The 57,141-nt window shown below is 65.1% G+C and carries 50 protein-coding genes (2 of these 50 running past the window's edge); 17 read left to right on the plus strand and 33 right to left on the minus strand.

Annotation, left to right across the window (positions count from 1 at the left end; genetic code table 11):
• The 6 genes from LDO54_RS29755 to LDO54_RS29780 all read right to left on the minus strand — a co-directional run.
• Nucleotides 1–670, minus strand: the 5' portion of a protein-coding gene (locus LDO54_RS29755) for an SDR family oxidoreductase (RefSeq protein ID WP_224014761.1). 59 nt of this gene lie to the left of the window's left edge; the window shows 670 of its 729 coding nt (coding positions 1–670); it begins with the start codon at nt 668–670; the stop codon falls past the left edge of the window.
• A 20-nt stretch (nt 671–690) separates the two neighbouring features.
• Nucleotides 691–1,965, minus strand: coding sequence for a sugar ABC transporter permease (locus tag LDO54_RS29760; RefSeq protein WP_224014763.1), 1,275 nt, complete (start codon nt 1,963–1,965; stop codon nt 691–693).
• A gap of 11 nt (nt 1,966–1,976) precedes the next feature.
• Entirely contained in the window at nt 1,977–2,813 is an 837-nt protein-coding gene (locus LDO54_RS29765; protein WP_224014765.1) for an ATP-binding cassette domain-containing protein, read from the minus strand.
• A 92-nt stretch (nt 2,814–2,905) separates the two neighbouring features.
• Complete coding sequence (locus tag LDO54_RS29770) at nt 2,906–3,964, minus strand: ABC transporter substrate-binding protein (RefSeq protein ID WP_224014767.1); 1,059 nt, start codon at nt 3,962–3,964, stop codon at nt 2,906–2,908.
• Nucleotides 3,965–4,080: 116 nt separating this feature from the next.
• Entirely contained in the window at nt 4,081–4,998 is a 918-nt protein-coding gene (locus LDO54_RS29775; protein WP_224015206.1) for an AraC family transcriptional regulator, read from the minus strand.
• 481 nt (nt 4,999–5,479) lie between these two features.
• Nucleotides 5,480–5,668, minus strand: coding sequence for a hypothetical protein (locus LDO54_RS29780; protein WP_224014769.1), 189 nt, complete (start codon nt 5,666–5,668; stop codon nt 5,480–5,482).
• Nucleotides 5,669–6,096: 428 nt separating this feature from the next.
• Between LDO54_RS29780 and LDO54_RS29785 the strand changes: the two genes are divergently transcribed.
• Nucleotides 6,097–7,998: a trypsin-like peptidase domain-containing protein gene (locus tag LDO54_RS29785; protein WP_224014771.1), complete on the plus strand. Its 1,902-nt coding sequence runs from the start codon at nt 6,097–6,099 to the stop codon at nt 7,996–7,998.
• Between the two features lie 50 nt (nt 7,999–8,048).
• Here the strand turns inward: LDO54_RS29785 and LDO54_RS29790 are convergent, their stop codons facing one another.
• Together LDO54_RS29790 and LDO54_RS29795 are read right to left on the minus strand one after the other, a co-directional pair.
• The gene (locus tag LDO54_RS29790) at nt 8,049–8,576 is read right to left on the minus strand and encodes a hypothetical protein (RefSeq protein WP_224014773.1); all 528 of its coding nucleotides are present in this window, start codon (nt 8,574–8,576) and stop codon (nt 8,049–8,051) included.
• 195 nt (nt 8,577–8,771) lie between these two features.
• A complete protein-coding gene (locus tag LDO54_RS29795; RefSeq protein WP_224014775.1) occupies nt 8,772–8,960 on the minus strand; it encodes a hypothetical protein in 189 nt (62 codons plus the stop codon).
• A gap of 82 nt (nt 8,961–9,042) precedes the next feature.
• Between LDO54_RS29795 and LDO54_RS29800 the strand changes: the two genes are divergently transcribed.
• A complete protein-coding gene (locus tag LDO54_RS29800; RefSeq protein ID WP_224014777.1) occupies nt 9,043–10,494 on the plus strand; it encodes an MFS transporter in 1,452 nt (483 codons plus the stop codon).
• A 102-nt stretch (nt 10,495–10,596) separates the two neighbouring features.
• Here the strand turns inward: LDO54_RS29800 and LDO54_RS29805 are convergent, their stop codons facing one another.
• From LDO54_RS29805 to LDO54_RS29820, 4 genes are all read right to left on the minus strand, one after another.
• Complete coding sequence (locus LDO54_RS29805; protein ID WP_224014779.1) at nt 10,597–11,505, minus strand: LysR substrate-binding domain-containing protein; 909 nt, start codon at nt 11,503–11,505, stop codon at nt 10,597–10,599.
• 361 nt (nt 11,506–11,866) lie between these two features.
• Nucleotides 11,867–12,250 carry a VOC family protein gene (locus LDO54_RS29810; protein ID WP_224014781.1) on the minus strand — a complete coding sequence of 128 codons (384 nt, stop codon included), beginning with the start codon at nt 12,248–12,250 and terminating at the stop codon, nt 11,867–11,869.
• 31 nt (nt 12,251–12,281) lie between these two features.
• Nucleotides 12,282–13,211, minus strand: coding sequence for a hydroxymethylglutaryl-CoA lyase (locus LDO54_RS29815; RefSeq protein WP_224014783.1), 930 nt, complete (start codon nt 13,209–13,211; stop codon nt 12,282–12,284).
• Nucleotides 13,212–13,226: 15 nt separating this feature from the next.
• Nucleotides 13,227–14,417 carry a CaiB/BaiF CoA transferase family protein gene (locus tag LDO54_RS29820; RefSeq protein ID WP_224014785.1) on the minus strand — a complete coding sequence of 397 codons (1,191 nt, stop codon included), beginning with the start codon at nt 14,415–14,417 and terminating at the stop codon, nt 13,227–13,229.
• A 313-nt stretch (nt 14,418–14,730) separates the two neighbouring features.
• On the opposite strand from LDO54_RS29820, the gene LDO54_RS29825 reads away from it, so the two are divergent.
• Nucleotides 14,731–15,711, plus strand: a complete 981-nt coding sequence (locus tag LDO54_RS29825) for a D-2-hydroxyacid dehydrogenase (protein ID WP_224014787.1) — start codon at nt 14,731–14,733, stop codon at nt 15,709–15,711.
• A gap of 102 nt (nt 15,712–15,813) precedes the next feature.
• On the opposite strand, the gene LDO54_RS29830 is transcribed toward LDO54_RS29825, so the two are convergent.
• Nucleotides 15,814–16,059, minus strand: a complete 246-nt coding sequence (locus LDO54_RS29830; protein ID WP_224014789.1) for a hypothetical protein — start codon at nt 16,057–16,059, stop codon at nt 15,814–15,816.
• A gap of 123 nt (nt 16,060–16,182) precedes the next feature.
• Entirely contained in the window at nt 16,183–17,820 is a 1,638-nt protein-coding gene (locus tag LDO54_RS29835) for a gamma-glutamyltransferase family protein (RefSeq protein WP_224014791.1), read from the minus strand.
• 131 nt (nt 17,821–17,951) lie between these two features.
• On the opposite strand from LDO54_RS29835, the gene LDO54_RS29840 reads away from it, so the two are divergent.
• From LDO54_RS29840 to LDO54_RS29850, 3 genes are all read left to right on the plus strand, one after another.
• Complete coding sequence (locus LDO54_RS29840) at nt 17,952–18,812, plus strand: LysR family transcriptional regulator (RefSeq protein WP_224014793.1); 861 nt, start codon at nt 17,952–17,954, stop codon at nt 18,810–18,812.
• 257 nt (nt 18,813–19,069) lie between these two features.
• Nucleotides 19,070–19,414, plus strand: a complete 345-nt coding sequence (locus LDO54_RS29845; RefSeq protein WP_224014795.1) for a hypothetical protein — start codon at nt 19,070–19,072, stop codon at nt 19,412–19,414.
• Between the two features lie 170 nt (nt 19,415–19,584).
• Nucleotides 19,585–21,186: a phospholipase D family protein gene (locus LDO54_RS29850; RefSeq protein ID WP_224014797.1), complete on the plus strand. Its 1,602-nt coding sequence runs from the start codon at nt 19,585–19,587 to the stop codon at nt 21,184–21,186.
• Nucleotides 21,187–21,198: 12 nt separating this feature from the next.
• Here LDO54_RS29850 and hutG read toward each other — a convergent pair whose 3' ends face one another.
• The 6 genes from hutG to hutC all read right to left on the minus strand — a co-directional run bounded on the left by hutG (nt 21,199) and on the right by hutC (nt 28,002).
• A complete protein-coding gene (gene hutG, locus LDO54_RS29855) occupies nt 21,199–22,002 on the minus strand; it encodes an N-formylglutamate deformylase (protein ID WP_224014798.1) in 804 nt (267 codons plus the stop codon).
• 27 nt (nt 22,003–22,029) lie between these two features.
• Nucleotides 22,030–23,445, minus strand: coding sequence for a formimidoylglutamate deiminase (locus LDO54_RS29860; RefSeq protein WP_224014800.1), 1,416 nt, complete (start codon nt 23,443–23,445; stop codon nt 22,030–22,032).
• On the minus strand, nt 23,442–24,665 hold the full coding sequence (gene hutI, locus LDO54_RS29865; RefSeq protein ID WP_224014802.1) for an imidazolonepropionase: 1,224 nt from the start codon (nt 24,663–24,665) through the stop codon (nt 23,442–23,444). Before hutI ends, LDO54_RS29860 begins: the two co-directional genes overlap by 4 nt.
• On the minus strand, nt 24,662–25,321 hold the full coding sequence (locus LDO54_RS29870; protein ID WP_224014804.1) for a HutD/Ves family protein: 660 nt from the start codon (nt 25,319–25,321) through the stop codon (nt 24,662–24,664). The genes hutI and LDO54_RS29870 overlap by 4 nt, the downstream gene beginning before the upstream one ends.
• Complete coding sequence (gene hutU, locus LDO54_RS29875; protein ID WP_224014806.1) at nt 25,318–27,006, minus strand: urocanate hydratase; 1,689 nt, start codon at nt 27,004–27,006, stop codon at nt 25,318–25,320. The genes LDO54_RS29870 and hutU overlap by 4 nt, the downstream gene beginning before the upstream one ends.
• 282 nt (nt 27,007–27,288) lie before the next feature.
• Nucleotides 27,289–28,002 carry a histidine utilization repressor gene (hutC, locus tag LDO54_RS29880; RefSeq protein WP_224014808.1) on the minus strand — a complete coding sequence of 238 codons (714 nt, stop codon included), beginning with the start codon at nt 28,000–28,002 and terminating at the stop codon, nt 27,289–27,291.
• 212 nt (nt 28,003–28,214) lie between these two features.
• Here hutC and LDO54_RS29885 point away from each other — a divergent pair, with 212 nt between their 5' ends.
• The 5 genes from LDO54_RS29885 (at nt 28,215) to LDO54_RS29905 (ending at nt 32,552) form a co-directional block, all read left to right on the plus strand.
• Nucleotides 28,215–28,826 carry an alpha/beta fold hydrolase gene (locus LDO54_RS29885; protein ID WP_224014810.1) on the plus strand — a complete coding sequence of 204 codons (612 nt, stop codon included), beginning with the start codon at nt 28,215–28,217 and terminating at the stop codon, nt 28,824–28,826.
• A gap of 423 nt (nt 28,827–29,249) precedes the next feature.
• On the plus strand, nt 29,250–30,653 hold the full coding sequence (locus LDO54_RS29890) for a TIGR00366 family protein (protein ID WP_224014812.1): 1,404 nt from the start codon (nt 29,250–29,252) through the stop codon (nt 30,651–30,653).
• 273 nt (nt 30,654–30,926) lie between these two features.
• A complete protein-coding gene (locus tag LDO54_RS29895; protein ID WP_224014814.1) occupies nt 30,927–31,460 on the plus strand; it encodes an ankyrin repeat domain-containing protein in 534 nt (177 codons plus the stop codon).
• Between the two features lie 363 nt (nt 31,461–31,823).
• Entirely contained in the window at nt 31,824–32,189 is a 366-nt protein-coding gene (locus LDO54_RS29900; protein WP_224014816.1) for a hypothetical protein, read from the plus strand.
• A gap of 132 nt (nt 32,190–32,321) precedes the next feature.
• Entirely contained in the window at nt 32,322–32,552 is a 231-nt protein-coding gene (locus tag LDO54_RS29905) for a hypothetical protein (RefSeq protein WP_224014818.1), read from the plus strand.
• A gap of 68 nt (nt 32,553–32,620) precedes the next feature.
• Here LDO54_RS29905 and LDO54_RS29910 read toward each other — a convergent pair whose 3' ends face one another.
• The 6 genes from LDO54_RS29910 to LDO54_RS29940 all read right to left on the minus strand — a co-directional run bounded on the left by LDO54_RS29910 (nt 32,621) and on the right by LDO54_RS29940 (nt 42,188).
• On the minus strand, nt 32,621–34,087 hold the full coding sequence (locus LDO54_RS29910) for an efflux transporter outer membrane subunit (protein WP_224014820.1): 1,467 nt from the start codon (nt 34,085–34,087) through the stop codon (nt 32,621–32,623).
• Nucleotides 34,088–34,091: 4 nt separating this feature from the next.
• Nucleotides 34,092–37,253 carry an efflux RND transporter permease subunit gene (locus tag LDO54_RS29915; protein ID WP_224014822.1) on the minus strand — a complete coding sequence of 1,054 codons (3,162 nt, stop codon included), beginning with the start codon at nt 37,251–37,253 and terminating at the stop codon, nt 34,092–34,094.
• A gap of 3 nt (nt 37,254–37,256) precedes the next feature.
• Nucleotides 37,257–38,885, minus strand: a complete 1,629-nt coding sequence (locus LDO54_RS29925; RefSeq protein WP_356792003.1) for an efflux RND transporter periplasmic adaptor subunit — start codon at nt 38,883–38,885, stop codon at nt 37,257–37,259.
• A 260-nt stretch (nt 38,886–39,145) separates the two neighbouring features.
• Nucleotides 39,146–39,538, minus strand: a complete 393-nt coding sequence (locus LDO54_RS29930; protein WP_224014824.1) for a hypothetical protein — start codon at nt 39,536–39,538, stop codon at nt 39,146–39,148.
• Between the two features lie 68 nt (nt 39,539–39,606).
• Entirely contained in the window at nt 39,607–40,932 is a 1,326-nt protein-coding gene (locus LDO54_RS29935; RefSeq protein ID WP_224014826.1) for an MFS transporter, read from the minus strand.
• An 80-nt stretch (nt 40,933–41,012) separates the two neighbouring features.
• Nucleotides 41,013–42,188, minus strand: coding sequence for a M20 aminoacylase family protein (locus LDO54_RS29940; RefSeq protein ID WP_224014827.1), 1,176 nt, complete (start codon nt 42,186–42,188; stop codon nt 41,013–41,015).
• A 136-nt stretch (nt 42,189–42,324) separates the two neighbouring features.
• On the opposite strand from LDO54_RS29940, the gene LDO54_RS29945 reads away from it, so the two are divergent.
• On the plus strand, nt 42,325–43,275 hold the full coding sequence (locus tag LDO54_RS29945; RefSeq protein WP_224014829.1) for a LysR substrate-binding domain-containing protein: 951 nt from the start codon (nt 42,325–42,327) through the stop codon (nt 43,273–43,275).
• A gap of 7 nt (nt 43,276–43,282) precedes the next feature.
• Here LDO54_RS29945 and bamA read toward each other — a convergent pair whose 3' ends face one another.
• Together bamA and LDO54_RS29955 are read right to left on the minus strand one after the other, a co-directional pair.
• Nucleotides 43,283–45,529, minus strand: a complete 2,247-nt coding sequence (bamA, locus tag LDO54_RS29950) for an outer membrane protein assembly factor BamA (protein WP_224015210.1) — start codon at nt 45,527–45,529, stop codon at nt 43,283–43,285.
• A 180-nt stretch (nt 45,530–45,709) separates the two neighbouring features.
• Nucleotides 45,710–46,108, minus strand: coding sequence for a hypothetical protein (locus LDO54_RS29955; protein ID WP_065065970.1), 399 nt, complete (start codon nt 46,106–46,108; stop codon nt 45,710–45,712).
• A gap of 520 nt (nt 46,109–46,628) precedes the next feature.
• Here LDO54_RS29955 and LDO54_RS29960 point away from each other — a divergent pair.
• The gene (locus tag LDO54_RS29960; RefSeq protein ID WP_224014831.1) at nt 46,629–47,705 is read left to right on the plus strand and encodes a phytoene/squalene synthase family protein; all 1,077 of its coding nucleotides are present in this window, start codon (nt 46,629–46,631) and stop codon (nt 47,703–47,705) included.
• Nucleotides 47,706–47,791: 86 nt separating this feature from the next.
• On the opposite strand, the gene mmsB is transcribed toward LDO54_RS29960, so the two are convergent.
• The 3 genes from mmsB to LDO54_RS29975 all read right to left on the minus strand — a co-directional run bounded on the left by mmsB (nt 47,792) and on the right by LDO54_RS29975 (nt 51,662).
• Nucleotides 47,792–48,691, minus strand: coding sequence for a 3-hydroxyisobutyrate dehydrogenase (gene mmsB, locus LDO54_RS29965; RefSeq protein ID WP_224014833.1), 900 nt, complete (start codon nt 48,689–48,691; stop codon nt 47,792–47,794).
• A gap of 40 nt (nt 48,692–48,731) precedes the next feature.
• Nucleotides 48,732–50,258 carry a CoA-acylating methylmalonate-semialdehyde dehydrogenase gene (locus LDO54_RS29970; RefSeq protein ID WP_224014835.1) on the minus strand — a complete coding sequence of 509 codons (1,527 nt, stop codon included), beginning with the start codon at nt 50,256–50,258 and terminating at the stop codon, nt 48,732–48,734.
• 81 nt (nt 50,259–50,339) lie between these two features.
• The gene (locus LDO54_RS29975) at nt 50,340–51,662 is read right to left on the minus strand and encodes an MFS transporter (protein ID WP_224014837.1); all 1,323 of its coding nucleotides are present in this window, start codon (nt 51,660–51,662) and stop codon (nt 50,340–50,342) included.
• A gap of 104 nt (nt 51,663–51,766) precedes the next feature.
• Between LDO54_RS29975 and LDO54_RS29980 the strand changes: the two genes are divergently transcribed.
• The gene (locus LDO54_RS29980; RefSeq protein WP_224014838.1) at nt 51,767–52,720 is read left to right on the plus strand and encodes a LysR family transcriptional regulator; all 954 of its coding nucleotides are present in this window, start codon (nt 51,767–51,769) and stop codon (nt 52,718–52,720) included.
• A 125-nt stretch (nt 52,721–52,845) separates the two neighbouring features.
• Here the strand turns inward: LDO54_RS29980 and LDO54_RS29985 are convergent, their stop codons facing one another.
• Nucleotides 52,846–53,229 (minus strand): BON domain-containing protein, encoded by a 384-nt coding sequence (locus LDO54_RS29985; RefSeq protein ID WP_224014840.1) that lies wholly within the window; start codon nt 53,227–53,229, stop codon nt 52,846–52,848.
• Nucleotides 53,230–53,600: 371 nt separating this feature from the next.
• Between LDO54_RS29985 and LDO54_RS29990 the strand changes: the two genes are divergently transcribed.
• Complete coding sequence (locus LDO54_RS29990; RefSeq protein WP_224014842.1) at nt 53,601–53,828, plus strand: hypothetical protein; 228 nt, start codon at nt 53,601–53,603, stop codon at nt 53,826–53,828.
• 11 nt (nt 53,829–53,839) lie between these two features.
• Here LDO54_RS29990 and LDO54_RS29995 read toward each other — a convergent pair whose 3' ends face one another.
• Complete coding sequence (locus LDO54_RS29995) at nt 53,840–54,721, minus strand: LysR substrate-binding domain-containing protein (protein WP_224014844.1); 882 nt, start codon at nt 54,719–54,721, stop codon at nt 53,840–53,842.
• Between the two features lie 122 nt (nt 54,722–54,843).
• On the opposite strand from LDO54_RS29995, the gene LDO54_RS30000 reads away from it, so the two are divergent.
• Both LDO54_RS30000 and LDO54_RS30005 read left to right on the plus strand, forming a co-directional pair.
• Nucleotides 54,844–56,088: an MFS transporter gene (locus LDO54_RS30000; protein ID WP_224014846.1), complete on the plus strand. Its 1,245-nt coding sequence runs from the start codon at nt 54,844–54,846 to the stop codon at nt 56,086–56,088.
• A 656-nt stretch (nt 56,089–56,744) separates the two neighbouring features.
• Nucleotides 56,745–57,141, plus strand: partial view of a carbonic anhydrase gene (locus LDO54_RS30005; RefSeq protein WP_224014848.1) — the 5' portion only. Its footprint extends 302 nt past the window's final position; the window shows 397 of its 699 coding nt (coding positions 1–397); it begins with the start codon at nt 56,745–56,747; its stop codon lies off the right edge, out of view.

Genomic DNA, 57,141 nt, shown 5'->3' on the forward strand with positions numbered 1-57,141 from the left:
GCGTGAGCATGAACACCACCGCTTCCGCGACTTCGACCGGCTGCATCAGGCTGCCCGCCGCGAGCGCCTCTTCCATCTTCGCTTTCGGCCAGTCGTCGAGCAAGGCGGTCACGACCGGCCCAGGCAGCACCGCGCCCACGCGCACGCCGTGCTTCGCGACCTGGCGGCGCGTGGTGTGCACGAAGGCCTGCACGGCGAACTTCGAGGCCGTGTAGATCGGCTCCCACACCACCGGCACCACGCCCGCCACCGAACTCGTGAACAGAATATCGCCCGACTTCTGCGCGACCAGATGCGGCAGCACCGCATGCACCGAGCGGAACGCCGCGTTGACGTTGAGATTGAGCATGCGGTCCCATTCGTCGGGATTGCCGCTCGTCACTTCGCCGCCCACATAGGTGCCCGCGTTCGCGTGAAAAATGTCGAGGCCGCCCGCGAGTTGCAGAATCTTCGGCAGCATCGCCGAGACTTCCGCTGGTTGCAGCAGATCCACCTGCAAGGGCAAGGCGTTCGGACCGAGTTCAGCGCAGCACGCCGCGAGCCGATCCTGCGCGCGGTCGATCAGCACGACCTTCGCGCCCTGCGCGATCAGCGCGCGCGCACATTCGAAGCCGATACCCGAAGCCGCGCCCGTGATGGCGGCCACCTTCCCTTTGATCGATTCAGACATGGAGTCTCCGGTGTGTTGATTTACGCGCGGCCGTGCGAGACACGCGAACGGCGCGCGAGCGAGTCGACGATCACCGCGATCGCCAACACGGCGCCGGTAATCATGAAGCGCAGCGACGACGAGAGATTCAGCAATGTGAGGCCGCTCGCAATCGACTGGATCACGATGATGCCGAGCACCGCCGACCACGCGCTGCCGCGTCCGCCGAACAGGCTCGTGCCGCCGATCACGGCCGCCGCGATGGCGTTGAGGTTGACGTCGCCGGTCCCGGCCTGCTGACTCGCCGAAGCGAGCCGCGCCGCCGTGAGCACGCCGCCGAGCGCGGCGAAGCTCGCGCACAGCACGAAGGCGCTCGTGTAGATGGCGCTGACCTTGATGCCCGCGCGCCGCGCCGCTTCGCGGTTGCCGCCCACGGCGTTCATCGAGCGGCCCCAGCGCGTGCGCTTGAGCGCGTAATCCATCGCCACGGCGAGGCCGAGGAACAGGCCGAACATCAGCGGCACGCCGCGTCCGCGATCGAGATAGCTGACGACGACTTCGAGAAACACGGTGAGGATCGCGCCGCGCGCCACGAGGCCGCCGATCGACGGTGCGGAGAGCCGCGCCGCGCGCCGACGCTCGCGCGTGCGCAGTCCGATCAGCACGATCGCCACGCCGGGCAGCAAGGCGATCACGTGCGAAACCATCGCCGGAATGATCATCAGCTGTCCGAAGTTCACCATCGTCGAGCCATACGGCAGATTGATCGAACCGTCGGTACCGAGCACGTAGAGTTGCAGGCCGAGAATCGCTAGCAGGCCCGCGAGCGTGGAGACGAAGCTCGGCATGCCGAGTCGGTTCAGCAGCAGCGCGTAGAGCGCGCCGACGATGCCGCCCACCACCACGGCAGCAGCGATGGCGAGCAGCACGGGCCAGCCCTGATTGACCCAGAGCGTGCCCACGAGCGCCGAGGCGAAGCCGCTCATCGACCCGACCGAAAGATCGATCTCGCCAACCAGCAGCACGCAGACGATGCCGAGCGAAATCACGCCGACCGTCGAGCAGTCGAACAGCAGATTGACGAGATTGTCGGCGGAGAGAAAGACCGGATTCAGGCTCGTAAACACGGTCCAGATGATGACGAGGCCCACGATCACCGGCAGCGAGCCGAGATCGCCGGAACGGACCCGGTCGACGAAAGCGGAAACGGTATCGCCGATACCGGCCGCGTGCTTCACGCGCACGTCGCTGCGGTCGAGCAGCGGTGAAGGCTGCGAAGGCGACGGAGGCGGCGCGCTATGGATGTCCTTGCTCATGAGAGTGCCTTTCACTGAACGTCCTGTTGCGAGTGCTGTTGTGGCGCTTGCGGCGGCTGCATCTGGCGGCGCCCCGCGCGGCGCGAGACGGCGTTTTCGGTCGCGCCCGTGATCGCGGCCACGAGTTCGGCGTTGGAGGAATCGGGATAGAACACGCCGTTGTTGCGGCCCAGACGCAGCACCACGATGCGGTCGGCCACAGCGCGCACGTCCTCCATGTTGTGGCTGATCATGATGACCGCGTGGCCGCGGTCGCGCACACGCTCGATCAGATTCAGCACTTCGGCGGTCTGCGCCACGCCGAGCGCGGCCGTGGGTTCGTCGAGCATGATCAGCTTCGGATCGAGCAGCAGCGAACGCGCGATCGCCACCGTCTGGCGCTGGCCGCCCGACAGCGAAGCCACCACGTCGCGCACGCTCGGAATGCGCGCGGACAGTTCGTTGAGCAGCGTCCACGCGCGCACTTCCATCTGCACCTCGTCGAGACGCAGCGGGCTCAGCTCGCGGCCGAGAAAGATATTGGCGACCACGTCGAGGTTTTCGCACAGCGCGAGATCCTGAAACACGGTAGCGATGCCGAGATCGAGCGCCGTCGCCGGGTCGGAGAGCACGACTTCCTCGCCGCGAAACGTGATGGTGCCCGCGCTCGGCTGATGCACGCCCGCGAGGATTTTCACCAGCGTGGATTTGCCCGCGCCGTTGTCGCCGACGAGGGCGACCACTTCGCCCGCGCGCACGTCGAGTTCGATGTCGGTCAGCGCCGAGACCGCGCCGAAGTGCTTCGAGACGCCGCGCAGACTCAGCACGAGTTCGCCGGGCGGCGCGTCGGTCGTGGAAGGTTCAGTCATGAAAAGGTGCTCCTGAATGCTGCCAGCGGGACCGGCGCGTGCCGGACCCCGCCGTCGATGCCATTGCTGTGTGAGAGGTGTTTATCGAACCATCAGTTAGCAATGCCGAGTTTCTTGCAACCGTCCGCGTAACGGCCCGTGCACAGATCCTTGCCGCTCGCGAAACCCTTGTCGACGACTTCCGCCTTGAGGTTCTGCGCCGTGATCACCGCCGGCTTGAACAGTTGCGTCGGCGTCTTGTAGAGCGTCGTTTCGCCCTTCGGCGCCTGGCCCGAGAGGAAGCCCACGGCCACCTTCGCCGCCGCGCCCGCCACGATCTCGCTGGGCTTGAGAATCGTGTTGTACTGGTCGCCCGCGATGATCAGCTGCAAGCCCGCGAGCGTCGCGTCGTTGCCGGTCACGGGCGGCACGGGATTCACGCCGGCGGCCTTGAACGCGGCGATGGTGCCGCCCGCCGTGCCGTCGTTGGCCGCCACCACGCCCACGATCTGCGTGCTGAAGCGCGTGATCTGGCCGCTCACCCACTGCTGCGCCTTCGGCGGCGCCCACTCGGGCGTGTCGTATTCGGCTAGCGTCTTGAAGCCGCTGCCTTCGAGCCCTTCGTGAATGCCCTTCTTGATGAGCCCCGCCGCCGCGTCGGTCGGCGAGCCGTTGACTTCGAGCACGCCGCCCTTGGCCGCCGTGACGCCGCTGGCCTTCAGATGCTGCACGAGCGATTGCGCGATCGACTTGCCGATCTCCTCGTTGTCGAACGAGACGTAGTAGTCGGCGGGCGTCGAGGGCACGGGCCGGTCGTAGGCGATGACCTTGATGCCCTGGCTCTGCGCCATGTGCACGAGCGAGGCCGCCGCCGTCGAATCGACCGGATCGAGCACGATCACCTTCGCACCCTGCGCGATCACCGAATTGAACTGTTGCTGCTGTTGCGAAGCGTCGGCGTTGGCGTTCTGGTACAGGACCTTGCAGTCCGGGCAGAGCTTGGCCATCTCGGCCTTGAAGCCCGGAAAATCGTGCTGCTCGTAGCGCGTGGACGCGTGGTCGGGCATCAGGAACGCGACCGTGCCGCTCGGCGCGGCGTGCGCCGCCTGGCCGACGGTCAGCGCGAGGCCCAGCATGGCGGCGCCGGCCGCGAAGTTCGAAAGCTTGGTCATCGGGTGTCTCCGTTGTTTGAAAATTGTTGGACTTTTTTTGGGTGCGACCGGGTTGGCGGAGGCGAATCCGCCGCTACAACACCTGCAAACAGGCGTGACAGGATGCGTGCCGCGCGTCAGGCAAGCGCCGACGCGTTCGTCGTCACGTGGGCGGATTCATTCGCACTGGCCGCGTTCACGCGATGCCACGCGCGCCAGCGCGACGGCGGCATTTCCTTGAGCAGCAGAAAATGCCGGTTGAAGTTCGAGAGATTGTTGAAGCCCACGCGATAGCAGATATCGGTAATCGTTAGCTCTCCCGACAACAGCAGCTGGCACGCAAGATCGATGCGCAAGCGGTTCACGTACTGCACGAACGGCAAGCCCGTATGGCGCCGGAAGTAACGCGAGAACGCGCTCACGCTCTGCCCCGACAGTTCCGCCAACTCCGTCTCGCGCAACTCCTGCGAAAGATTCTTGCCGATGAAGGCCAGCACATGATTGATGCGCGTGCCCGCATAGCGCGTCGGGTCGGCGCGATAAGCGGCGCTCGCGAGCTTCGCGGGTTCTGCGCCTTGCGCGAGCAGTTCGAACAATTCGATGAACAGCACGATGCGCCGCAGCCCTTGCGCGCCCAGCATCTCGCGCATGATCGGCTCGGCGGCCGCGCCCGTTTCGGGCGTGAACAGCAGGCCCCAGCGCGAGGCGTCGAGCAGCGGCTCCACGCGGCGGAACTCGGGAAAAGCGTCGATCGTGCGCGCGATGAAGTCCGCATCGAATTGCAGGACGAGGCAACGTTCGTCGACACGCTCGCCGCCCGCCACGCTGCTCACCCAGTTATGCGGCAGGTTCGCACCCATCATCACGAGATTGCCGGGCTCGAAATTGCCGATGTAATCGCCGACGAAGTACTTGCCCGTGGTCGACGTGATCAGGTGGATTTCGTACTCGGGATGAAAATGCCAGCGCACCGTCCGGTACGGATAGCCGTGCGACCAGACCTTGAACGACTCGTCGCGCGGCACGGCCACCAGTTCGAGATCCGGCTGATCCATGCGCGTGGGACGGCCATCCGTGGGGCGGCCGTCCGCTGCGCGCGCATCCTTGTGCGCCTTGATCGGGTGACTCGCTTGCATCTGCGCTTGCATGTGTCTTCCTCCTGCGCCCTTTCTTGATTTTTTCTTGCGGCTCGCAGTCCGCGCGAGGGCGGCTGCCATGAGTGAAAAAGTAACCGTATCGGCGGCGTCTCACCACTGAAAATAAGACCGCCGATTGATACTTTTTTGCATTCGGGTAAGTCCGTATCGTCGGCAAAGTCAACTTTTGTGCAGGGCAACACCCTGTGCGGCGGGGCACGCAGGCCGATCGGATCGACCGCGAATAATCCGGGGCGGTGAGATCGCCGCGCAAAAACGCAGTACAAAAAAAACGGCGCCTGCCCGCGTGTGCGAGCAAGGCGCCGATCCGGCGTCGGGCGCGTGCGCCCTGCGATTCGATGGGCGCGCGAGCTATGCGCGCCATTCGGTCAATCGCCGATCAATACCCGTAATGCGGGTGATGATCACGCGGATGATGATGCCAACGCACCGGATGGCAACGGCGCTCAGGATGGCCATGAATCCACACGCGGTGGCATTCCATGCGCGGATGGGCGCTGGCAGCTTGAGGAATGGCGATCGCCGACGTGGCGACCAGGGCGGCGGCAAACAGGACACGCTTGAGCATGGGGACTACGATCTCCGGTTGATGAATGGGGCCCGGATGGTGCCACAAAGCCCGCGAGCGCGCAGTCGCGTCCGCAAGCCGATCGCAAGCAAGACCACGAGCGTCACCTCGAGCGTGACCACAAACGCGCCTCGCCAGTACCGATTTCCCCGTTGTGCCAGTGCTTGTGTCGGATGGTGCGCTAGAAAACAAATGGGTCTCGACTTCGCGCGCGCCGCGTCTACACTGATTTCGTGGATGATGCGTCGCGCCCTCGAACGCCGGGCCGCACTGTCCACCCGCCAGCATGACGACCATCGGGGAGGTGTCTTGTGCTACGCCTGTTTCCTTTGAGTGCCGCGCGCTCCGCCGCCGCGGCCGCGCTGGCGTGTGCCGGCGTCTGTTGCGGCGGCGCTCATGCGGCTACGCCATCGGCGTCGTCCGCGACGGTGCAGTCCGCATCGTCATCCTCGACCTCGTCGGCGTCCGCGAAAAAATCCGCGAGCAAGGCCGTTGCGAAGGCCAACGCCGCGCAGGCCCAGGCGCTCGCGCCGGCGGCCGGCCTCAACGACGGTTCAGCCGCCGCATCGGGCAGCGCATCGGACTTCGCCACCTTCGTCGACCGCTATGGTCCCGCCGTCGTGCACGTGAGCGCGCGCGCCGCCGACGACCAGACCGCGCCGCCCGAGCAGGAAGCCATCGACAGCGACGATCCGTTCTCCGCATTCTTCCGGCGCAACCAGCGCACGCGCGCCAGCACGGCGTCCGCCCAGATGAGCCAGACGGGCCAGACGAGCCCGGCGGGCGCGCCGCGCGTGATGACGGGCGCGGGCTCCGGCTTCATCGTCAGCCCGGACGGCCTGATTCTCACGACCGCGCACGTCGTCGACAATGCCGGCGACGTCGTCGTGCATCTCACCGACCACCGCGCATTCAAGGCCGAAGTCGTGGCCGTCGACACGCAGAGCGACGTCGCCATCCTGCAGATCGACGCGCAGGATCTGCCGTTCGTGAAGCTCGGCGACTCGTCGAAGGTGCGCGTCGGCGAACCCGTGCTGACGATCGGCTCGCCCGACAGCTTCCAGAACACGGTGACGACCGGCATCGTCAGCGCGACCTCGCGCACGCTCGCGGACGGCCGCTCGTTCCCGTTCTTCCAGACCGAAGTGCCCGTGAATCCCGACAATTCGGGCGGCCCGCTGTTCAATCGCGCGGGCGAGGTGATCGGCATCGCCGTGCAGGTGTACGGCGACGGCGAGCGCTACTCGAGCCTGACCTTCGCGATTCCGATCGAGGCGGCCAACTCGTTCCGCGCGCAACTGGCGCAGGCCGGGCGCGGGACCAAGGGCGCGGCGAACGCGAAGGACGGCGACGCGGCGGATGCGGTCGATGCCGTGGATGACGCGGCGCCGGCCAAGCCGCGCACGTCGTCGACGTTCGGCATGCACGTCGAGGACGTGAGCCCCGGACTCGCGGCGGCGCTCGGGCTGACGCGCGCGGGCGGCGCGCTCGTGGACAGCGTCGCGCCGGGCTCGGCGGCAGCGGCGGCGGGCCTGAGGGCGGGCGATGTGATCGTGAAGGTCGGCAATGCGGCGGTCCCGCAGTCGTCGGCGCTGGCCGGGCAACTGGCCGCGCTGCCGCCCGCCACACCGACGTCGATCAGGCTGATCCGGGGCCGCCACGCGATGACGGCGAGCTTCGCGAACGCGGCCGCCGACGCCAACAGCGACGACGCCGACGACACCGATACGGACAGCGATGCAGGCGCGGCGGCCAATATGGGCGCAAGCGCAGGCAAAAACGCGGGCGCGGCAGCGGGCACTGCCGTGGGTACCGCAGCGGGCACGGCAGCAGGCGCGGCGGCGACCCTGGCAGGCGGCGCGGCGCTCACGGACAGCGTGGCCGCGAATCCCGTCAGGAAGGCCGGTGCGGATAACGTCGCGAGCGCGGGACCGGGCGCCAGCATCGTGCCCGTGGCGATGCCGGTCACGCACGCGGCGCCTATCGGCGAGACCGGCGGTGCAGCGCGCAGCGCGAATGGGAATGGCAGCGGCACGGGCGCGAAAAGCGGCGGACGCGCCGTCGCCGACCGCCTGGGATTGACCACGCACGCGTTGAGCGAAGCCGAAAAGCGTTCGAGCGACCTGCCGCTCGGCCTGATGGTCGACGCCGCGAGCGGCCCGGCCGCGCACGCGGGCATCCAGGCGGGCGACATCGTGCTGTCGCTCGACGACACGCTCGTCGAGACCCAGCAGCAAGCCGCCACGCTCGAAGCCGTGGCGGGCAAGAGCGTCGCGGTGCTGATTCAGCGCGACAGCGCGCGCAGCTTCGTGACGGTGAAGCTGCGCTGAGGTTGCGTCTGAAGTTGCGGCTCCAGTTGCGCGGAAATCCGGCGGCACGCTCAGGACGCAAGCGTGCCGCCGATGCCACCCGATCCTCGCGATCCAACCGATCCACCCAATCCACTAAACGCGCCGACGCCGCCACGCGTGTCGCGCAGCGACAGCCCCGCCGCCGCCATCAACAGCCGCCCCTCGGCGAGCGCCACGACCGCTTCGCAGCGCCGCCCCTCGTCGGCGAGCCACTGGACGAGACGCGTATCGCGCGCCGCGTCGGCCGTGCCCGCGCCGCCCGCGACGAACAGCGTGTGAAACGCGCCCGCATTGCGCGTTCGCTCGACGCTCTCGGTCAGGATCACCACCGACGACGCGCTCTCGACCGGCCCGCCCGTCACCGATAGCGACACGAGTTCGAAACCCGCCGCCTCGTCGTCGCCGGATTGAAGCTGTGCGAGCGCGGTGGCCGCATCGTAGATCTCGATGATCGCCGCCACGTCCGGCAGCGCAAAGCCCTTGAACAGCACGAAGCCGATGCGCTTCGCCCTGGCAGGCTGTGGACCGGCGCACCGGTCGACGCACGGATCGGCCATGAAATCCGTTCGAACCGCTTGCTGTGACATGCCTCGCACGATCGCTCTCCCCAATCGAGTCCGCCGTTGATGATGCGTGTGCCTTCGCAACATCGATGCCAAAGCGCGGCTAAACACGCGGATTCGCGCAGAAATGGCGTTGCAGCGGGCCAAATCGCCGATCCAGGCAGGGAAATATCCATTGCGCATCGCGCGTTACGTAACGATTCGGGCCGCGGCGAGCGTGACGAAAGCGCGTTCGTTGCCGTTCGGCGTCAAACGTTTCCAATCAGAAACGCGTGATGCCGCGCGCTCAATCGAGCCGAAGCAGACGTTTCGCATCGGAAACCCGCGCAGCCGCGCGGGCACGCAGCCTTTCTCGTCGGGAAAGCCTGCTTGAGGCATGCGCAATTTTCGCGCTGGCCGAATTCTCCCAAACTAGGCATCAACGCGCGGACCGCGCGGCATACCTATACCAGGAGACACGATGAACAGCCAACCGATGGATCTGGGCGGCCGCGCGGCGCGCGATGCCGACACCGGCCTGCCCGCTGCCGCGCGCGAGCGGGCCGCACGCGCCGCGCAAGGCGTCACGCTAGGCGGCTTCATGGACGAGATGCCGGTCGGCGCACTGCATCGCTTCGTGGTGTGGGTCGTCGGCATCGGCCTGTTCTTCGACATGTACGAGATCTTCCTCGTCAGTTCGATCGGCTCGGCGCTGCAAAACGAATACGGGCTCGACGGACACAGCACGGGCTTCAAGCTGCTGCTGGCCTCGGCGTTCATCGGCATGTTCTTCGGCTCGCTGTGTCTGGGCAGTCTCGCGGATCGCATCGGCCGACGCCGCGCCTTTCTGCTCACGCTGGTCTGGTACAGCGCGTTTTCGCTGCTCGCCGCGTTCTCGGTCAACGCGGGCATGCTGGTGATCTGCCGCTTTCTCACGGGCGTGGGCGTCGGCGCGATCTACCCGGTCGCCGACAGCTATCTCTCCGAGATCCTGCCGAAAGACCGGCGCGGACGCCTCGCCGCGTGGGCCTACACCACTTCGTATATCGCCGTGCCGCTGGTGGGTTTTCTCGCCGTGTGGCTCAATCCGCTGCACGTGGGCGGCGTGGCGGGCTGGCGTGTGATTCTGGCGATCGGCAGCCTGGGCGCGGTGTTCGTGCTGGCCATCAAGCATCGTCTGCCCGAAAGTCCGCGCTGGCTGCTCGCGCAAGGACGCGCCGACGAAGCGCGCGCCACGCTAGGCCGTTTCGCCGATAGCGCGGGCGTCGCGCTGCCCGCCGCGTTCGTGGAAAGCGGCGAGCGCAAGCATCCGCTCACGCTCGGCGAACGTCTCGCCCTGCTGCGCCGCGCGCCTTATGGCAAGCGTTATTTCATGCTGACCGTCTTTCACCTGTTCCAGGCGTTCGGCTATTACGGCTTCGGCACGCTTGCCGGCGTGGTGGTGAAAAGCCGTGGCTTCGACGTCACGGGCAGCACGCTGTTCGTCGCGCTCTCGTTTCTCGGCTACCCGATCGGTTCACTGCTCTCCGTGCCGCTGCTCAACTGGATCGAGCGGCGCACGCTGGTGATTGCCTCGCTGATCTCGGTCGCGCTGTTCGGCCTTGGTTTCGCCTACTCGAACAGCATCGCGCTAATCGTCTGCTTTGGATTCCTGACGACTTGCGCCTCCAATGTGTTCAGCAACGCGTATCACGTCTATCAGGCGGAAATCTTTCCGGCCAGCGTGCGCTCGACGGCGATTGGCAGCACCTATTCGCTCTCGCGCATCGTCAGCAGCGCGCTGCCGTTCATCCTGCTGCCCGTGCTCAATCAGCATGGTCCGCTGGCGATGTTCGGCGTGATTTCGGCGGCGCTCGCGATTGTCGCCATCTCGCTGCGCGCGCTCGGGCCGCTCACGACGCGACGCAGCCAGGATGAAATCAATCCGGTTTAAACACACGAGTCAAGGCGCGACTTGAATCGCGCCAGCCGTTCCCGCCGGGCCGCGTGTCGCGCATTGCGCGCACGCGGCCCGCGTCGTTTTCCAGGCCAGCGTTCACTCTTCGCCGTTACGCGCCGACATGTAATCGAACAGGCTCGCGACATCGGAACTGGGCGCCTCGCCCGCCTTCACGCCGACCCACAACGTGCGCGTGGCCCATGCGTCCGCGAGCTTCACTTTCGTTACGCCGATCTTGCCGCGCGCGTCGCTGACCGAATCGCGCGGCAAGATGCCGATGCCGAGTCCGGCCTCGATCATGCGGCACACGCCATCGAAATTCGACGCCTGAATCCGCAGCTTGAGCGAGCGCTCGGCGCCGAACGCGGCATCGGTCATGCGCGCGAGCAGCGAACTGCCGTCGCTGAGGCCCACGTAATCTTCGTCGAGCGTTTCCGCGAAGCGAATGATCTCGCGCTGCGCAAACGGATGCCCCTGCGGCACGAGCAGCACGAGTTCGTCACGCCGATACAGCCGCCGCTCGATCCCCGGCGCGGGCACGTTGTCCGCGAACACGCCCAGATCGGCCTTGCCCGCGCCCAGCGCCGCGACGATCTCGTGACTCAACCGTTCTTCGAGCGACACCTTGATGCGCGGATGCGCGTTGAGAAAACCCGCGAGATCGACGGGCAGAAACTGCACGATCGCCGAGGTATTGGCCCACATGCGCACGTGGCCGCGCACGCCCGCCGCGTAATCGCCCATCTCGCTCGCCATGCGGTTGACCTGATCGACGACGCGGTTCGCATGATCGAGCAAGGCCACGCCGGCGGGCGTGAGTTCGACGCCTCGCGCGCGCCGGATGAACAGCGCGCAGTCGGTGACGCTTTCGAGTTCCGCGATGCGCTTGCTCACCGCGGACAGCGTGAGCTGCCCGTTTTCCGCGGCCTTGGTGAGACTGCCGTGCTCGGCCACGAGCAGAAAGACCCGCAGCGACTGCAGATCGAAATGAAGCGGATTGACCATAAGGAAAGACTGAAGAAGTGCCGATGCAGAAGCGATTGTGCTGCATTGGCGGCGGCGGGGAAAGTGGCGGGTGATGCAGGCGAGGCGCGGGAGCGCTGGAGAACTGGGCCGCGTGTGCCGGACAAGCAGGCAGGAAGGCGCGGACGCGCCGTTCTGGCGCGCCCGCTCACGGGCACGAAGCCCGCGCAATCGCCGCGACGTCGGCGCCCCCCGACGCCATGGCGAAGATGGGAAAGCAGGAAAACGGGAAAACTTTTTCTCCGATCGGAAACACGGCGGTTTTCCGATCGGAAACGCCGCACGCAGCGGCAAACGACAGCAGAAAACGACAGCGGCTCAAATCAGATCACATCAGATCACATCAAATCAGTTCGGAGATCTCGATCAGGTTCAGATCGGGGTCACGCACATAGACCGAGCGGATCTTCTGCGTCGCGCCCGTGCGTTCGACCGGCCCTTCCACGATCGGCCATTCGACCTGCTTCAGATGCGCGATCACCGCGTCGAGCGGCACGGCGGCGATAAAGCACAGATCGAGCGCGCCCGGCACCGGCACATGCGCCTTCGGCTCGAACTCCGCGCCGCGCACGTGCAGATTGATCTTCTGATTGCCGAAGCGAAACGCGAGACGCCCCGCGCCGAACGTTTCGAGCTGCATCTGCAGCACTTCGGTATAGAAGTGGCGGGTCGCCTCGGGGTCCACGCAGGTCAGCACCAGATGGTCGAGGTGATCGATCAAAGCCATGTTTCACTCCTTCGAATAATTTCAGTGGCGTTCAGGCGCAGGCAGGCATCGGATGCAGATCGAGCCGCCGCCCCGCCTTGAGGATCTGGCTCGTCACGTCGTGGCCGATGAGCGCGGGCAGACGCGCGGCGGCATCGAGCACCGCCGCGAGATTCACGCCGGTATCGTAGCCGTCCAGTTCGAGCATGTGAACGAGTTCCTCGGTGCACACATTGCCGGTCGCGCCCGGCGCATACGGACAACCGCCGAGCCCGCCGAGCGAAGCGTCGAAACGCACGATACCGGCATCGAGCGCCGCGAGCGTATTGGCGAGCGCCATGCCGCGCGTATTGTGAAAATGCAGCGTGAGTTCGAGCGGCGCGAACGCCGCGCCCGCGCGCGCGCACAGGTCGCGCACCTGCGCGGGATGCGCCATGCCGGTCGTATCGCAGAGCGTCACGCCGTTCACGCCCAGCCCGGCGAAACGGTCGATCCAGCCGAGCACGGTTTCCACCGGCACGTCGCCTTCCATCGGGCAGCCCATCGCCGTCGACAAGGACACGTTGATCGCTACGCCCGAGCCGCGCACGGCGCCGATCACATCGCGTAGCTGTCCGAACGATTCCTCGCGGGACATACGCAGATTCGCGCGATTATGGCTCTCGCTCACCGACATCACGAGATTCACTTCGTCGACCTTGCACGACAACGCGCGTTCCGCGCCGCGCACATTGGGCACGAGCACCGTGTAGACGACGCCCGGCACGCGCGCGATGCCGTGCATCACGGCTTCGGCGTCGCGCAGCGCGGGAATCGCTTTCGGCGAGGTGAACGAGGTCACTTCGATCTTCGCGTAGCCGCACGCGCTCAGTTGGTCGATCAGCGCGATCTTGTCGTCGGTGTCGATGAAAACCGCCTCGTTCTGGAAGCCATCGCGCGTGGCGACTTCGTTCAGCAAGAGGCGTTGGGTAGGCTGCGTCATGGTATGCGTCTCCGTTCAGATCACGCCGCGCGCGCGCCAGGCGTCGCGCGTCGCCGCGTCCACGCCGATGGACGCCAGCACCGCGTCGGTATGTTCGCCGAGTTCCGGCGCGCTGTGTTCGATGGTGCCCGGCGTCGCGTTCAGCTTCGGCACCACGCCCGGCACGCGCACCGGCGTGCCGTCGGGCAAGTGGTCCTCGACGATCATCTCGCGTGCGTGATAGTGCGGATCGGCGTCGATATCGGCCACGTCGTAAATGCGGCCCGCCGGAATGCGCGCCTCGTTGAGCGCCGCGAGCACGGCATCGAGCGGACGGCGCTCGCACCAGGCCGCAATCGCCGCGTCGATGCGCTCGACCTGCGCCACGCGTCCATCGTTCTGTGCGAGCGTCGGATCGTTGCCCAGATCGGCGCGATCGATCAGCTCCATCAGGCGGCGGAAAATGCTGTCGCCGTTGCCTGCGATCAGCGCGTACTTGCCGTCGCTGCAACGATAGGCATTGCTCGGCGCGATGCCGGGCAGGCTGCTGCCGGCCGGCTGGCGCACCGTGCCGAACACCGAATACTCGGGCAGCAGGCTCTCCATCATGTTGAACACGGACTCGTAGAGCGCGACGTCCACGACCTGACCCTTGCCGCCCTGCTGCTCGCGATGGCGCAGCGCCATCAGCACGCCGATCACGCCATGCAGCGCCGACAGCGAATCGCCGATCGAAATACCGACACGCACTGGCGTGCGCCCCGGCTCGCCGCTCAAATGACGCAAACCGCCCATCGCTTCCGCCACCACGCCGAAGCCCGGACGGTCGCGATACGGGCCGGTCTGACCGTAACCGGAAACACGCAGCATGATGAGTCCCGGATTGATCTCGCTGAGCGCTTCCCAGCCGAGCCCCCAGCCTTCGAGCGTGCCGGGCCGGAAATTCTCGATCAGCACATCGGTCTCCGCGACGAGACGCCGGATCACGTCCTGACCTTCGGGCGCACGCAGATCGAGCGTGAGCGACTGCTTGTTGCGCGACTGCGCGGCCCACCAGACCGACGTGCCTTCGTGCAGCAGACGCCATTTGCGCAGCGGGTCGCCGGTGCCGGGCGGCTCCACCTTGATCACGCTCGCGCCGAATTCGGCGAGCATCTTGCCGGCGAACGGACCCGCGATCAGTTGCCCGAGTTCGAGCACGCGAATACCGGTGAGGGGTCGTGACATGACGTCTCCAGAGTGTGTCGTTTCTGGACGTCATGATGCGCGCCGCGAGCGGCTTTGATAATCGACGGTTGCTCAACGCCGCTTGACGAAATGGAAAGCCTGCGAGCGCGTAAGGTCCGCCGCGCGCGAATGCCTCCGCCCAGAACGACAAGCGATTTTCCGAACGGGAAAGGAAGCAGGCGCAAACGGCAAACCGGCGCACGCGGCGCGGCCCGACAATGCCAAGCGTTTCCGATACGAAAAAAACGACCGCCGCCGACCGTCGCGCCTCGTTCACGTGTTTCCGATCCGAAAGAAAATTTCGCCCCTGCTCATGTCCAATCCGACCCCGCCCATCCGCATTGTCTTTCTCGACCGCGCGACGCTCTCGCCGCAAACGGTCCTGCGCGCCTTGCCGTTCGCTCACACGCTGCACTGCTTCGAGCGCACGGCCGCCCAGGACGTCGCCGCCCGCATCCGCGACGCCGACATCGTCATCACCAACAAGACGCCGATCAGCGCCGAGGCGCTGGCCGAAGCGCCCTCGGTGCGCATGATCGCCGTCGCCGCCACGGGCACCGACAACGTCGATCTGCGCGCATGCGCCGCGCGCGGCATCGTGGTCAGCAATATCCGCGACTACGCGGTGCATACCGTGCCGGAACACGCGTTCGCGCTGATCTTCGCGCTGCGGCGCAGCCTCGTCGCGTATCGCGATGCCGTGCGCGCCGGGCGCTGGCTCGACTCGGGTCAGTTCTGTTTCTTCGATTTCCCGATCCGGGATCTTGCAGGGTCGACGCTCGGCGTCGTCGGCGCGGGCGCGCTCGGCCAGGCGGTGGCGGCCATGGGCCGGGCGCTGGGCTTGCGCGTGCTGTTCGCCGCGCACGGCGAGCGCGCGCCCGTATCCAGCGATCACGTGCCCTTCGACGATCTGCTCGCGCAAAGCGACATCGTTTCGCTGCATTGCCCGCTCACGCCCGCCACGCGTCATCTGATCGACGCGCGTGCGTTCGCGCGCATGACGCGCCGCCCGTTGCTGATCAACACAGCGCGCGGCGGTCTCGTCGATGAAGCCGCGCTCGTGGAAGCGCTGCAAAGCGGCGCGATTTCCGGCGCGGGCTTCGACGTCGTGTCCACGGAGCCGCTGCCCGCCGCGCATCCGTTCCAGGCGATCCTCGGGCATCCGCGCTTTATCCTCACACCGCACGTGGCCTGGGCGAGCGATGAAGCCGTGCAGGCGCTCGCCGATCAGTTGATCGGCAATATCGCCGCGTTTCATGCGGGCGAGCCGCGCCATGTCGTGTCGAAGACGTAAAGCCGTAAAACGAGGAATATCGGCGGCCCAAAAAGCAAAAGGCCCTTGCGGGCCTTTTTCACAGATCGCCAGGTTTCAAACCCGGCGCGATTTGCTCCGTGCTCAAACCGGCGTCGGATGCTCGATATGCCATTCGTCGACGGATTGGCGCGCCTTGTGCTCGACCATGCTGACACCCATCAGCACGTCGATCTTCAGCTTGGGCAGCGCCAGTTCGACGACAGGCAGCACGGCGTCGCGCGCGTGACCTTCGACGCCAGTAATTTCCGCGCGGCACAGCCATTGCGTGTCCGTCGCGTCTGCTTTCGTATCGACCACGATTTGAAAGCCACGGTATTCGATCGCCATTTTCTCTCCGACACCTGACAAAACGTAAGCATGATCGCTGCGTTGCAGCGGGTGTCTGAATATAGCACTGCTGTGCTGCCCCTTCAGTGAAGCAGGCGATCGGCTCAGCATCTGGAACAAAAATTAAAAACCCGCTGCGAGCCCGTCGCGCCGCGTATCGCTCGCGGCGACATAGCCGTGATCGGGATTCTCGCGATCGAGTTTCCAGATGAACTGGCCCGAGCCGAAATCCATATACGGGTCGTCGATGCCCTGAATGCGATGGCCGCGTGCCTGCAAGGCCTGCGCCGTCTGCGAATCGAAGGTCGATTCGATATCGAGCGTGAAATCGCGATTGACCTTCCAGCGCGGCGCATCGCACGCGGCTTGCGGCTGCTGACCGTAGTCGAGCATGCGCACGACGGTCTGCAAATGGCCTTGCGGCTGCATGTCGCCGCCCATCACGCCGAAGCTCATGACCGCCTCGTCGCGGCCCGCCACCTCTTGCGTGAGGAACGCCGGAATGATGGTGTGGAACGGCCGCTTGCCGCCTTCGACCACATTCGGCGAAACCGGGTCCATCGAAAAACCGCAGCCGCGATTCTGCATCGCGATGCCGGTGCCGGGCACGACGACGCCGGAGCCGAATCCCATGTAATTCGACTGGATGAAGCTCACCATCATGCCGCGTTCGTCGGCGGCCGAGAGATAGATCGTGCCGCCCGAACGCGGCATGCCGAAGTCGAAATGCGTCGCGCGCGCCGGGTCGATCAGCTTCGCGCGCGACTTGAGATACGCGTCGTCGAGCATCTGCTCGGGCGTCACGTCCATCGAGCGCGGATCGGACACATAGCGGTACACGTCGGCGAACGCGAGCTTCATCGCCTCGATCTGCAGATGTTGCGACTCGATGCCATCGCAGGGCAGCGACGCCACGTCGAACTGCTCCAGAATGCCGAGCGCGATCAGCGCGGCGATGCCCTGCCCGTTCGGCGGAATCTCGTGGACCTTGTAGCCGCGATACGTTTTCGAAATCGGCTCGACCCATTGCGCGCGATAGTTGCGCAGGTCGTCGAGCGCGAGCGCCGCGCCGCCTTCGCGCGCGAACGCTGCGATGCGTTCGGCGATATCGCCCTCGTAATACGCGCGCGGACCTTGCTCCGCGAGCCGCCGCAACGTGGCGGCGTGGCCCGGCAGGCGCACATGCTCGCCCACTTCGGGCGCGCGTCCACGCGGCATGAAGGTCTCGGCGAAACCGGGCTGATCGCGCAACTCGGGAATCGCCGCCTGCCATTTGCGCGCGACGATCGACGCCACCGCATAGCCGCGCTCGGCGATCTCGATGGCGGGCGCCATCAGGTCGGCGAACGGCAGCGAACCGAACTTTGCGTGCAGCGCCTCCCAGCCGGCGATCACGCCCGGCACCGTCACGGTGTCCCAGCCGCGCTTGGGCTGCTTCGCGAGACCGTGTTCCTCGCCGTGCTTGCGGCGGAAATAGTCGACGCTCCAGCCGGCCGGCGCCGTACCCGACGCATTGAGGCCGTGCAGTTTCGCGCCGTCCCAGACCAGCGCGAACGCGTCGCCGCCGAGGCCGCACGAAACCGGCTCGACCACGGTGATGGCCGCCGCCGCCGCGATCGCGGCATCCACGGCGTTGCCGCCCTTCCAGAGCATGCGCAGCCCGGCCTGCGCGGCCAGCGGGTGCGAGGTCGAAACGATATTGCGGGCGAACACCGGCAGGCGCGGTGTCGGATACGGGTTCTGCCAGTTAAAGCGCGTCATGAAAGTATCGATTCCGGTGAGGAGAAGCGTGGCCAGGCCGCACGGGGCGCACGAGCCGATATGCCGATTATCTTGAAGGTGCGCACAAAATAATATTAATATTTCGTTGTCGACACTTAAATTTTTCTTTCATGCTCACGCTACGCATGTTGCGCACCTTGCAGGCTGTCGCGCGCAGCGGCTCGTTCGCGACCGCCGCCGAAAAGACCGCGCTGACCCAGGCCGCCGTGAGCTTGCAGATGCGCGGCCTCGAAGAAGCGCTCGGGCGTCAGATTTTCGACCGCCGCGCGCGCCAGGTGGCGCTCACGCGCGAAGGCCGCGAAATCTGCGCGAAGGTCGAGCGCATACTCGAACTCGTCGACGAACTGCCGGCCGGCGCCGACGATGCGATACGCGGCTCGGTGATCGTCGGTGCCGTGGTCTCGGTGATCGGCGCGCTCTCGCTGGCCGTCGCGCATCTCAAGACCGAACATCCCGAACTCGAAGTCCGTCTGACTTCCGCGCGTTCGACCGAACTCGCGCAAATGGTCGAAGCGGGCGAAGTCGATCTCGCGGTGGTGGTCGGCAATATCGACGGTGCGCTGCACGACTCGCTCGCCTGGACGCCGCTCTACGAAGAACCGCTGATGCTCGTGACGAGCGCCGCGACGACAGGCAATCACGCGCGGCGCATCTTGCGCGAACGCGGCTTTCTGCGTTTCGATCGCCTCGTACCGACGGGCGCCGTGATCGACAACGCGATGCGCACGCTCGGCATCAAGCCGAACGAATATCTCGAACTCAATTCGATCGAGACCATCGTTTCTCTCGTGCGCAACGACGTGGGTGTGAGCGTGCTGCCCGTGCTGCACAACGGCCACTGGCACGACGATCCGCATCTGCGGCTGATTCCGCTCTGCAATCCGCCGTTCATGCGCACCGTCGGCATGATTCACCGGAAGTCGAATAAGCGCACACTGCTGTTCAATACGCTCGCGACGATGCTGCGTTAATCGACGGCGATTCGAATCGCGACATTATGTCTATGGCGCCCTGTTTTAAGGGCTTTTCGCTTCGATGAATAGAAGCATACGCCTGGCGTATTCACGCCAATCGGCTTGACGCGCGGCGCATTGAAAGTAAAATGAAAGTCGATGTCATCAAGCGCGCACACGCATTTACCGATACGTCGTGCCGTTATTAATTCGGCTGGATTTACCGATCCATTGCCGATAGTTAGTCATCCGTATCATCTATCGGAGAGTCAATAATGAAATCCAGAATCGCAACGACCGCCGTCGTACTGGCCGTGGTCGGCGCCATGATCGCCGGTTCGGTCATGGCGCAGCAGCCCGCGCCGGCCAATCCCGAACAGGCACAGGCCGCCGCCACCCACAACGACCCGATCGTCCAGAAGCGCATGGAGATTCGCGACGCGAATCGCGAACAGCGCTCGAAAAACGCCGACGCGAAGAAGGCGTACAAGAGCGAAGTGAAGCAGGCGCGCGGCGAACGCAATCAAGCCGCGCAGGAGTCTCACGCACGCGCGCAAGACGCGCTCAATACATCGACTGCGCCGAATGGCGCGGCGCCCGTTTCCCCCAACACGCAATAACACCCGGTCGGCAACACTCGCCACCACGAGCCGCAACCGCCTTTGCGCGGGCGCGGCTTGTGTGCGTTGTCTTTCGTCCGCCGAACGCCCGTCAAACGTGTACCGGACGCCCGCGTGGAGCGCGTCCAGGCAATCGCGTAAGCTAGCGTCAATTCACGCGCGGACCGTCCATGCCCAGCTTGCCCTTCACCCCGGTTGTGACCGCTGTTCGAACGCGTTATCGCGCGGCCATCGCCGGGTTGTGCGCCCTGCTCTGCGCGACGACCTTCACGGCATGCCAGCAATTACCCGCGCCCGGCCCGCGCACGCAGTCGACGACGCTCACGTCCGCGCAAGCGAGCGCCACGCCGCTCGGCCAGGCCATCGACACCGCACGCGCGGCTCATCCCGACCTGAGCGGCATCGATCCGCTGACGCAACCGCTGCAAGCCTTCGCGTCGCGCGTCGATCTCGTGCGCACGGCGCAGCGCACGCTCGACGTGCAGTACTACATCTGGCGCGACGATCTCACCGGCACGCTGCTGCTCGAAGAGTTGCGCGAGGCGGCCGACCGGGGCGTGCGCGTGCGTCTGCTGCTCGACGACAACGGCATACCCTCGTCGCTCGACAACACGCTCGCAGCACTCGACGCGCATCCGAATATCGAAGTGCGTCTGTTCAATCCCTTCGTGACGCGCAATCCGAAATTCATCGGATTCCTGACTGATTTTTCACGACTGAACCGGCGTATGCACAATAAGTCGCTGACCGCCGACGGCGTGGCGACGATACTCGGCGGACGCAATATCGGCGACGAGTATTTCGGCGCGACCGATGGCGTGGTGTTCGCCGATCTCGACGTGCTCGCCATCGGCCCCGCCGCCAGCGACGTTGCACACGACTTCGACCGTTACTGGTCGAGCGCCTCGTCGTGGCCCGTGAAGGACATCCTGCCCGCCGCGCCCGCGAATCAGCTCGACGCGCTCGATCGCGCCGCGCGCGCGGTGCGGGACAATCCCGCGGCCCGCGCCTATATCGACTCGCTCGAAGCGAAAACCGACGTGCGCCGTCTGCTCGACGGCACGCTCGATTTCGAATGGGCGCCCACCCGGCTTGTCAGCGACGACCCCGCGAAAGCGCTCGGCAAGGCGCCGCAAGCGTCGCTCATCCTCAGTCAACTCAAGGACATTCTCGGCGAGCCGCAACGCGAACTCGATCTGATTTCGCCGTATTTCGTGCCCGCCGAGGACGGCACGCGTTACTTCGCCGAACTCGCGCAACGCGGCGTGACCGTGCGTGTGCTCACGAACTCACTCGAAGCCACGGACGTCGTGCCGGTGCACGGCGGCTACGCGCGCCGGCGCAAGGCGCTGCTCGAAAGCGGCGTCGAACTGTGGGAATTGCGGCGCGCGGCGGGTGTCAACCCTGCGAAGGAACAGGCGCCCGGCATGTTCGGCAGCTCCGGTTCGAGCCTGCATGCGAAGACCTTCGCCGTGGATGCGCAGCGCGTGTTCGTCGGCTCGCTCAATTTCGATCCGCGCTCCGCGAATCTCAACACCGAACTCGGACTCGTGATCGAAAGTCCCAAACTGGCGAGTCAGATCGAAAGCGCGTTTTCGACGCGCATTCCGCAACTGGCCTACGAAGTGAAGCTCGCGCCGAACGGCTCGCTCTACTGGATTCGCCGCAATGGCGACAGCACGATCCGCTACGACGCCGAACCGAATTCGCGCTGGAGCACACGCCTCGCCGTGTGGTTCTTTTCGATTCTGCCGATCGAGTGGCTGCTGTAAACGCCGCGCGTGTTATCCGCGATTCAAAGCCTGCACCGCATCGAGCGCGCCGCCCACCATCGCGCTCAACACCGGCTGCACCTTCTGCGCGAGATCGGGCCGATAGTCGAATGGCGCGTCCTCGTTCATATAAGTCGACTGGCACATTTCGAGCTGCACGGCATGCACGCCGTCTTGCGGCACGCCGAAATGGCGCGTGATATAGCCGCCTTTGAATCGGCCATTCGCAATCGACGTGAATGCACTCGCGCTCGCGCCGCGCTCGACGGCCGCCTGCACCGATGCATGCGTCGTGCGTCCGTCCTGCGTGCCGATATTCAGATCCGGCAATTTATCGTCGAATAAACGCGGCAGCACGCTCGCAATCGAGTGCGCTTCCCACAACAGCACGTTCGCATGGTCGGCGCGCAGACGTTGCAGTTCCGCGCGCAGCGTGTCGTGATACGGCTGCCAATAAGCTTGCACGCGGCGCTGGCGTTCCGCGGCATCGGGCGCGCGGCCCTCGCGATAAATCGGCTCGCCGCGAAACGTTTCCGTGGGACACAGCGACGTAGTCGTCTGGCCCGGATAGAGACTTTCGTCGTTCGGCGGACGATTCAGGTCGATCACATAACGCGAAATGCGCGCGCCCAGAATCGTCGCGCCGAGCGCCTTCGCGAAGGCGTAAAGACGATCGAGATGCCAATCCGTATCGGCGACCGTGAGCGCGATGTCGCTGTACTGATCGCGCAAATCGGCGGGAATCGTCGTGCCCAGATGCGGAATCGAAACGAGCAAAGGCGCCGTGCCGCGTTCGAGCGTAAAGAGTTCGGTCATGATTCGGTCCGTTGAATGGCGGTGCGCTTACGCGTCGGCAAGCAGGCGCGCGAGCGTCCGGCGATAGTCGGCATAAAGGCGCGCTTCGTCGCGATGACGGCGCTGTTCGATCACTTTCTCGCCGCCGGTATAAACATCGAGCACCGGCGTCTCGCCGTGTTCGCAGAACACCACTGACGAGAGCCACGTGCGCGGCGTCTGCTCGGCGAGATTCGGATGCTGCGGATCGAGCACGATCCAGTCGGCGCGCGCGCCCGTTTCGAGCGCGCCCACCTGACGGCCCGTCGCCCGCGCGCCGCCTGCCAGCGCGCCTGCATAAAGCCGGTCGGCGACACAAGCCGTTTGCGGCGAAGCGAGCACGTTGCGCTCGCGGCGCACGAGACGCTGGCCGTATTCGAGCAGACGCAATTCCGCGCGCCAATCGACGCCGATATGGCTGTCCGAGCCCACGCCGAATGCACCTTGCGCGTCGAGATAATCGTGCGCCGGGAAAATGCCGTCGCCGAGATTCGCCTCGGTGGTGAGGCACAAGCCCGCGACCGCGCCGCTGCGCGCGAGCGCAAGCGTCTCCTGCGCGTCGACGTGCGTGGCATGCACGAGGCACCAGCGCGCATTCACATCGAAGCGATCGAGCAGCCACTGCACCGGGCGCGCGCCTTCGGTCTCGATGCACGCATCGACTTCAGCGGTTTGCTCAGCGATGTGGATATGCACGGGCGCGCCGGGCAAGGCCGCGTCGAGACCGTCGAGCATCGCGCGCAAGGAATCGTGCGAGACCGCGCGCAACGAATGCGGCGCGACGCCGTAACGCAACGCGCCCTGCTCGGGATGCGTTTCGCGCAGCGCTTCGATGTTCGCGAGCAACTGCTCGGGCGTGTTGATGAAGCGGCGCTGATCGTCGCGCGGCGCGCGCGCGCCGAAGCCGCTGTACTGGTAAAGCACCGGCAGCATCGTCATGCCGATGCCCGTGTCGCGCGCCGCGCCCACCACGCGCTGCGCAAGTTCGGCGGGACTCGCGTAACGCTGGCCGTCCTGCGCGTGATGCACGTAATGGAATTCGCAGACGGACGTATAGCCCGCCTTGAGCATTTCCACGTAGAGCCAGCGCGCAATCGCACCGAGATCGTCGGGCGTGATGCGCGCGGCGAAGCGATACATCAGATCGCGCCAGCTCCAGAAACTATCGGTGGGATTCGCGCGGTATTCGGTAAGGCCCGCCATCGCGCGCTGAAACGCGTGCGAATGAAGATTAGGCATGCCTGGTATCACCGGACCGGACGCCACCGCCACGCCTGCTGGCGCAGCGGGAAGATCGGCCTGCACACGCAGCAGCGTGCCGCGCGCGTCCCATTCGAGCAGGACGTTACGCCGCCAGCCTTCGGGCAGCCACGCGTGCGCCGCGAACAGCGCGCGATTGGAAGAATCGGAATTCAAGGTGTTCATGCGCGTTGACCGCGTTCGAAAACAGTTTGACCGCCGCGCACGACGCGCGCGCACAGCGGGCGGCCGATCCAGTAGGCCAGTTCGGCGAGCGATTGCACCTGCCAGACCGCGAAATCGGCGGGACGTCCCACGCCTAGCGTGCCGTGATGCGCCGCGTCGCCGAATGCCTGCGCAGCGTGACGCGTCACGCCTTGCAGCACTTCGGGGACGGTCATGCGAAACAGCGTGGTCGCCATGTTCATCATCAGCAGCAGCGAGGTCGCGGGCGACGTGCCGGGGTTGCTGTCGGTGGAGATCGCGATCGGCACCTCGTAGCGGCGCAGCAGATCGAGCGGCGGCAACTGCGTTTCGCGGATGAAGTAATACGCGCCCGGCAGCAGCACCGCCACGCTGCCCGCTTCCTTCATCGCGGCCACGCCTGCTTCGTCGAGAAACTCCAGATGATCCGACGACAACGCGCCATAACGCGCCGCCAGCGCCGCGCCGCCGCTATTCGACAATTGCTCCGCGTGCATTTTCACGGGCAGATGGCGGCGCGCCGCGGCTTCGAACACGCGCTCGCTCTGCGCGATCGAAAAGCCGATGCGCTCGCAGAACACATCGACGGCATCGACGAGACCTTCGTCCGCGAGCGCGGGCAGCATGCGTTCGCAGACTTCGTCGATATAGGCGTCGGCGCGTCCCGCGTATTCGGGCGGCAATGCGTGCGCGCCGAGAAACGTCGTGCGCACCGTCACCGGATAACGCTCGCCCAGTTGCCGCGCGATGCGCAGCATTTTGCGTTCGGTATCGAGTTCGAGGCCGTAGCCCGATTTGATTTCGACGGCGGTCACGCCTTCCGCGAGCAGCGGTTCGAGACGCGCGGCCGATTGCGCGAAGAGTTCGGCTTCGCTCGCGGCGCGCGTGGCGCGCACCGTCGAAACGATGCCGCCGCCCTGGCGCGCGATTTCCTCATAGCTCACGCCCGCGAGGCGTTGCGCGAATTCGTCGGCGCGCTGGCCGCCGTAGACCAGATGCGTATGGCAGTCGACGAGACCCGGCGTCACCCACGCGCCGCCGAGGTCTTCGCGCGGCCATTGCGCGTACGTAGCGGGTAGCGCCGACGCCGCGCCGAGCCACGCAATCGTGCCGTTCTCGACGACGATGGTCGCGTCGTCGATCGTGTCGCGCGGGTCGCCCTGCGCGCAGAGTTTGAGGTGATGCCAGACGGTTTGATTCATGGCGCTTTCGTGGAATGTCGTTGCACGTTCAGCGTAATGGCGAGCAGCGCGCCCTCGCCTTGCGTTTCGATTTCTGCTGCCTGCGCGCAGTCGATACGCAGCGTGTCGCCGGTTTCGAGCGCGATCCAGTCGCTGCCAGCGACGCGCGTACGCATGACGCCTTGCGCGCCATACAGCAGCACGGTATCCGTTTGCGCCGGAACGCGATGCGAACCCGCCTCGCGCCAGATATCGAGCGTGCCGCTCGCCACGTCGCGACGCACCATCAGGTTGAAATCGCGCGTCGCGCCATCGACGAGACGCGCATCGATGGGCGTCGCGCCGTCGAAGCGCGCGACGTCCAGCTCTCGCGTGAGCGCGTGTGTCGTCAAACCCATCGCATCGCGTTCATCGAGCAACATGCCCGCGCCTTCGAGCAACACCAGCGTGCGATCGACGCCCGCGAAGCGCGAAAACGGCCCCGCCTGCGCAACATCGGCGACGCTTACGCGCCACGCGAAGGTCACGTCGTGCGCAACGTCATCGGCCAACAAAGGCGCAGACTCAGCCGCAATCTCGCGCGTGACGCCGCCGCCGTTCTTCCACGGCGACGCCACGAGATCCGCGCCGCGCAGCAGCGTGAGCCGCGGCGCGTGCGTTGCGCGAACGTCGCTCATCGGCCCAGCATCGGCAGCTTGAGACCGGCTTCGCGCGCAGTCTGCTGCGCGAGTTCGTAGCCGGCGTCGGCGTGGCGCATCACGCCCGTGGCCGGGTCGTTGTGCAGCACGCGGCCCAGGCGTTCATGCGCCGCCTGCGTGCCGTCCGCGACGATCACCACGCCCGAGTGCTGCGAGAAACCCATGCCCACGCCGCCGCCGTGATGCAGCGACACCCACGACGCGCCGCCCGCCGTGTTCAGCAGCGCGTTGAGCAGCGGCCAGTCGCTCACGGCGTCCGAGCCGTCCTTCATCGATTCGGTTTCGCGGTTCGGGCTCGCGACCGAACCCGTATCGAGGTGATCGCGGCCAATCACGATCGGCGCTTTCAACTCGCCGTTCTTGACCATCTCGTTGAACGCCTGGCCTAGACGATAACGATCCTTCACGCCCACCCAGCAGATCCGCGCGGGCAGCCCCTGGAACGCAATGCGTTCGCGCGCCATATCGAGCCAGTTGTGCAGATGCGGATCGTCGGGAATCAGTTCCTTGACCTTCGCGTCGGTCTTGTAGATGTCCTCGGGATCGCCCGAAAGCGCGACCCAGCGGAACGGCCCCTTGCCTTCGCAGAACAGCGGACGGATATACGCCGGCACGAAGCCCGGGAAATCGAAGGCGTTTTCGACGCCCATTTCCAGCGCCATCTGGCGAATGTTGTTGCCGTAATCGAGCGTGGCCGCGCCGCGTTCCTGCAGCGTGAGCATCGCCTGGACCTGATGCGCCATCGACTGCTTCGCGACCTTCACGATGCTGTCGGGCGCGACCTTCTGCGCCTCGCGCCACTGCTCGACGCTCCAGCCTTGCGGCAGATAACCGTTGATCGGATCGTGCGCGCTGGTCTGATCGGTCACGCAGTCCGGCGTGATGCCGCGCGTCACGCATTCGGCGAACACGTCGGCCGCGTTGCCGAGCAGACCCACCGAAACCGGCTTGCCCGTCTGCTTCGCTTCTTCGACGATGGCGAGCGCCTCGTCGAGCGTCTTCGCCTTGCGGTCGACGTAGCGCGTCTTCAGACGGAAGTCGATGCGCGTCTCGTCGCATTCCACCGCGATCATCGAGAAGCCCGCCATCGTGGCTGCGAGCGGCTGCGCGCCGCCCATGCCGCCGAGGCCGCCCGTGAGAATCCAGCGGCCCTTCGGGTTGCCGTTGAAATGCTGGTTCGCGACCGAATAGAACGTTTCGTACGTGCCCTGCACGATGCCCTGCGAGCCGATATAGATCCAGCTGCCCGCCGTCATCTGGCCGTACATCATGAGGCCCTTGCGGTCGAGTTCGTGGAAATGCTCCCACGTGGCCCAATGCGGCACGAGATTCGAATTCGCGAGCAGCACGCGCGGCGCGTCCGCGTGCGTGCGGAACACGCCGACCGGCTTGCCCGACTGGATCAGCAGCGTTTCGTCTTCGCCGAGATCCTTCAGCGACGCGAGGATCTGATCGAAACATTCCCAGTTGCGCGCGGCGCGACCGATGCCGCCATAAACCACCAGCGCGTGCGGATGCTCGGCGACTTCCGGGTCCAGATTATTCTGGATCATGCGATAGGCGGCTTCCGCCAGCCAGGTCTTGCAGACTTTCTCGCTGCCGCGCGGCGCGCGGATCGTGCGGGAAGGATCGAGGCGGGGATCGGTGAAGTTCGGATGGTTCATGGCGTGCTTTCGTCTCGGCAGTGTCGGAAGGAAAGTTCGGGCGCGATACGGCGTCGCGACAACGTGAGGCCCAGTCTAACGCCGACAAGTTGTATATACAACTCGTTTCAATAAAACAAAGCCAGGGGATTACCCTGACGTTTCACGAGGTTTTTTAGCGTGTTAGCGGAGAATCGAGCGCTCTGAAGCGGCGCTCATTGACTAGACAAGACGACTACAAGACAAGCACGACGGGCGTGCCGGGCGCGCGCAGAAAGGCGCGCCGCGAAGCGGGAAAAGGCGTCAGACCGTGCCGGCCAGATGAAAACGCGAAGCCGGATGCCAGAGGCGCACCGAGGTCGCCACGTGCTGGCCCACCCACGTGCGGCGCAGCAGCAGCAGACAAGGCTCGCCGATTTCCATCGCCAGATACTGGCGCACGCGCGCGTCGGGCTTCTGCGCGTAGATGCGGAATTCCGCGCGCTGGATCGGCGCGAGCCGCACCATATAGTGATTGGGCGTTTCGACCGTGAAGTCCTGTTCGAGATACTCGGGAAACACCTCGGGATTCACGTAGCGGTCCTCGTACTGGATCGGCTCGCCCTCCTCGCTGTGCACGATGCGCGAGTGATAGACCGGCCCCTGGTCGAGTTCGAGCGCGGCTATGGCGCCGGCGTCGTCGCTGGCTTCGAGCGCGAGCACGTTGGCGCTATGGCGATGGCCGCGCGCGGCAATTTCATCGGCGATATTGCGGATCTGCAGCGCCGTCGATTCGTATTGGCGCGGCGCCACGTAGGTGCCCGATCCCCGCACGCGGTTCAGCACGCCTTCGGCCATCAGTTCGCGCAGCGCGCGCGAAGCGGTCATGCGCGCGACGCCGAATTCCTTCACCATTTCCGTTTCGGACGGCACGACGTCGCCGGGCTTGAGCGCACCGCTTTCGATCTGCGCGAGGACGTGACGCTTGATCTGTTCGTAGGCGGGCAGTGGCGCACCCTGAGCCGGCTTTTTTTGCATGGTGTCGAGCGGGAAATGGACCGGCCACATTGTACCGTTGACGTTCCGGCGCGCCGCTGCGCTTCGTTCACGCCACGCGCGAAGCCCGCGCGCTTGCGTGCTAAGATCGGCGGCTTCCGGTCCAGGCCGCCGGTCCGGGCCATCTTGCGGCGCGCGTTCGCGGCGCCGCTCCCCTTCACGCCACCTTCACGCGCGCTCCGAGCGAAACGACCTTGAACGCACCGACCCAACTCATTTTCCTGCCGGGCGCCTCGGGCGACCCCGCGTTCTGGCAACCGATGGCGAACGCGCTCACCTATGAGGCCGAGCATCAGTTCCTCGCCTATCCGGGCTTCGGCGCCGAACCGGCCGACCCCGACGTCGAAAACTTCGAAGACCTCGTGCGCCGCCTCGTGCAGCGCATCGACCGTCCGACCGCGCTGATCGCCCAGTCGATGGGCGGCGTGCTGGCCCTGCGCGCGGCGCTCGCGAAGCCCGCGCTCGTCACGCACCTCGTGCTGGCCGTCACTTCGGGCGGCCTCGACACGCAGGCGCTGGGCGCGAGCGACTGGCGCGAGAGCTTCGGCAAGGAGAATCCGCATCTGCCGGACTGGTTCCTGACGCTGCGCGAAGACCTCACGGGCGAACTGCCCTATATCCAGCAGCCGGTGATGCTGCTGTGGGGCGACGAAGACCCCATTAGCCCGCTCGCCGTCGGCGAAAAACTGCTGGAATTGCTGCCGAATTCCGAGCTCGATCTCGTGAACGGCGGCGGCCACGATCTGGCGAAAGCGCACGCGAGCGTGCTCGCCCCGCTCGTCGACGAGTTCCTGCAGCAAGCCTGACGTCATTCGCACGTCGCGCGCGTGGCGCCACGCCACGCGCGCTTTTCCCCTCTCCCCGGTCCCCTCTCCCCGCCTCGCTCTCCCACGCCTGCCGATCGCTCGCCCGATCGACGCTGCGCCTGCGCGCCGACTCGCGCCCCAACGCCTCCCGCGCCTTCTTTTCAGCTTTCACTTACTTTCAATTTGCATTCAATTCGCGTCGATCTGCCGCGAAAAAGCCGCGAACTGACGCGATTGCGGCTTGACATTCAGCAGGCATAAAGCGACCATTGGCCGGTTCGATAAACGAAACGTCGTTCGCATTGCGAACGCACGATAACAAGAACAACGAGCAGGCCGCCGCACGCATGCCGTGACACCTCGTGGCACGCCGCGCGTGGCGCACATCAGCTTGCAGCCACACACTGCGCGATTCATAACAGCATGAAAAGAGACAACCACTCCAACGCGTCATCCACCGCCCAGCCACCCTCCGCGAAAGGCCGCGGCGTCGTCGCCGCCCTCGTCTATGTGTTCGAGCGGGTCATGCCCGACCCCTTCGTCCTCTCGATCTGCCTCACTGCGTTCGTCGCCGTGCTCGCGCTCGCGATTGCGCCGCAAGGCCATATCCCGACGCTGCTCGACGCCTGGTACACGGGCACCTTCGGCATCCTCGGCTTCGCGCTGCAGATGATCCTGATTCTCGCGACCGGCTACGCCATCGCCGAAGCGCCCATCGTCCAGCGCGGCCTGCGCGCGCTCGCGGCCAAAGCGCAGACGCCCGCGCGCGCCGCGCTGCTGGTGTTTCCGGTCGTCGCCATTGCGGCGTGGCTGAACTGGGGCCTCGGCCTGATCGTCGGTGCGCTGCTCTCGCGTGAAATCGCGCGGCGCGTGAAGGTCGATTTCGCGTGGCTCGTCGCCGGCAGCTATTCGGCGTGGTCGATCTGCAATAGCGGCCTGTCGAGTTCCATCGCGCTCTCGCAGGCTTCGCACGGCAACGCGCTCAATCTGGTCGAAAAGGCCACGGGCCACGTCGTGCCGCTCGCCGAGACCGTGTTCGCGCCGTTCGTGTTCGTGCCGACCGTGCTGGTGGTCGTCGTGATGACCGCGATCTTCATCCGCATGCACCCGAAGGCGGAAGACGTCGTGCCCTTCAATCAGGCCGCGCAGGGCGAAGACAGCGCGCCCAGCGACGACCCGCACGCGCGCCTCAGCGACACGCCGTCGTTCGCCACGCGCCTCGAACAGTCGATGCTCGGCACGCTGCTGCTGCTCGTGCTCGGCGTGGGTTTTCTGGCGATGGAGTGGAGCGAGAAAGGCTTCGATCTCGACATCAACACGACCATCCTGATCTTCCTGCTGATCGGCCTCGCGCTCCAGCGCACGCCCATCGCCTACGCGAACGCGATCCGCCGCGCCGCCCGGCAGACCGGCTCGATGCTGCTGCAATACCCGGTCTACGGCGGCATCATGGGGATCATGAAAGGCACCGGCCTCGCGTCGATGATCGCCAAGGCATTCGTGACGATCGCCACGCCGGTTTCGCTGCCGATCTGGAGCTATCTCAGTTCGCTGATCATCACGCTGCTGGTGCCGAGCGCGGGCGGTCACTGGGCCGTGCAAGGCCCGTTCGTGCTGCCCGCCGCGCTGAGCCTGCACGCCTCGGTGCCGCGCACCGCGATGGGCGTGGCGATGGCCGAAAACGTCTCGAACATGCTGCAACCGTTCTGGGCCGTGCCGATCGTGGCGATCGCGGGCATCCGCATCCAGCGCGTGATGGGCTACACGGCCGTGACGTTCGCGGTCTCGCTCGTGATTTACGCGGTGGCGCTCTGGCTCGTGCCGTGATGCGCTGATCGCCGCTGCATGGGCCGCATGACATCGGCCTGCGATGCAGTCTCCGTTTGAGCGGCCCAACGGCGCCGCGCCCGCCGCGTCGGTCTCACGCGCGGCGGAGCGCGGCGCCGTTTTGTTTTTTGTTTTCGTGCGCGCCGCTTTCCTTGCGCTTTTGCGGCGCTTCGCTGCACTTCCGGGGACGCGCACTGCACGCGCGAATCGGCGACAATGGGGCTCGCCCGGCAGCGCGCGGGCGCGCCACCGACCGCACCGAAGGAGCCCGCCTTGACCGCCAACGCCCCATCCGCCGACGATTTCGATCCACGCCTCCTCGACTTCGCCCGCGAAGTCTTCGACACCGCGCGGCGCGGCGAAGCCGCCACGCTTGCCTCGCTGATCGACCAGGGCCTGCCGCCCAATCTGCGCAACGGTAAAGGCGACAGCCTCGTAATGCTCGCGAGCTATCACGGCCACGCCAACGCCGTGCGCGCGCTAGTGCAACGCGGCGCCGATCCCGACCTGCGCAACGACAACGGCCAGACGCCGCTCGCGGGCGCTGCGTTCAAGGGCTACACCGACGTGATCGCCGCGCTGCTCGACAACGGCGCCGACGTGGAAGGCGCCTCGCCCGACGGCCGCACCGCGCTGATGATCGCGGCCATGTTCAACCGCGTGGACATCGTCGAAATGCTGATCGCGCGCGGCGCGAATCCGTCCGCGCAGGATGGCGCGGGCAACACCGCGTTCGACGTCGCCAACGGCATGGGCGCCTCCGACGCCGCCGCCTGGCTCGCGCGCGCCAGCGGCAGGACCAGCTAGGCCGCCGCGGCTTCGCGCAGCGATTTAAGGGCTCGACTCCGGGCTGCAACACGCATCAACACGCAGCGCGCTCACCCCGAAGCGATGGCGCGATCCGACCGGCCGGGCCGAATGCGCCAGGCATCTATTTCGCCCTGCCGAACCGCTTTATGCCGCCCGATCTGCGCCGCCAGGTGTGCTGGCGCACGCAGTCCTGGTGACACTCCTGGTATGCATACGAACCGCCTCCAGGCGACGCTACATCTGTAGCCCGCGCAAGGCACGTCTGTTGCTCCACTGCGTTTACGTGATATTGTTTTGGCACTGGAGTCGTAACGTGCATGTGCCCGTCAATCGAACTTCGTCACCTTCGCGAGCGTCGCCATGAGTGATGTACGCCACCATCTAAGCCCGCGCGACCGCGTGGAATTGCTCTGCTGGCTCACGTGCGGGAGCCTCGGAGCGTACTACCTCAACGAATCCTGGCCCAACGCGGCGTTTCACGTGCAGGCGGCGCACAAGTGGCTCGACCGTCACGCACGCGAAGCCGACTGGCTCGCCATCGCGCGGCTCACCGCCATCGCGCAGGAAATCGCCAAGCAGCACGCATGGTTCGTCGACGCCACCTGGGCGCGCGACGCCGTCGAGGAAATCCTCGATACCGACGACCTCAATTACCAGGCGAAGCTGGTTCTGCAGGTGCTCAAGGACTGCGAACTCGCCCTCGCCGACCGCCGCGCCGCCGAATAAGCGAGAACGCCCGCCGCACGTTTCTCCATCAGACGATGGAGGCGGCGCGCCCGGCGCACGACCATACTCAGGAACGCCGCGCGAACTCCCGTTCGCGCACTCGCGGCCACGCGCCGCTGCGGGAGCGTTCCGATGATCCCCTCTCGATTCGCCAGCACGTTCGTCGCCATTTCGCTGTGCGCTTGCGCATCGGCGGCGAGCACCACGGCCTGGGCGCAGCGCGATACGCCGACGCCCGGCATGCATAGCGGCAAACAGGTGCAGAAAATCGCGCCGAAGACCGATCGCAAATCGCAGCACGTCGCGAAAGCGACGCGCGCCGAACCTCAATCGCTGCGCTATCTGCTAGCGGAATCGCCTTGAACGGCGCGTGTTGCCGCTTTTTATTCTCCGCGAATTCACTCTCTCTTTTTCAGCGACCGCTCCGCGCGTTACGACTGCGGAGCGGCTTTCGTCGCGCTGTTTGCGCCTTTCGTCTCCTGCGCGCCATCCGCATTGGCTTGCGGCGTCCAGCCATAACCGAGCGCCTTATACAGACTCACGATTTGCGCGAGTTGCTGATCCTGTAACGCCGATTGCTGCAATTGCGCGCTAAACAGACTGCGTTCCGCATCGAGCACTTCCAGATAACTCGTATAGCCGCCCTCGTAAAGATCGCGCGAAAGCGACGCATATTGCGTGAGCGCCTCCACCTGGCGCGTGGTCGCGTCGAGTTGATCGCGCGTGCGCGCCGCGCCGACGAGCGCATTCTCCACATCGGCGAACGCTTGCTGAATGGTCTGTTCGTAGCTCAGCAGCGCTTCCTGTTGCACCGCTTCCGCCTGATGCACCGATCCCGCAATCGCGCCGCCCTCGAAAATCGGCTGCGTGATCGACCCTGCGAACGACCAGACGCGCGCCGGTCCCGTCCACAAACCGGAGAGCGCCGTGCTGGCCGCACCGAATAATCCCGTGAGCGAAATCTGCGGAAAATACAGCGCGCGCGCCGCGCCGATCGACGCATTGGCGGACACGAGCGCCTGCTCGGCCTGAAGAACATCGGGCCGCCGCTCGATCAGCGACGAAGGCAAACCGGCGGGAATCTCGGGCGCGGACAATTCGGTAATCGATTTACCGCGCGGAATCGGCCCCGGATTCTGGCCGAGCAAAAGCGAAATGGCCGTTTCCTGCTGCGCGATTTGCTGCTGAATCGAATACACCGACGCTTGCGCGGATTCATATTCCGAACGCGCCTGACTCAATTGCAGTTTCGACACCACGCCGCCCGAAAAGCGCTCGTTAAATAGATCGAGCGCGCCTTGACGGCTTTTGAGCGTTTCCTGCGCAATCGTCAGCTGATTATCGTAATCACGCAATTGCAGATAACTCGACGCCACATTGGCGATCAACGCAATACGCGTGGCCTGCTGCGCCGATTGCGTGCCGAGATAATCGGCGCGCGCGGCCTCGGTCAAACGCCGCAGACGCCCGAACAAATCGAGTTCCCACGACGCCACGCCTTCGAGCTGCACCTGATTGCCAACCTGGGGCGGAAAACCGGGCGCGGGCACGCTGCGGCTGCGCGAGGCGCCGAAATTCGCGCCCACCTGCGGAAACAGCCCCGCACGCGTGACCACGTAGCGCCCGTAATATTCCTCGATGCGCGCGGCGGCGATGCGCAAATCCTTGTTCTGCGCGAGCGCCCTCGCGATCAGGTCGTCGAGCACGGGATCGTTGAATTGCGTCCACCAGTCGAGCGACGGATCGACCACCTCCGCGCCCGGCGAAGCGAAGCGATACGATGACGGCGTGTCCACCGTCGGCCTGTGATAGTCGGGCCCGACCGCGCAAGCGGCGAGGCAGGCCGCAAGCACCATCGGCGCGGTGCGCTGCAAGGCGCGCGGGAGTCTCGGCTTCATGGCTTCAACCCTCCTGCGCGGGCGGCGCCGACGGCGGCGGCATGGTCGGCTCGGCCTTCGGCTTTTTGCGCGACGACAGCGTTTCGAGGCCCCAGAAGAACATCGGAATGAAGAACAGCGCGATCACTGTGGCGCCGAGCATGCCGAAAATCACGCCAGTGCCGAGCGAGCGCCGGCTCGCTGCCGACGCGCCGCTGGCGATCGCGAGCGGCACGCAACCGAGAATAAACGCGAGCGAGGTCATGATGATCGGACGCAGCCGCAATTTGGCGGCGTGCAGCGCGGCGTCGTAAGGCGAAAGCCCTTCTTTCTCGCGCATTTCCACGGCAAATTCGAAAATCAGAATGGCGTTCTTCGCGGCCAGCGCAATCAGCACGGTCAACCCGATCTGGAAATACACATCGTTTTCCATGCCGCGTATGAAAATGCCGACCAATGCGCCAAACAGCGCGAATGGCACCGCGAGCAGCACGCCAATCGGCAGCGACCATTTTTCGTATTGCGCCGCGAGAATCAGGAACACCATCAGCAACGCGAATGCAAACACGAGCGCCGCCGTCGAGCCCGCTTTCTTTTCTTCGTAGGCCTGGCCGCTCCATTCGTAGTTGTAGCCGTCGCCGAGCGTTTCGCGCGCGATATTCTCCATCGCCGCAATTGCCTCGCCGGAACTGTGACCCGGCGCGGCATCGCCGGTAATCTTGGCCGCCGGGAAATTATTGAAGCGATTCACGATATCCGCGCCCGGCACGAAACGCACGGTCGCGAGCGCCTTGATCGGCACCATCTGGCCGCTGGTGTTGCGCGCGTAAAGCTGCTGAATATCTTCAGGGCGCGTGCGATATTGCGGCTCCGCCTGCACGATCACCTGAAACAGACGGCTGCCCTTCGGGAATTGACTCACATACGACGAGCCGAACATCGTCTGCAACGCGGAATACACATCCTGAATCGGCACACCGAGCGTTTCCGCGCGCTCGCGATCGACTTCCACAAGCAATTGCCGCGAATTCGTATTGATGGTCGAATTCACGCTGCGCAACGCGGGATTCTGGCGCGCCTTCGCAATGACCTGGCGCACTTTCTCCTCAAGCTGCTGATAATTGCCGTCGCCGGTGCTTTGCAGCCAGAATTCAAAGCCGCCCGTGGTGCCGAGGCCCGGAATCGAAGGCGGATTGAGCGGCACCACCGCGCCGTCCTTGAAACTCGAAAACGCCTTGTTCGCTTCGCGAATCAGATCCTGCGCCGAGCCGTTTTCGCCGCGATCCTTGAAGCCCTTGAGCGTGATAAAGAGCGTGCCCGCATTCGATTTATATTGCGAATCGATCAGGCTATAACCGATAGGCGCCGCCACCGAACTCACAGCGGGCTGCTTCGCGAACCAGTCTTCCGCCTTCTTCGACAATGCGCCGGTGCGGTCGAGACTCGCCGCATCGGGCAATACGACCGCGCCGAGCAGATAGCCCTGATCTTCCACCGGCAAAAACGACGACGGAATACTCTTGAAGAGTCCGCCCGTGGCGATCAGCATCACGACGATCAGTCCGATCGAGAGCAGCACGCGGCGAATCGCGCTCTGCACCCAGCTGCCGTAGCCCTCGGTGAGTTTGTCGAATTTCTCGTTGAACCAGCGGAAAAAGCGGTTCCTTTTCTGCTCGCCCGGTTTCAGCAGAATGGCCGCGAGCGCCGGCGAAAGCGTGAGCGCCACTACGCCGGACAGCACCACGGACACCGCGATCGTCACCGCGAATTGCTTGTACAACTGCCCGGTAATCCCGGAAAGAAACGCCACGGGAATAAACACCGCGAGCAACACGAGCACGATCGCCACGACGGGCCCGCTGACCTCATCCATCGCGCGCTTGGCCGCTTCCTTCGGTGGCAATTTGAATTCGCTCATATTGCGCTCGACGTTTTCGATCACGACGATCGCATCGTCCACCACGATGCCGATCGCCAGCACCATGCCGAACAAGGTCAGCATATTGATCGAAAAGCCGAACGCCTCCATGCCGATAAACGCGCCGATGATCGATACCGGCACCGCGAGAATCGGCACGAGCGTCGCGCGAAAACTTTGCAGGAAGATATAGACCACCAGAATCACGAGGATCACCGCGTCGCGCAGCGTATGCACCACTTCGCCAATCGACTCGTGCACGAATTCGGTGGTGTCGAGCGCGACTTCGTATTTCAGGCCCGGCGGGAAATTCTTTTTCAGTTGCTCCAGCGTGGCGCGCACCTGCTTGGCGACTTGCAGCGCGTTCGCGCCCGGCTGCTGATAAACGGCGATCAGCGTTGCCGTTTTGCCGTTATAGCGGCCACGCAGCGAATAATCCTTTGCGCCGAGTTCCGCGTGACCAATATCCTTAATGCGCACAATGGCGGCGTCGGTCGAACCCGCGCGCAGAATGATATTGTCGAAATCGACGGGCTCGGTCAGCCGCCCTTTGGTGGCCACCGGGAACGTCTGCTGCACCGGTTCGGTGGTCGGCGATTGCCCTAATCGGCCCGCGGAAAACTGCTGATTCTGCGCGCTGATCGCGTTCTGCACATCGGCGACTGTAATGCCCAGTTTCGCCATACGGTCGGGCTTGAGCCAGATGCGCATGGCGTAATCGGCGGAACCGAAAATCGAGGCCTGATTCGCGCCCGGAATGCGCTTGAGCGCATCGAGCACGTAGACGTTCGCGTAGTTCGCCACATAAGCCTGATCGTAAGCGTTATCGGGCGAATAAATCGCGACCACCATCATGAACGCCGACGAGCGCTTCTGCACCGACACGCCCTGCGCCGTCACCGCATCGGGCAGCGTGGGCAACGCGAGATTCACGCGATTCTGCACGTCCACCTGCGCGAGCGACGGATCGGTGCCGATATTGAAATACACCGTGAGCGTCATATTGCCCGTCGAGGAACTCGACGAGCTCATATACATCATGTCGTCGGCGCCATTGACCTGCTGCTCGATGGGCGCGGCCACATTCTGCGCGACGATGTCGGCGCTCGCGCCCGGATAGGTGGCGCTCACCGTGATCGTGGGCGGCGCGATGTCGGGAAACTGCGCAATCGGCAGATTGAACATCGAGACCAGCCCGGCGACCACGAGAATGATCGACAGCACCGACGCGAAAATCGGCCGGTCGATAAAGAAGTGGGAGAACTTCATCGCTCACCCTCCCGTGGAGGGCGAGAGCGTGACGTCCACGCGTCGAGACTTGTCGGGCGGATCGGTGGCGACGATGCGCGCGGGTTTGCGCATGTCGATGCGCGCGTTCTGCACGCCCGCCACGATCAGCGCCGCACGCACGGTCGCCGCGCGCGAAGCGGCCAGCCGTTCGTTCGCGGCGTAAGAGCCGCTCGCATCGGTGTAGCCCGAGATGATCACGTGCGTGTCGGGTGCGCTCGCGAGATGCTTCGCGACCGCGGCCAGGGCGCTTGCCGACTGCGCGTCGAGACTGGCGCTGCCGACCGGGAAATAGAGCGGCGTGCGTGGCGCAGCGTTCGTTTCGGCAGAAGCCGAAGCTGATGACGATGTCGACGCGCCCGGGCTGGATGCGCTCGCGGCGTTCGTGCCTTGCTGCGTCGACTGCTGTTGCGCCGAATCGTTAGGATTCCCACCTTGTTCATTAGCGGCATCCGCCCCGGGAATCTTCACGCTGGCCGGCGGCGTCGCAACCAGATTCGCCTTCACGACCGCGCCGGGCATCAGCCGCAAGGTATTGTCGACCACCACGCGGTCGCCCGCCCGCAGGCCGGAGCGAATCACCCAGTCGTTGCCGTTCCACTCGCCCGTTTCCACCGAGCGCTGCTGCGCCTTCGAATCCTTGTCGACGGTCCAGACATATGCGCCGCGCGGCCCTTGCATCACCGCGTCCTGCGGCACCGCCACGGCGCTCGCGCGGTCCGCGCCGAGCAGCTTGATCCGCACGAACTGGCCCGGACGCAGCGCGCCATTCGGATTCGGCACTTCGGCGCGAATCAGATAGGTGCCGGTTTCGGTGCTCAGCGCGGCATCGGTAAAGGCAATGCGGCCGCGAGAGGGATACACGCTGCCGTCCGCGAGCACGATCACCGCTTCGAGCTTGCCGATCTGCGGCAGCTTGAGCGCGCCGCTCTTGACCTGGGTCCGCAGATCCAGCATCTCGTTCTCGGAGAGCGAGAAGTTGATCCACATAGGGTCGAGTTTCGCCACGTAAGTGAGGAGGCTGTTGGTGGCGTCGATATACGAGCCGTCCTGCTTCTTGGCGAAACTCGACAAGCCGGTCACGGGCGCGGTGATCGTCGTATAGCCGAGATTGAGGCTCGCGCTCGTGACGTTGGCGCGCGCCTGTTCGAGCGCGGCCGCGGCGGCCTGTTGCTGGCCGAGCGAATCGTCGAGGTCTTTCTGGCTCAAGGCATTCTTGGCGACGAGCGGACGCACGCGGTTCAGGTTGGCCTGCGCCGTGTCCAGACGCGCCTTCTGCTGCGCATATTCGGCGTGCGCTGCGTCGAGCGCGGCCTCGAACGGCTTGCGGTCCATCACGAACATCACGTCGCCCTGATGAACCAGCGAGCCTTCCTGATAGACGCGCTTTTCCAGAAAGCCATTCACGCGGGCGCGGATCTCGACCTGCTGCGAGCTTTCCGTCTGTCCCACATAATCGAATGCCACCGGCACGTCGCGCAGCGCGACGTCGATCACATCCACATTCGCGGGCGGCGGCGCGGACGCGGTGGGCGTCTTCTCATGGCACGCGGCAACCCCAAGCAGCAATCCCAACGACAAGCACAAACGGGCAACCCGAATTCCGCATGCCATGCTGTTCTCTCCGTTGTCGACGATCTACGCTGGACCGACGAACCCGAGGCGGCTCCGGGCATACCTACCGGACGCGCTGCGCCGCCTTGAAGCTCGGAGCAGATCTTACTGTGTTTCTTGACATTGCATCCTTATGTTTGCCACTCTCTTCCATTTGCTATGCATAGCGAAATAATGGTGTATCGCGTTACGCAAATGGCAACGGAAAATAGCTTGAATGATTGCAAACCTGAGAACCGAATCGCTTAATGCCGGGCGCATTAATGATCGCGTTCGAGCCGTTTGATCGCGCCGAATTCCGCGCCGGGCAACGTGCGGATCAGTAACGCCATCGCGTCCGGCACGCGCTTGCGTTCGAGTTCGACATGCAGGCAAGCGAGTTCGCTGCGCCGGTCGATGTCGATGGTATACGCGCCCATCGCCTCGCCGAGCATGGCGTGAAGCAGGCGGCGCGCGAGTTGCGCGTCGTGCGTCGCCACGCGCACGATCATGCGCACGCACGAAAGCCTTTGCGTGGCGCGAGCCTGATCGATGCGCGCACGCGGCGCTTTGGGTTTGAATGACGAAACGGAGGCGAGATGATGCGGAAGCAGCGAAGCCATGTCGGGTAGTTGCGCGCCGCCCGGTTGCGCGGCGCGCGCGTGGTTGAACATGGCTCGATTCTAGAAAGACGCGCGCAAAGATCGCGTAAAGAAACGGTCGGTGCGTGCCAAAACCGTATTCAATCGAGCGGACGTCCGGCCGGTTCGCGAATCAGCGGCAAGGCCAGCAGCGAAACCGCGCCGCAGCCAATCAGATACCACGCGGGCGCGAGCGGATCGCCGAGCAGTTTGATGAGCCACGTCGCGAAGAATTGCGCGAAGCCGCCGAAGATCGAGACGCCCAGGCAATACACGATGGACATGCCCGTGACGCGGATCGACTGAGGAAAAAGCTCGGGCAGCATGACGATGTTCGGCACCGCCGTGAACGCGACGATCGCGCCCAGCACGCCCACCACGGTCAGCACCATGCCGACCGTGGGCATCGCGTGAATCAGCATGAACGCGGGATAAATCGCGGCGATCAGCAGCACGCGCGACACGCCGAGCACCCACTTGCGCCCCACGCGATCGGAGAGCCAGCCCGCGAACGGCGAGCACACCGCCGTGACGAGCGCGGCCACCAGCGCCGCACTCATGCCCACCGAAACCGGCAAGCCGAGCATCTTGATCGCATAGGTGGACATGTAGAACAGCACGATATAGTTGGCCGCCGTGCCGCCGATCGTGGTGACCACACCCGCCACGAGCGCCACGCGATGACGCGTGAAAATCTCGCGCAACGGCCGCGCGACGTCCACGGCGGCGGCGCCTTCGGCGGGCTGTGCATGCACGAGCGTTTCGTCGAGATGGCGGCGGATATAAACGCCCACGGGCGCGACCAGCATGCCGAGCACGAACGGCACGCGCCAGCCCCAGCTTTCGAGCGCCGATGGCGTCAGCGCCGTCGAGAGCGCCACGCCGATCAGCGCGCCGCAGACGGCGTTGAGCCCCTGGCTCACGAACTGCCAGCTGCCGTAGAAGCCGCGTGTGCGGTCGTCGGCGTATTCGAGCAGCAGCGACGTGGACGCGCCCACTTCGCCGCCCACCGCGAAGCCCTGGATCAGACGCGCGAGCAGAATGAGTGCGGGCGCGGCGAGCCCGATCTGCGCATACGTGGGCGCGAACGCGATCAGCGCGGAGCCGAGCGCCATGAGCCAGAGCGTGAGCGTCATGGCGGCTTTGCGGCCCGCACGGTCGGCGAACGCGCCGATCAGCACGCCGCCCAGCGGACGCACGATGAAACCCACGCCGAAACTGCCCACGGCCAGCATCAACTGATTCAGCGCGCCATGCACCGGAAAATACAGGGCGCCGATCGTCGAGGCGAAGAAGCTGTAAACCGTGAAATCGAAAAACTCGAGGCCATTGCCGAGCGTGATCGCGGCGATGGCTTTCGCACGCGTGACGCGCGTGTGCGCGTGCGGCGACGCATCCGTGGCGCTGTGCAGCGAACTGGCGTTCATCGTGAGTCTCCTCCTGTCCCGGTTCGAGCGCGCGGCGCCCGATCCTTTAATACTTCGCTATCCGAATCAAGGGTTCGGTATCAAGGCTGCAAGAAACGCTCGGCCAGTTTGACCCAGTACGCGGCGCCCGTCGCGAGGCAATCGTCGTTGAAATCGTAGCCGGGATTGTGGACCATGCAGCCGCCCTCCCCGTCGCCGTTTCCGATGATCAGATAACTGCCCGCGCAGTGTTCGAGCAGGAACGCGAAGTCCTCGCTGCCCGTGAGCGGGTCCATGTCGTGAATCAGCCCCGCTTCGCCGAGCCAGTCGCGCGCGACGTCCTGCGCGAAGACGGTCATCGCCGGGTCGTTCACCAGCACAGGATAACGGCGCTGATAATCGATGCGCGCCGTCGCGCCATACACGCTCGCCTGCGCATGCACGAGCGCGGTAATGCGCGCTTGCAGCAGATCGCGCACCTCGGGCCGCAGCGCGCGCACCGAGAGTTTCATCTGCGCGGTTTGCGGAATCACGTTGGGCGCGTCGCCCGCGTGAATCGCGCCGACCGTGACGATCGCCATGTCGAGCGGCGGCACGTTGCGCGACACGATGGTCTGCAACGCGAGCACGACGTTCGCGCAGACGACCACCGGATCGATGGCCTTATGCGGCACCGCGCCATGGCCGCCGCGACCGTCGATATCGATCACGACCGTATCCGACGACGCCATGAACGGCCCCGCGCGAAATCCCAGCTTGCCGGTCGGAAAGCCCGGCATGTTGTGCATCGCGAACACGGCATCGCACGGAAAACGCTCGAAGAGACCTTCGTCGAGCATGCGCTTCGCGCCGCCCAGGCCTTCCTCGGCGGGTTGAAAGATCAGATGCAGCGTGCCGTCGAAACTGCGCGACTGCGCGAGATGCTTCGCTGCCGCGAGCAGCATCGCGGTGTGGCCGTCGTGACCGCACGCGTGCATCTTGCCGGGAATGCGGCTCGCGTAATCGAGCCCGGTGGCTTCGTGAATCGGCAGCGCGTCCATGTCGGCGCGCAGGCCCAGACGCCGCGCGCCGCTGCCCGCTTTCAGCGTGCCCACCACGCCCGTACCGCCCAGCCCGCGATGGACCTCGTAGCCCCATTCGGCCAGCCGCTGCGCGACCAGATCGCTCGTCACGAACTCCTCGTAGCCGAGTTCGGGGTGCGCGTGGATTGCGTGGCGCAGCGCGATCATTTCTGCTTCGATCGCGGCAATTTCGGGCGGGATCGCCATCGTGTTCATCGGGGAGTCTCCTGCTTCGATGCAGTTCGAGGTTCAGCGAGGTTCAGCAAGGCTCAGGATAATGACGCCGTTTTTTCGCCGACAGCCCTACAATGGTTGGCCCGCCAACCAGAGGTACGCACTCGGGTTTTCCCTCATGAAGTTCCATCAGTTCCGGGCGCTCGTCGCCATGGCCGATACCGGCAGCATCCGCGCGGCCGCGCGCGCGCTCGGCATCTCGCCCGCCGCGGCCACCAAGGCCGTGCGCGAACTCGAAGCCGAGCAGCAGATCGCACTGGTGACGCGCAACGCGAACGGCATCGCCTTCACCGAGGCGGGCCAGGCGCTGCTCGTGCATGCGCGCGCGATCGTGCATCAGATGGCGCGCGCCCAGGACGAACTTGACGCGCGGCGCGGCAGCGGCGGCGGCAAGCTCGCCATCGGCGTGACGCCGTGGCTCGCGCTCTCGTTTCTGCCCGACGCCGTCACGCTGTTTCGCGCGCGCATGCCCGAGATGCAGCTGGAGTTCTACGAGGGGCTGCTCAATATCGTGATGCCGCGTCTGCGCGACGGCTCGCTCGACTTCTCGCTCGGCAAACCGGGACTCGCGTCGCTGCACGCCGAATTCACGCAGACGCCGATCTTCGCCACCGAATCCGCCGTGGTCGTGCGCAAAGGTCATCCGCTCGAACACACGCATTCGCTGCGCGATCTTCAGGATTGCGAATGGTTGCTCAACTGGGACCCGGCGAGCAAGGACATGATCGCCGACGACGTGTTCCGCCGCCACGGCCTGCCGCTGCCGCGCACGGTGCATCTCGCGCATTCGTTCATCGTCGCGATGGGGCTGATCATGAACACCGACATGGCCAGCATCTTTCCGTGGCCATTGGTGGAAACGCGCATCGCGCGCGAGAATCTGCGCGCGCTGTCGCTACAGGAGGAAGTGGACCGCACCGTGGTGAGCGTGGTCGCGCGGCGCGGCGTGCCGCTCTCGGCCGCCGCGGAATGCTTTCTCGATTGCCTCAAGCAGGCGATCCGCTCTGGAGAATCCTCGCAGGATCCAGAGCGGCGCCGCCTGTATCACTCGCTCGAGTTGCTGATCTGATCGCCGCTTAGAACGACGTACCGATCTGGAACTGGAACTTCTGATACTGATCGCCCGAGTGCTTGACGATCGGGAAGCCGATGTCGAGCTTGAGCGGCCCGATCGGCGAGATCCATTCCAGACCCGCGCCATAGCTGTAACGCAGGCCGTTCGCGCCGGTGCTGTTGCCTTCCGTGCCCCAGACGTTACCGCCGTCGAGGAACGTGAAGACGCGCAGCGTGCGGTCGTAGCCGGTGCCGGGCAGCGGGAACGTGAGTTCGATATTGCCGACCACCATCTTCGAACCGCCGATCGGATCGCCCGTGCTGGAGTCGCGCGGACCGAGCGAACCCGACTCGTAGCCGCGCACCGAACCGATACCGCCCGCGTAGTAGTTCTTGAAGATCGGGTACGCGCCGCCAATGCCGTTGCCGTAGCCGCCCTGGAAATTCAGGCCGAGCACGAAACCGCGCGCGAACGAGTAGTAATACTGCATCTGCGCGTCGGCCTTGTAGTACTGCAGGCCGGCAGGCGTGCCGTATTCGGCGTTGGCCTGCGCGAAGTAACCGCGGCTCGGCACCAGCGCGCTGTCACGATTGTCGCGCGACCAGCCCACCGTCAACGGTACGATATTCGACACGCGGCCGAAATCGGCGACGTAATCCTTATACGTCTGCGGCGTGGTCGAGTCGATATCCAGACGATCCTGTTCGATGCCGAGACCGAAATACACCATATCGGTTTCGGAAAACGGAATGCCGAATTTCATGTCCGCGCCATACGAAACGATACGGAAACTCGTGTCGTTGGTGCTCGAATAATAAAGCGGCTCGGTCGTGCGGTAATAGACGTCGGTAATGCGCTTGATGCCGTCGACCGTGAAATACGGATCGATCTGCGTGACCGACAGCGTGCGGTACGTGCTCGCCGTATTCACGTTCAGCGACAGCGTATTGCCCGAACCGAACACGTTGTCCTGCGAAATGCCCGCCGAAATGATCGGGCCTTCGCCCGAGCCGTAACCCACGCCCAGCGAGAGCGTGCCGGTCGGCTTCTCGGTCACGTTCACGTCCACGTCGACCTGATCCTGCGTGCCTTCAACCGGCACGGTCGTCACATCGACGTTGGTGAAATAGCCCAGACGATTCACGCGGTCCTTCGACAGCGCGAGGCGGTTCGAATCGAACCACGCGCTTTCGAGCTGGCGCATTTCGCGGCGAATCACTTCGTCGCGCGTGCGCGTGTTGCCGGTGATGTTCACGTGCCTCACATAAACACGGCGGCTCGGATCGACTTGCAGTGTCAGCGCCACGGTGTGATGCTGCTGGTCGATCTGCGGTTCGGCGTTGACGGTCGCGAACGCGTAGCCGTATTCGCCGAGATGATCGACGAGCGCCTTGGTCGTGTCCTTAAGTTTTTGCGCCGAGAAACGCTGGCCTTTTTTCACGCCAATCAGTTTCGTGAGTTCGGCTTCGCGATTGAGCAGATTGCCCGCGAGCTTCACGCTCGAAATCGTGTACGGCTCGCCTTCATGTATCGAGATCGTCAGATACATGTCCTTCTTGTCGGGCGACAGCGAGACCTGCGTGGAGTCGATATTGAACTCCAGATAGCCGCGATCCAGATAATACGAGCGCACGTTTTCCAGATCGCCCGTGAGCTTGTCCTTCGAATACAGATCGTTCTTCGTGTACCACGAGAACCAGTTCGGCGTCGAAAGCTGCATCTCGTCGCGCAGCGTGCTTTCCGTGAACACGTTATTGCCGATGAAGTTCACCTGGCGGATCTTCGCGCTCGGTCCTTCGATCACCGAGAACAGCAAGGCCACGCGATTGCGGTCGATCGGCGTGACCGTGGTCGTCACCTCGGCGGCGTAGTAGCCGCGCGTGAGGTACTGGCGCTTGAGTTCCTGCTCGGCGCGGTCGACGAGCGCCTTGTCGTAGCTGCGGCCCGGCGAGAGACCCACGGCGCCGAGCGCCTTGTTCAGATTGTCCTTGTCGAACTCGTGAATGCCCGCGAAGTCGATCGTGCCGATCGCCGCGCGTTCCTGCACCTGCACGACGACCGTGCGGCCCTCGGTGGCAATGCGCACGTCGCTGAAGAAGCCCGTTGCGTAGAGCGCGCGGATCGCGTCGGAGGCCTTGTCGTCGGAGAAGGTGTCGCCCTGCTTGATCGGCAGATAGGCGAACACGGTGCCCGGTTCGATGCGCTGCAGGCCGTCGATGCGAATGTCCTGGACCACGAAGGGTTCCGTGGCGTGCGCGGTGGCGGCCATGCTCAGGCCAAGGCCAGCGAAGGTCAGCGCGCGGGTGTAGCGCGTGGTAGATGAAACCGTCATGCGGGAGGTCGAGAGTAAGGCCAACGGGAACGCCGCGTTTGCGCGCGCGGCGAGAAGGACGGCAGCGGCGGGAGCCGCGGCCACGTGACGAAGCGGCCGGCGCACGGCCGCCCTGCGCTATTGCACGCGCATCGAAGCGGGCCGCAGCGGCTTGGCGAGTCCGGTCGCGAGCGAGAGCACTTCGGTCATGTGCGCGGCTTGCGACGGATGCAGGCGGAACGACAGTTCCGCGCCGCCCGGCAAGCGGAAGCTCACCACCAGATGCTGCACGGCGCCCGACTCGCGGCCGATCTCCCACGCCTCGCAGGGCATGGTGAATTTGACGCTCGCACTCTTGTGACGAATGCGCTCCGAACGGCCAATCGCGTTCGAAAGTGCGGCCAGCAATTCGTGCATGACCGAACAGTGCACGGCGACGCTGTCTGGCTGATTACTATTCACCATCAGATACTGGCCGTCCGCGGTCAGCTCGAAACCGCGCAGCGAGTCGATGGCAAGTGACGTGGACGTGGACATAGACGGCGCCTCCGTGACAAAAACCATCGGCGGAGTGTAGTGAGATGGCGCCGCGAAGCCATTACCCCTTGCGTTACGCGTATTACTTTCATCAATATTGCCGCGTAAGAGATCGGCGTTTTGCGGTCCGTTAATGCGCGCGGCATTGCACGCCACGCCTGCGATTCACGCCTTGAATCGCGGTCCTTTCAAATTACGTCACGCGAAATGGGGAATGAGGGGCGAAAAATACGTCGTAACGAAAACGATTACCGCGACTGTCGATAAGCCGACAAGAACCTGAACAGGAGATCAATGTGGCGCGCGGAAATGCGCGGAGAAATTTGCACCGCGAGCGGGTGCCGTGGAAAACACAGGCGGTTGCGGCCATCGGGAATTGGCCCGAAGCGTGGCCCCTGGTGTGGTCGAGGTTTGGCCCGAGCGTGCCCCAAAATTCGGCGCCCAGGCGCTACCGGGTCGGTCCCTCGTCGTCCACGCTACAATGCGGCTGCCGTTATTCAGCCTCATCCAGCCAACCGACATGCAGAATTCTAACCGGGCCTACCTGCTCGGGCCGTTGCTCAAAGGCGTTTCCCGCTCGTTCTACCTCACGCTGCGCGTGCTGCCCGTGGGCATGCGCGATCCCGTGGGCGAGGCGTATCTGCTCGCGCGCGCCGCCGACACCATCGCCGACACCTCGCTGATCCCGCCCGCCCAGCGTCTCGCGCTGCTGCTGGCGTTCCGCGAGCGCGTGAATGGGACGTCAGGCGCGATGTCCGACGGCGACGCGCTCAAGCGCATCGCCAGCGAAGTCGCCGGCCAGCAGACGCAATCGGACGAAAAACGGCTGCTCGAATCGCTCGACGGCGCGCTCGATGTGCTCGGCCAGCTCGACGAGGCCGACCGCGTCGCCGTGCGCGAGATCGTCACGACGCTCACGGAAGGCATGGAATTCGATCTGCGCACCTTCCCCGACGAGCGCTCGGGCCAGGTGGCCGCGCTCGGCACGTGGGACGAACTCGACCGCTATACGTATCTGGTGGCGGGCTGCGTCGGCGAGTTCTGGACGAAGATGACGTACCTGCATATTCCCGGCGCGCTCGATCCGGCGCTGCGCGACACCATGTACCAGCGCGGCGTGCGTTTCGGCAAGGCCCTGCAGATGGTGAACGTGCTGCGCGATTGCGGCAAGGATCTGCGCATCGGCCGCTGCTATCTGCCCGCCACGATGCTCGCGCAAGCGGCGCTCTCGCCCGCCGACCTGATGCAGCCGGGCACCTCGGCGCGCGCGCGTCCGCTGATGTTCGGCCTCGTGCGCATCGCACTCGATCATTTCCGCGCGGCCATCGACTACACGTTCGCGCTGCCGCGCCTGTCGCTGCGTCTGCGCCTCGCGTGTTTGTGGCCGATCCTGATCGGCCTCGAAACGCTCGAACGTCTCGTCGATAACGAGGACTGGCTCGATCCCGCGCGTCCGTCCAAGCTCACGCGCAACGACGTCTATCGCATTCTCGCGTGCTCGACGCTCGCCGCGCCCTCGAACGCGCTGCTCGATGCGTGGTTCAAGCGCCTGCTCAAGCGCATCGAGTCGCGCATGAAGGCGATCGAGGCGATTTAAAGCATTTAAACCCTTTAAATCGCCGTCAACGTAAAACGGCGCGTGCCGATCTGCGCACGCGCCGTATTCAAACCAGGCTGAAACGCTCAGCCCTTCTCGTGACTCTCGCGCCGATAGAGCTTGATGATCGCCGAGAAGTCGAGCTTGCCGTCGCCGTGGCTGCTCATCGCCTGATAAAGCTGCTGCGCGAGCGCGCCCATGTACGCGGGCTGACGCGCCTGCTTCGCGGCGTCGGTGGCGAGACCCAGATCCTTGAGCATCAGATCGGTGCCGAAGCCGCCCGTATAGCCGCGCGACGACGGCGCGGTTTCGATCACGCCCGGGAACGGGTTATACGTGTCCGAGCTCCAGCAGCGGCCCGTCGACGTATTCATGATGCCGCCCAGCACCTTCGCGTCGATGCCGAGCGCCTCGCCGAGCGCCATCGCTTCCGCCACGCCCGCCATCGTCACGCCGAGCACGAGGTTGTTGCAGAGCTTCGCGACCTGCCCCGTGCCGGTCTCGCCGCAATGGACGATGTTCTTGCCCATGCCCGAGAGCACCGGCTTCACGCTTTCATAGAGCGCCGCCGTGCCGCCCACCATGAAGGTGAGCGTGCCCGCCACCGCGCCGCCCGTGCCGCCCGAGACCGGCGCATCGACGAAGCGGTTGCCGTTCGCTTCGGCGAGCGCCGCGAACGCCTTCGCGCTGGCCGGATCGATGGTGCTCGAATCGATGATCGTCACGCCCTTCGTGACGCCCGCGAGCACGCCGTCCTCGGCGCTCAGCACGGTGCGCACGTGCGCGGCGGCGGGCAGCATGGTGATGACCCACTCCGCGCACGTGGCGGCCGCTTTCGGCGACGCGGCCAGCGTCGCGCCCGCGTCGGCGAGCGTGCGCATCGCGTCGGCGCTCAGGTCGAACACGCTCAGCGTGTGGCCCGCCTTGATCAGATTGAGCGCCATCGGCGCGCCCATATGGCCCAGCCCGATGAAACCGATTTTCATGAGCCTCTCTCCATTTTTTATGTGCGAGTGAAATGAGCGCTCAGCGCAGGCTGATCGTGGTGTTCACGCCGTCGTTGACGGTGGCGTCGTCGAACCAGCGCGCCGTGACGGTCTTGGTCTGCGTGTAGAACTGCACGACCTGCTTGCCGTACGGACCGAGATCGCCGAGCTTCGAACCGCGCGAACCCGTGAAGCTGAAATACGGCACCGGCACCGGAATCGGAATGTTGATACCCACCTGGCCGATATCGATTTCGCTCTGGAATTTGCGCGCCGCCGCGCCGCTCTGCGTGAACAGGCCCACGCCGTTGCCGAACGGATTCGCATTGACGAGCGCGATGGCCTCGTCGAGCGTATTCACCGTGAGCACGACCAGCACCGGCCCGAAAATCTCGTGGGTGTAAATGTCCATATCGGTCTTCACGTTCGTGAAGATCGTCGGACCGACGAAGTTGCCGTCCTCGTAGCCGGGCACCTTCACGTCGCGGCCATCGAGCGCGAGCGTCGCGCCCTGCTTCACGCCCGATTCGATCAGGCCGAGAATGCGCTGCTTCGCGACGCGCGAGACCACCGGACCCACATCGGTCTTCGGCTCGTGGCCCGCGTTGACCTTGAGCGTCTTCGCCTTCTCGACGAGTTCGGGCACCCACTGCTGCGCCGCGCCCACCAGCACCACGACCGAAGTGGCCATGCAGCGCTGACCCGCCGCGCCGAACGCCGCGCCCGCCAGCGCGTTGAGCGCCTGCTCGCGGTTCGCATCGGGCAGCACGACGGCGTGATTCTTCGCGCCCATCATCGACTGCACGCGCTTGCCATGTTCGCTGCCGAGGCGATAGACATGCGTGCCCACCGCCGTCGAGCCGACGAACGAAATCGCCTTCACGAGCGGATGCGAGCAGATCGCGTCGACCACTTCCTTGCCGCCGTGCACGACGTTGAGCACGCCCTTCGGAATGCCCGCTTCGAGCGCGAGTTCAACGAGCTGCATGGTCGAGAGCGGGTCCTGTTCGGACGGCTTGAGCACGAAGGTGTTGCCGCAGACGATCGCCATCGGGAACATCCACAGCGGAATCATGGCGGGGAAATTGAACGGCGTGATGCCCGCGCAGACACCGATCGGTTGTTGCAGCGTGTACGTATCCACGCCGCCCGCCACGTTCTCGGCGAAACCGCCCTGCTGCAGCGTGCCGATCGAACAGGCGTGCTCGACCACTTCGAGGCCGCGGAAGATATCGCCTTCGGCGTCGGGCAGCGTCTTGCCCTGCTCGGCCGTGAGCGTCTTCGCGATGCGCGGCATGTTCTCGCGAATCAACGCCTGCAATTTGAGCATGATGCGCAAACGCGCGCCGAGCGACGTGTTCTTCCACTCCGCGAACGCGGCGTGTGCGCTCTTGACCGCGGCATCGACTTCGGCGACGGTCGCGAACGGCACGCGCGCCAGCACTTCCTGCGTGGCCGGATTGACGATGTCGCGCCATTCCTGGCTTTTCGATTCGACGAATTCGCCGTCGATCAGCAGCTTGACGGTCGAGACCTGCGCGTTGGAATCCTGGGTGACTGCGTTCATGATGAACTCTCTGCGAAAGGGATGAACGGGTCCGGCTTCGACTGCGGTTGAAACCGGATTGGCAGGAATACGAACCATCTATCAATCGTAATGCGAGCGCATGGCCAGCGTGCACAGAAACGCGATCACGCCCAGCGCGACCATATACGCCACCACGTAATGCGGATTGCCGCCGCCCCAGGCGAGCAGCGCGGTCGCGATCATCGGCGCGACGCCGCCGCCCAGCACGCCGGCCACCTGCACCGACACCGAGATGCCGCTATAGCGGATTTCCGCCGGAAACTGCGCGGCGAACAATTGCGATTCGGGCGCATAGAGAATCGGGAACACCACGCCGACGCCGAGCACCATCGCCCACCACACCGTGAGCGGATGAAGCGTTTCGAGCATCGCGAAGAACGGCGCGACGAACGCCGCCATGACGACGAGGCCCGCGAGAAACAGACGCTTCTGTCCGATACGGTCGCTGAGCCAGCCGCAGAACGGCATGGTCGCGAGCGAGAGCACGGCGCCCGCCGTAATCGCGTGCAAGATCTGCGCCTTGGGAATCTTCAGCTGATTCGCGGCATAGGCGAGCGCGAACGCCACCACGAGATAAAACCACGTGTTCTCCGCCGTGCGCGCACCGATGATGATGAGCAGGTCGCGCGGCTGGCGTCGCAGCACTTCGAGCACGGGTGCTTTCACGGGCGCGCGTTCCTTTTTCACGCGCTCGAAATCGGGCGATTCCGGCACGCGCACACGAATCACCCAGCCGAGCAGCACAAGCGCGATGCTCGCCAGAAACGGAATGCGCCAGCCCCACGAGAGCAGATCCGCTTCAGGCAGCGCGGTGACGGCCGCCATCGCGATCGACGAAAGAATCAGGCCGAAACCCACGCCCGTTTGCGGCAGCGAACCGAAGAAGCCCTTGCGGCCCGGCGGCGCGTGTTCGACGGCCATCAGCACCGCGCCGCCCCATTCGCCGCCCACGGCCATGCCCTGCAGAAAACGCATGGCGACGAGCAGCACGGCGGCCCAATAACCGATGCTCTGATACGAAGGAATCAGGCCGATCACCATGCTCGGAATGCCCATCAGCAGCAGCGTGGCGAGCAGCATCGACTTGCGGCCGACGCGGTCGCCGAAATGGCCGAACACGATGCCGCCCATCGGACGGCCGATAAAGCCCACGCCATAGGTCGCGAAGGCCGCGAGCGTGCCCAGGATCGGGTCGAGCGTCGGGAAGAACACCTTGTTGAAAACGAGGGCGGCGGCGGTGCCGTAGAGGAAGAAGTCGTACCACTCGATGGTGGTGCCGGCCATGCTGGCCCAGCCGGCGATCAGATAGTCGCGCGTCCTGCGTTTTTGTTCTGGAACGGGAACGGCCACTGCCGCCCCGTCCGGGGTGGACTGCATGTGCATCGTTTGTCTCCATCCATATTGTGTGCGGCCGTCTTTTCAGCGACCTGCAAACGAGTATAGTTATTCGAATATCCACGGCATAGAGATGAAAAAGCCCATCCGATATGCAAAAAAACACAACGGGACAGATGGAGACATTGAACTGGGACGATTTGCGCTACTTCCTCGAAGTGGCGCGCACGCAGCGCGCGAGCGGCGCGGCGAAGCGCCTGGGCGTCGATCACACCACGGTGGCGCGGCGCGTGCGTGAACTGGAAGCCGCGCTCGGCACGGTGCTGTTCGACAAGTCGCGCGCGGGCGGCTTCGTGCTGACCGCCGAGGGCCAGCGCCTGCTCGCCTACGCCGACGCCGTGGAAACCACGGTGCAGTCGGCGAGCGAGCAATTCGCGCTGGGCGCGCAATCGCTTTCAGGGCATGTGCGAGTGGGATCGACGGAAGGGTTCGGCTGTTTTTTTCTCGCGCCGCAACTCGCGCGTTTTACGGGCCAGCATCCCGACATGTCGATCGACCTGCTGCCGGTACCGCATTTTGTGAGTCTTTCGAAACGCGAAGCCGATCTGGCGATCATGCTGGAGCGCCCGGAGCGCGGCCAATATGTTTATACGAAGCTCAGCGACTATCGGCTGAGATTGTATGGGACACCTGACTATCTCGCGCGGCACGCGCCGATTCGCAGCGCCACCGATCTGCGCCATCACGCGTTCATCAGCTATGTCGCCGATCTCGCCTTCAGCCACGAACTGCTCTATCTCGAACGCGCGGCGCCGAACGTCAAGGCGAATCTGTGCAGCACCAGCGTGATCGCGCAATATCATGCGGCCGTGCAAGGCAGCGCGCTGGCGATCCTGCCGTGCTTCATGGCCGAGCCCGATCCGCGTCTGGTCTCGGTCCTGCCCGATGAAATCGTGGTGACGCGGCGTTTCTGGCTGTGCAGCCGCGAAGAGTTGCGCAAGCTGCGGCGCATCACGTCGCTATGGGATTATCTGCGCGCCGCCGCCGACGCGAATCAGCCTTTGCTGATGGGCGAATCGCCCGAGATGCACTACGTCGAGGCCTGAACGCGCGCACAAAAGAAAACCGCACATGCAATTCGGTTCGCGAATGGCATGTGCGGTTTCGAAGCGGAACCGGAGTGCATCCCGCGCCCCACGCGCGCGATGCATTCCCGTTCGGGTGCAGCGGATCAGGTCCCGACCGGACGGATCGTCAGCGCGTTCTTCACCGACGTCACGCCGGCCACGCCCTTGGCCACTTCCGTGGCGCGGTCGATCTGCGGTTGCTCCGGCACGGTGCCTTGCAGGACCACGGCGCCGTCGCGAGCACGCACGGTGATGTTGGCCACGCTGATGTCCTTGGACTTCGCGAGTGCCGAACGCACCTTGCGCGACAGCGCGCGGTTAGCGGCCTTGGCGGACTTGTATTGCGCCTTCGAGTCCTTCAGCTGAGCCTGGGCTGCGTCGGTCGGTGCAGCGGCGGGCGCGCTGGCGGCGTCCTGCGCATACACGTGGAGCGAAGCGGCGACGAGCATCGTGCCTGCCGCCAGTTTGAACGCCTGAATAGCCTTCATGCAGTTTTCTCCTGTTGTCACAGTTTTTTGATAGCCCTCTAGGGGCCGTGCACTACGCTTTCACTTCGAATCAGACGCTGTCATTGCGGCAGATGTGACTGCGGCAATCGCATCGGGAACTAACGATACTCCAATTATTTCAACCTTGATGCGAAACCGTCGTGGCACGGGCCTTCTGTGGCTAATCTGTGACTTCATTTCCACAGACGAATCGGCATGCCCCTGCAGTCCGCCACCACACGCCGTCCCGGATGCCAGGACAAAGCGCGTTTATGGTGATGCCATTCAATCGCATTCACGCGTTTTCATTGCCGGACAATGCCGCGTGCGCAATGTGCGCCTAAAGAGTGCATGCACAATGAATATTGCGGATGCATCTTTCTTTTCACCCTTTACTGCACGCTATTGCCGGCTATTCGATGCTGCATTGGCGCGCTATTCACCCACCATTGACTCGCTATTGGCTCACCATTGGCGCGGTATTCGCGCGTCATTGCCCGCCTTTATCGCAAACAACGTATGTCATTCACCGCCCGTTGACGCGCATCGACACAGGTTTTACCCGCATTGATTTTTATCCGCATGGAATGGCGCCCTAAAACATGCGCATTCAGCGCGCGAGCTGCGACTTGACCCAGCGATAGAACTGCTGGATCGCGGCTTCGCGCGGATGGCCCTCGCGCCAGGTGAAGTAATAGTCGAGCGAGGCGGGAATGCGCACCTGCCCGAGTTGCACCAGTTCGCCGCGTTCGATGAAATCGCGCGCGAGTTGCAGCCGCGCGGTGGCCGCGCCCTGCCCGGCCACCGTCGCCTGAAGCAGCAGGCCGGCGTCGTCGAAGATGGGGCCGCGCTCGGGCTCCGCGCCCGCCACGCCAGCGGCTTCGAAGAAGTCGCGCCACGAGCGCCGCGAGAAGCGCAGCAGCGGCATGTGCGGCAGGTCGGCGATGCGGAAATCGGGGTAGCGCGCGAGCAGCGCGGGGCTGCACACGGCCACGACCTGGTCGTCGAGCAGCTTGCGGATCTGGAAACCGGGTTCGTCGACCCGGCGATGCCAGATGCCGATATCGAACGGATAGGGATCGGGCGGCGTGACGTCGGCATGCATGCGCATCGACAGATCGACGTCGGGATAGCGGTCGTAAAAGTCGCCGAGACGCGGGATCAGCCACACCGACGCGAAATCGGACATCACGCTCAGTTCGAGACGCGTGACGCCGCTCACGCCGGGACGCGTGGCGTCGAGCGCGTCGCGCAGGTCGTCGAGACTGCGGCGCACGCGCTCGGCGAGCTGCGCGCCCGCCGCGGTCGGGATCATCTGGCCGCCGGCGCGCCGGAACAGCTCGACGCCCAGTTCCGCTTCGAGCCCGCGCAGATGGTGGCTCACGGCGCTGTGCGTCAAATGCAATTCTTCCGCGGCGCGGCTGAAACTGCGCCGCCGCGCCGCCGCTTCTAGCGCGCGCAGGGCCTGCAAAGGAGGGAGCGTTCGGGACATGACGTCAAATTTTACTCACAATCGCGGCTGAAATCTCTCGCTGGCCTCGCGCCCGGCTTTTCGCCAATAATCAGGGCCCAGCCATTCAACGCGTACGCTTTGTCCACGCGCCCGTCCGCCTCATGACCGCTCTCAGATTGCGCGTTTTCGTTGTTTTCGCGCTCGGCTATTTCGTTTCCTATCTGTTTCGCGGCGTCAATCTGGGCTTCGCACCGTTCCTGACGCACGAAATGGGCTTCACCGCGACCGATCTCGGCACGCTCACGAGCCTCTACTTCCTCGGCTTCGCGGGCGCGCAGATTCCCGCCGGCGTGCTGCTCGACCACTTCGGCCCGCGCCGCGTGACGGCCTGCGTCATGCTCGTCGCCGCGACGGGCGCGCTCGTCTTCGGCCTCGCGCACAGCATGGGCGCGATGATGGCCGGTCGCCTGCTGGTGGGCGTGGGCGTGTCCGTGTGCCTCGGCGGCGCGTTCAAGGCGACCGCGCAGCACTTCCCCGTGGCGCAGCTCACGCTCGTCAACGGCCTCGTGATGGCGGTCGGCGGACTGGGCGGCGTCGCGGTGGGCGCGCCGCTCTCCTGGCTGCTCTCGTTCGCGCCGTGGCGCGCGGTGAGCGTCGGGCTCGCCGTATTCACGGCCGCGATTGCGGCCATCATCTGGATCGGCGGCCCGCGCACGCGCGACACCCATCATCAGGCGAGCGTGCTCGAACAGTTCAAGGGCACCGCGCACATCCTGCGCAGCCACGCGTTCTGGAAGACGGCGTCGTTTTCGGCGCTCACGCAGACGGTGTTCTACGCGATGCAGTCGCTCTGGGTCGGCGCGTTCCTGCGCGACGTCGTGCCCGCCGGGACCGCCGACGTGACGAGCCGCGCGGCCTCGCTGATCTCGGTGCTGGGCGCGGCGTTCATCGTCGGCAATATCGGTTTTGGCGCGCTCGCGCGCAGCTTCGAACGGCGCGGCGTGAGCGTCGCGCACTTCTCCGGCGCGACGATGGTGCTGTTCGTGATCGTGCAGGCGCTGCTCGCGGCGCGCGTGCCGCTGCCCGCGCCCGTGCTCTGGGCGGCGTATGGCGCGCTCGGCGGCACCGGCATCCTCACTTACGCGGTCCTCGCCGAATACTTCCCTGCGCGGATGATCGGGCGAGTGAACACCACGTTCACGCTCGTGATTTTCGTCGGGATCTTCGTGGCGCAGATCGCGATCGGCGCCGCGCTCGGACACTGGACCGCCGTCGACGGCCACTATCCGGTCGCCGCCCATCAGGCCGTCTGGAGCGCGCTGATCGTCATTCAGGCGCTGGCCGCCGTCTGGTATTTCATGCCGGGCCGCCGCGCCAACGCCGCGCGCACGGCGCTGGAATCCTGACCGCGCTGTCGACGCTGGCAGCCCATATCGGCCTATCTCCACCGCTACCCGCGCCGCTCGAATCGTCGGCGAGCGGCGCCGGGCGCAGGCGGACACGGATCGGCGCTCGCTCGCGTCAGCGACCCGCATCGGCCAGCCATCACGCCGCCGTGGCAGGCGAAACTGCCAGGCAATGCTGATCAATCCACACGATCACGCCCGACCGCGCGGACGCCTCCTCGCGTTCCTTTCGGAAACCCACATCCGCGTAAGCGGCCGCGTCGCGTACAATGCTGCCCCGCCAGCATCGGACGGCCAGTTGGACGGTCAGCCGGACCACCGCCGCGCCGGCGCTCGCCGACCGGCTAGCCGGTCGTTTGACAACAAGGCCCACCAGGCCCCGACCCACCAGACCGATCGATGCTCGCGGCGGCACGCAGGCGCCCCCGGCGTGAGAAAATGCGTGTCGAATACCCGGCGACAATCCGAAGCCTGAGCGCCCCGCGCGCGGCGGCGACAGGCGGCGGCCGGCCCAGCCGGTTGCCGATCGGAAAGCGGGAAAACAGGCAAAACGCACGGTCGGACGGCAGGTTTCCGATCCGAAACGCGACGCCTCGGCGTAAACTCCCGCTGTTGCCATTCGATTGTGTCGATTCATGATAAAGAGAGAAACTCCCATGCCAGACAACACTCACTCGCACGAACACTCCGAATCGTGCGGCTGCGATCTGCTGCACCTGCTCGACGGCGTGGACGAGTTCAGTCACAACGTGTTCCCGGGCAACAAGGAGCTGTTCCGCAGCCTCGCGCACAGCCAGGCGCCGCACACGCTGTTCATCACCTGCGCCGACTCGCGCGTCTCGCCTGAGATGATCACGCAGGTGCGCCCCGGCGAGCTGTTCGTCTGCCGCAACATCGGCAACATCGTGCCCGCCTACGGCGAAATGCTCGGCGGCGTGTCCGCCGTGGTCGAATTCGCGGTGCTCGCGCTGAACGTGCGCCAGATCGTGCTGTGCGGCCACACCGATTGCGGCGCGATGAAGGGCCTCGCCCTGGGCGCCGAAGCCACCGCCG

Source organism: Paraburkholderia tropica (genome assembly GCF_914484835.1).
GTDB classification, from domain to species: domain Bacteria; phylum Pseudomonadota; class Gammaproteobacteria; order Burkholderiales; family Burkholderiaceae; genus Paraburkholderia; species Paraburkholderia tropica_A.

What these genes read in the sequence shown, in the direction of transcription:
- LDO54_RS29775 (WP_224015206.1), bottom strand. Translation starts at nt 4,998, where the DNA reads ATGGATCAGCCGGATCTCGAACTGGTGGCCGTGCCGCGCGACGAGTCG.
- LDO54_RS29800 (WP_224014777.1), top strand. Translation starts at nt 9,043, where the DNA reads ATGAACAGCCAACCGATGGATCTGGGCGGCCGCGCGGCGCGCGATGCC.
- LDO54_RS29760 (WP_224014763.1), bottom strand. Translation starts at nt 1,965, where the DNA reads ATGAGCAAGGACATCCATAGCGCGCCGCCTCCGTCGCCTTCGCAGCCT.
- LDO54_RS29970 (WP_224014835.1), bottom strand. Translation starts at nt 50,258, where the DNA reads ATGAACGCAGTCACCCAGGATTCCAACGCGCAGGTCTCGACCGTCAAG.
- LDO54_RS29980 (WP_224014838.1), top strand. Translation starts at nt 51,767, where the DNA reads ATGCAAAAAAACACAACGGGACAGATGGAGACATTGAACTGGGACGAT.
- LDO54_RS29840 (WP_224014793.1), top strand. Translation starts at nt 17,952, where the DNA reads ATGCTCACGCTACGCATGTTGCGCACCTTGCAGGCTGTCGCGCGCAGC.
- LDO54_RS29765 (WP_224014765.1), bottom strand. Translation starts at nt 2,813, where the DNA reads ATGACTGAACCTTCCACGACCGACGCGCCGCCCGGCGAACTCGTGCTG.
- LDO54_RS29945 (WP_224014829.1), top strand. Translation starts at nt 42,325, where the DNA reads ATGAAGTTCCATCAGTTCCGGGCGCTCGTCGCCATGGCCGATACCGGC.
- LDO54_RS29890 (WP_224014812.1), top strand. Translation starts at nt 29,250, where the DNA reads ATGAAAAGAGACAACCACTCCAACGCGTCATCCACCGCCCAGCCACCC.
- LDO54_RS29975 (WP_224014837.1), bottom strand. Translation starts at nt 51,662, where the DNA reads ATGCACATGCAGTCCACCCCGGACGGGGCGGCAGTGGCCGTTCCCGTT.
- LDO54_RS29770 (WP_224014767.1), bottom strand. Translation starts at nt 3,964, where the DNA reads ATGACCAAGCTTTCGAACTTCGCGGCCGGCGCCGCCATGCTGGGCCTC.
- mmsB (WP_224014833.1), bottom strand. Translation starts at nt 48,691, where the DNA reads ATGAAAATCGGTTTCATCGGGCTGGGCCATATGGGCGCGCCGATGGCG.
- LDO54_RS29995 (WP_224014844.1), bottom strand. Translation starts at nt 54,721, where the DNA reads ATGTCCCGAACGCTCCCTCCTTTGCAGGCCCTGCGCGCGCTAGAAGCG.
- LDO54_RS29835 (WP_224014791.1), bottom strand. Translation starts at nt 17,820, where the DNA reads ATGACGCGCTTTAACTGGCAGAACCCGTATCCGACACCGCGCCTGCCG.
- LDO54_RS29925 (WP_356792003.1), bottom strand. Translation starts at nt 38,885, where the DNA reads ATGGCATGCGGAATTCGGGTTGCCCGTTTGTGCTTGTCGTTGGGATTG.
- LDO54_RS29990 (WP_224014842.1), top strand. Translation starts at nt 53,601, where the DNA reads ATGCATCTTTCTTTTCACCCTTTACTGCACGCTATTGCCGGCTATTCG.
- LDO54_RS29905 (WP_224014818.1), top strand. Translation starts at nt 32,322, where the DNA reads ATGATCCCCTCTCGATTCGCCAGCACGTTCGTCGCCATTTCGCTGTGC.
- LDO54_RS29960 (WP_224014831.1), top strand. Translation starts at nt 46,629, where the DNA reads ATGCAGAATTCTAACCGGGCCTACCTGCTCGGGCCGTTGCTCAAAGGC.
- LDO54_RS29850 (WP_224014797.1), top strand. Translation starts at nt 19,585, where the DNA reads ATGCCCAGCTTGCCCTTCACCCCGGTTGTGACCGCTGTTCGAACGCGT.
- LDO54_RS29815 (WP_224014783.1), bottom strand. Translation starts at nt 13,211, where the DNA reads ATGACGCAGCCTACCCAACGCCTCTTGCTGAACGAAGTCGCCACGCGC.
- LDO54_RS29935 (WP_224014826.1), bottom strand. Translation starts at nt 40,932, where the DNA reads ATGAACGCCAGTTCGCTGCACAGCGCCACGGATGCGTCGCCGCACGCG.
- LDO54_RS29830 (WP_224014789.1), bottom strand. Translation starts at nt 16,059, where the DNA reads ATGGCGATCGAATACCGTGGCTTTCAAATCGTGGTCGATACGAAAGCA.
- hutI (WP_224014802.1), bottom strand. Translation starts at nt 24,665, where the DNA reads ATGAATCAAACCGTCTGGCATCACCTCAAACTCTGCGCGCAGGGCGAC.
- LDO54_RS29940 (WP_224014827.1), bottom strand. Translation starts at nt 42,188, where the DNA reads ATGAACACGATGGCGATCCCGCCCGAAATTGCCGCGATCGAAGCAGAA.
- LDO54_RS29985 (WP_224014840.1), bottom strand. Translation starts at nt 53,229, where the DNA reads ATGAAGGCTATTCAGGCGTTCAAACTGGCGGCAGGCACGATGCTCGTC.
- LDO54_RS30000 (WP_224014846.1), top strand. Translation starts at nt 54,844, where the DNA reads ATGACCGCTCTCAGATTGCGCGTTTTCGTTGTTTTCGCGCTCGGCTAT.
- hutG (WP_224014798.1), bottom strand. Translation starts at nt 22,002, where the DNA reads ATGACCGAACTCTTTACGCTCGAACGCGGCACGGCGCCTTTGCTCGTT.
- LDO54_RS29790 (WP_224014773.1), bottom strand. Translation starts at nt 8,576, where the DNA reads ATGGCCGATCCGTGCGTCGACCGGTGCGCCGGTCCACAGCCTGCCAGG.
- LDO54_RS29820 (WP_224014785.1), bottom strand. Translation starts at nt 14,417, where the DNA reads ATGTCACGACCCCTCACCGGTATTCGCGTGCTCGAACTCGGGCAACTG.
- LDO54_RS29900 (WP_224014816.1), top strand. Translation starts at nt 31,824, where the DNA reads ATGAGTGATGTACGCCACCATCTAAGCCCGCGCGACCGCGTGGAATTG.
- bamA (WP_224015210.1), bottom strand. Translation starts at nt 45,529, where the DNA reads ATGGCCGCCACCGCGCACGCCACGGAACCCTTCGTGGTCCAGGACATT.
- hutC (WP_224014808.1), bottom strand. Translation starts at nt 28,002, where the DNA reads ATGCAAAAAAAGCCGGCTCAGGGTGCGCCACTGCCCGCCTACGAACAG.
- LDO54_RS29860 (WP_224014800.1), bottom strand. Translation starts at nt 23,445, where the DNA reads ATGAACACCTTGAATTCCGATTCTTCCAATCGCGCGCTGTTCGCGGCG.
- LDO54_RS29780 (WP_224014769.1), bottom strand. Translation starts at nt 5,668, where the DNA reads ATGCTCAAGCGTGTCCTGTTTGCCGCCGCCCTGGTCGCCACGTCGGCG.
- LDO54_RS29845 (WP_224014795.1), top strand. Translation starts at nt 19,070, where the DNA reads ATGAAATCCAGAATCGCAACGACCGCCGTCGTACTGGCCGTGGTCGGC.
- LDO54_RS29910 (WP_224014820.1), bottom strand. Translation starts at nt 34,087, where the DNA reads ATGAAGCCGAGACTCCCGCGCGCCTTGCAGCGCACCGCGCCGATGGTG.
- LDO54_RS29805 (WP_224014779.1), bottom strand. Translation starts at nt 11,505, where the DNA reads ATGGTCAATCCGCTTCATTTCGATCTGCAGTCGCTGCGGGTCTTTCTG.
- LDO54_RS29795 (WP_224014775.1), bottom strand. Translation starts at nt 8,960, where the DNA reads ATGCCTCAAGCAGGCTTTCCCGACGAGAAAGGCTGCGTGCCCGCGCGG.
- LDO54_RS29870 (WP_224014804.1), bottom strand. Translation starts at nt 25,321, where the DNA reads ATGAGCGACGTTCGCGCAACGCACGCGCCGCGGCTCACGCTGCTGCGC.
- hutU (WP_224014806.1), bottom strand. Translation starts at nt 27,006, where the DNA reads ATGAACCATCCGAACTTCACCGATCCCCGCCTCGATCCTTCCCGCACG.
- LDO54_RS29930 (WP_224014824.1), bottom strand. Translation starts at nt 39,538, where the DNA reads ATGTTCAACCACGCGCGCGCCGCGCAACCGGGCGGCGCGCAACTACCC.
- LDO54_RS29955 (WP_065065970.1), bottom strand. Translation starts at nt 46,108, where the DNA reads ATGTCCACGTCCACGTCACTTGCCATCGACTCGCTGCGCGGTTTCGAG.
- LDO54_RS29810 (WP_224014781.1), bottom strand. Translation starts at nt 12,250, where the DNA reads ATGGCTTTGATCGATCACCTCGACCATCTGGTGCTGACCTGCGTGGAC.
- LDO54_RS29915 (WP_224014822.1), bottom strand. Translation starts at nt 37,253, where the DNA reads ATGAAGTTCTCCCACTTCTTTATCGACCGGCCGATTTTCGCGTCGGTG.
- LDO54_RS29825 (WP_224014787.1), top strand. Translation starts at nt 14,731, where the DNA reads ATGTCCAATCCGACCCCGCCCATCCGCATTGTCTTTCTCGACCGCGCG.